The sequence below is a fragment of the Sphingobium sp. V4 genome (assembly GCF_029590555.1).
GTDB lineage: Bacteria > Pseudomonadota > Alphaproteobacteria > Sphingomonadales > Sphingomonadaceae > Sphingobium.
Window position 1 is genome coordinate 276,833 of the sequence record NZ_CP081001.1, and the last position, 54,712, is coordinate 331,544.

At 65.8% G+C, this 54,712-nt stretch carries 58 protein-coding genes, 2 tRNA genes and 1 other RNA gene (2 of these 61 cut by a window edge); 33 read left to right on the plus strand and 28 right to left on the minus strand.

The window, feature by feature from the left end:
- The 4 genes from K3M67_RS01425 to K3M67_RS01440 form a co-directional block, all read right to left on the minus strand.
- A protein-coding gene (locus tag K3M67_RS01425; protein ID WP_066860511.1) for an inorganic phosphate transporter crosses the window boundary here: on the minus strand, positions 1-850 show its 5' portion. It extends 149 nt beyond the left edge of the window; only the first 850 of its 999 coding nucleotides appear in the window; the start codon lies at positions 848-850; its stop codon lies beyond the left edge, outside the window.
- Between the two features lie 12 nt (positions 851-862).
- Positions 863-1,978 (minus strand): DUF47 family protein, encoded by a 1,116-nt coding sequence (locus K3M67_RS01430; RefSeq protein ID WP_066860508.1) that lies wholly within the window; start codon positions 1,976-1,978, stop codon positions 863-865.
- Between the two features lie 57 nt (positions 1,979-2,035).
- On the minus strand, positions 2,036-4,219 hold the full coding sequence (locus K3M67_RS01435; protein WP_285832071.1) for a TonB-dependent receptor domain-containing protein: 2,184 nt from the start codon (positions 4,217-4,219) through the stop codon (positions 2,036-2,038).
- A gap of 180 nt (positions 4,220-4,399) precedes the next feature.
- The gene (locus K3M67_RS01440; protein ID WP_066860502.1) at positions 4,400-5,341 is read right to left on the minus strand and encodes a LysR family transcriptional regulator; all 942 of its coding nucleotides are present in this window, start codon (positions 5,339-5,341) and stop codon (positions 4,400-4,402) included.
- A gap of 86 nt (positions 5,342-5,427) precedes the next feature.
- On the opposite strand from K3M67_RS01440, the gene K3M67_RS01445 reads away from it, so the two are divergent.
- Positions 5,428-5,501, plus strand: a tRNA-Gly gene (locus K3M67_RS01445).
- Between the two features lie 8 nt (positions 5,502-5,509).
- Here the strand turns inward: K3M67_RS01445 and K3M67_RS01450 are convergent.
- Positions 5,510-6,505 carry a LacI family DNA-binding transcriptional regulator gene (locus K3M67_RS01450; protein ID WP_285832072.1) on the minus strand — a complete coding sequence of 332 codons (996 nt, stop codon included), beginning with the start codon at positions 6,503-6,505 and terminating at the stop codon, positions 5,510-5,512.
- Positions 6,506-6,597: 92 nt separating this feature from the next.
- On the opposite strand from K3M67_RS01450, the gene K3M67_RS01455 reads away from it, so the two are divergent.
- The 6 genes from K3M67_RS01455 to K3M67_RS01480 all read left to right on the plus strand — a co-directional run bounded on the left by K3M67_RS01455 (position 6,598) and on the right by K3M67_RS01480 (position 12,346).
- Complete coding sequence (locus K3M67_RS01455; protein WP_066860494.1) at positions 6,598-6,804, plus strand: DUF4169 family protein; 207 nt, start codon at positions 6,598-6,600, stop codon at positions 6,802-6,804.
- A 160-nt stretch (positions 6,805-6,964) separates the two neighbouring features.
- The gene (locus K3M67_RS01460) at positions 6,965-7,948 is read left to right on the plus strand and encodes a hypothetical protein (protein ID WP_285832073.1); all 984 of its coding nucleotides are present in this window, start codon (positions 6,965-6,967) and stop codon (positions 7,946-7,948) included.
- A 140-nt stretch (positions 7,949-8,088) separates the two neighbouring features.
- Positions 8,089-9,306: an argininosuccinate synthase gene (locus K3M67_RS01465; RefSeq protein ID WP_066860491.1), complete on the plus strand. Its 1,218-nt coding sequence runs from the start codon at positions 8,089-8,091 to the stop codon at positions 9,304-9,306.
- Positions 9,307-9,442: 136 nt separating this feature from the next.
- Positions 9,443-10,117, plus strand: coding sequence for an EF-hand domain-containing protein (locus K3M67_RS01470; protein WP_285832074.1), 675 nt, complete (start codon positions 9,443-9,445; stop codon positions 10,115-10,117).
- A 145-nt stretch (positions 10,118-10,262) separates the two neighbouring features.
- On the plus strand, positions 10,263-10,982 hold the full coding sequence (locus tag K3M67_RS01475) for a response regulator (protein ID WP_066860485.1): 720 nt from the start codon (positions 10,263-10,265) through the stop codon (positions 10,980-10,982).
- On the plus strand, positions 10,979-12,346 hold the full coding sequence (locus K3M67_RS01480) for an ATP-binding protein (RefSeq protein WP_285832075.1): 1,368 nt from the start codon (positions 10,979-10,981) through the stop codon (positions 12,344-12,346). Before K3M67_RS01475 ends, K3M67_RS01480 begins: the two co-directional genes overlap by 4 nt.
- A 31-nt stretch (positions 12,347-12,377) precedes the next feature.
- Here the strand turns inward: K3M67_RS01480 and K3M67_RS01485 are convergent, their stop codons facing one another.
- On the minus strand, positions 12,378-12,902 hold the full coding sequence (locus K3M67_RS01485) for a regulatory protein RecX (protein WP_285832076.1): 525 nt from the start codon (positions 12,900-12,902) through the stop codon (positions 12,378-12,380).
- 186 nt (positions 12,903-13,088) lie between these two features.
- Here K3M67_RS01485 and K3M67_RS01490 point away from each other — a divergent pair, with 186 nt between their 5' ends.
- Together K3M67_RS01490 and K3M67_RS01495 are read left to right on the plus strand one after the other, a co-directional pair.
- The gene (locus tag K3M67_RS01490) at positions 13,089-14,810 is read left to right on the plus strand and encodes a fatty acyl-AMP ligase (RefSeq protein ID WP_066860613.1); all 1,722 of its coding nucleotides are present in this window, start codon (positions 13,089-13,091) and stop codon (positions 14,808-14,810) included.
- A gap of 116 nt (positions 14,811-14,926) precedes the next feature.
- On the plus strand, positions 14,927-17,221 hold the full coding sequence (locus tag K3M67_RS01495; protein WP_285832077.1) for a putative bifunctional diguanylate cyclase/phosphodiesterase: 2,295 nt from the start codon (positions 14,927-14,929) through the stop codon (positions 17,219-17,221).
- Between the two features lie 8 nt (positions 17,222-17,229).
- On the opposite strand, the gene K3M67_RS01500 is transcribed toward K3M67_RS01495, so the two are convergent.
- The 7 genes from K3M67_RS01500 to aroQ form a co-directional block, all read right to left on the minus strand.
- A complete protein-coding gene (locus K3M67_RS01500) occupies positions 17,230-17,979 on the minus strand; it encodes a ParA family protein (RefSeq protein ID WP_066860476.1) in 750 nt (249 codons plus the stop codon).
- Positions 17,980-18,057: 78 nt separating this feature from the next.
- On the minus strand, positions 18,058-18,519 hold the full coding sequence (locus tag K3M67_RS01505; RefSeq protein ID WP_285832078.1) for a DUF6644 family protein: 462 nt from the start codon (positions 18,517-18,519) through the stop codon (positions 18,058-18,060).
- Positions 18,520-18,864 (minus strand): DUF6152 family protein, encoded by a 345-nt coding sequence (locus K3M67_RS01510; protein WP_066860473.1) that lies wholly within the window; start codon positions 18,862-18,864, stop codon positions 18,520-18,522. It lies immediately after the preceding gene.
- A 76-nt stretch (positions 18,865-18,940) separates the two neighbouring features.
- Positions 18,941-19,285 carry an arsenate reductase (glutaredoxin) gene (gene arsC / locus K3M67_RS01515; RefSeq protein ID WP_285832079.1) on the minus strand — a complete coding sequence of 115 codons (345 nt, stop codon included), beginning with the start codon at positions 19,283-19,285 and terminating at the stop codon, positions 18,941-18,943.
- Positions 19,282-20,634 (minus strand): acetyl-CoA carboxylase biotin carboxylase subunit, encoded by a 1,353-nt coding sequence (gene accC, locus K3M67_RS01520; RefSeq protein ID WP_066860467.1) that lies wholly within the window; start codon positions 20,632-20,634, stop codon positions 19,282-19,284. Before accC ends, arsC begins: the two co-directional genes overlap by 4 nt.
- 14 nt (positions 20,635-20,648) lie before the next feature.
- On the minus strand, positions 20,649-21,137 hold the full coding sequence (gene accB / locus K3M67_RS01525) for an acetyl-CoA carboxylase biotin carboxyl carrier protein (protein WP_066860464.1): 489 nt from the start codon (positions 21,135-21,137) through the stop codon (positions 20,649-20,651).
- A gap of 83 nt (positions 21,138-21,220) precedes the next feature.
- Positions 21,221-21,661 (minus strand): type II 3-dehydroquinate dehydratase, encoded by a 441-nt coding sequence (gene aroQ / locus K3M67_RS01530; RefSeq protein ID WP_066860461.1) that lies wholly within the window; start codon positions 21,659-21,661, stop codon positions 21,221-21,223.
- Positions 21,662-21,776: 115 nt separating this feature from the next.
- On the opposite strand from aroQ, the gene thiS reads away from it, so the two are divergent.
- Positions 21,777-22,778: a sulfur carrier protein ThiS gene (gene thiS / locus K3M67_RS01535; RefSeq protein WP_084439118.1), complete on the plus strand. Its 1,002-nt coding sequence runs from the start codon at positions 21,777-21,779 to the stop codon at positions 22,776-22,778.
- Between the two features lie 525 nt (positions 22,779-23,303).
- Here the strand turns inward: thiS and K3M67_RS01540 are convergent.
- Both K3M67_RS01540 and K3M67_RS01545 read right to left on the minus strand, forming a co-directional pair.
- Positions 23,304-23,903, minus strand: a complete 600-nt coding sequence (locus K3M67_RS01540; protein ID WP_285832080.1) for a hypothetical protein — start codon at positions 23,901-23,903, stop codon at positions 23,304-23,306.
- A 188-nt stretch (positions 23,904-24,091) separates the two neighbouring features.
- Positions 24,092-24,979, minus strand: coding sequence for a LysR family transcriptional regulator (locus K3M67_RS01545; RefSeq protein WP_285832081.1), 888 nt, complete (start codon positions 24,977-24,979; stop codon positions 24,092-24,094).
- Between the two features lie 88 nt (positions 24,980-25,067).
- Between K3M67_RS01545 and K3M67_RS01550 the strand changes: the two genes are divergently transcribed.
- From K3M67_RS01550 to K3M67_RS01580, 7 genes are all read left to right on the plus strand, one after another.
- On the plus strand, positions 25,068-25,778 hold the full coding sequence (locus tag K3M67_RS01550) for a CoA transferase subunit A (RefSeq protein WP_066860601.1): 711 nt from the start codon (positions 25,068-25,070) through the stop codon (positions 25,776-25,778).
- The gene (locus tag K3M67_RS01555) at positions 25,778-26,653 is read left to right on the plus strand and encodes an HAD family acid phosphatase (RefSeq protein ID WP_285832082.1); all 876 of its coding nucleotides are present in this window, start codon (positions 25,778-25,780) and stop codon (positions 26,651-26,653) included. The genes K3M67_RS01550 and K3M67_RS01555 overlap by 1 nt, the downstream gene beginning before the upstream one ends.
- Positions 26,654-26,655: 2 nt before the next feature.
- Entirely contained in the window at positions 26,656-27,291 is a 636-nt protein-coding gene (locus tag K3M67_RS01560) for a CoA transferase subunit B (RefSeq protein WP_066860450.1), read from the plus strand.
- A 9-nt stretch (positions 27,292-27,300) separates the two neighbouring features.
- Entirely contained in the window at positions 27,301-27,741 is a 441-nt protein-coding gene (locus K3M67_RS01565; protein WP_285832083.1) for an HIT family protein, read from the plus strand.
- 42 nt (positions 27,742-27,783) lie between these two features.
- On the plus strand, positions 27,784-29,079 hold the full coding sequence (locus K3M67_RS01570) for a glycosyltransferase family 4 protein (protein WP_066860445.1): 1,296 nt from the start codon (positions 27,784-27,786) through the stop codon (positions 29,077-29,079).
- A 134-nt stretch (positions 29,080-29,213) separates the two neighbouring features.
- Positions 29,214-30,839, plus strand: a complete 1,626-nt coding sequence (locus tag K3M67_RS01575; protein ID WP_285832966.1) for a capsular polysaccharide export protein, LipB/KpsS family — start codon at positions 29,214-29,216, stop codon at positions 30,837-30,839.
- Positions 30,832-32,115 (plus strand): capsule polysaccharide biogenesis protein, encoded by a 1,284-nt coding sequence (locus K3M67_RS01580; protein WP_285832084.1) that lies wholly within the window; start codon positions 30,832-30,834, stop codon positions 32,113-32,115. Before K3M67_RS01575 ends, K3M67_RS01580 begins: the two co-directional genes overlap by 8 nt.
- Positions 32,116-32,197: 82 nt before the next feature.
- Here K3M67_RS01580 and K3M67_RS01585 read toward each other — a convergent pair.
- The 3 genes from K3M67_RS01585 to modB all read right to left on the minus strand — a co-directional run bounded on the left by K3M67_RS01585 (position 32,198) and on the right by modB (position 33,947).
- Positions 32,198-32,271: transfer RNA gene (locus K3M67_RS01585), tRNA-Gln, on the minus strand.
- A 319-nt stretch (positions 32,272-32,590) separates the two neighbouring features.
- A complete protein-coding gene (locus K3M67_RS01590; RefSeq protein WP_285832967.1) occupies positions 32,591-33,208 on the minus strand; it encodes an ATP-binding cassette domain-containing protein in 618 nt (205 codons plus the stop codon).
- A 34-nt stretch (positions 33,209-33,242) separates the two neighbouring features.
- The gene (modB, locus tag K3M67_RS01595) at positions 33,243-33,947 is read right to left on the minus strand and encodes a molybdate ABC transporter permease subunit (protein WP_066860439.1); all 705 of its coding nucleotides are present in this window, start codon (positions 33,945-33,947) and stop codon (positions 33,243-33,245) included.
- Positions 33,948-34,159: 212 nt separating this feature from the next.
- On the opposite strand from modB, the gene K3M67_RS01600 reads away from it, so the two are divergent.
- Entirely contained in the window at positions 34,160-34,906 is a 747-nt protein-coding gene (locus K3M67_RS01600) for an HAD-IIB family hydrolase (protein ID WP_285832085.1), read from the plus strand.
- 3 nt (positions 34,907-34,909) lie between these two features.
- Here the strand turns inward: K3M67_RS01600 and modA are convergent, their stop codons facing one another.
- Entirely contained in the window at positions 34,910-35,680 is a 771-nt protein-coding gene (modA, locus tag K3M67_RS01605) for a molybdate ABC transporter substrate-binding protein (protein WP_285832086.1), read from the minus strand.
- Positions 35,681-35,789: 109 nt separating this feature from the next.
- Here modA and K3M67_RS01610 point away from each other — a divergent pair, with 109 nt between their 5' ends.
- A complete protein-coding gene (locus K3M67_RS01610) occupies positions 35,790-37,430 on the plus strand; it encodes a molybdopterin oxidoreductase family protein (RefSeq protein ID WP_285832087.1) in 1,641 nt (546 codons plus the stop codon).
- Here the strand turns inward: K3M67_RS01610 and K3M67_RS01615 are convergent.
- Both K3M67_RS01615 and K3M67_RS01620 read right to left on the minus strand, forming a co-directional pair.
- On the minus strand, positions 37,406-38,578 hold the full coding sequence (locus tag K3M67_RS01615) for a glycosyltransferase (RefSeq protein ID WP_285832088.1): 1,173 nt from the start codon (positions 38,576-38,578) through the stop codon (positions 37,406-37,408). The two genes, K3M67_RS01610 and K3M67_RS01615, sit on opposite strands and share 25 nt — an antisense overlap.
- 129 nt (positions 38,579-38,707) lie before the next feature.
- Positions 38,708-39,271 (minus strand): helix-turn-helix domain-containing protein, encoded by a 564-nt coding sequence (locus tag K3M67_RS01620; RefSeq protein WP_066860426.1) that lies wholly within the window; start codon positions 39,269-39,271, stop codon positions 38,708-38,710.
- 95 nt (positions 39,272-39,366) lie between these two features.
- Between K3M67_RS01620 and K3M67_RS01625 the strand changes: the two genes are divergently transcribed.
- Positions 39,367-39,822, plus strand: coding sequence for a DUF6456 domain-containing protein (locus K3M67_RS01625; RefSeq protein ID WP_285832089.1), 456 nt, complete (start codon positions 39,367-39,369; stop codon positions 39,820-39,822).
- A 34-nt stretch (positions 39,823-39,856) separates the two neighbouring features.
- On the opposite strand, the gene K3M67_RS01630 is transcribed toward K3M67_RS01625, so the two are convergent.
- The 4 genes from K3M67_RS01630 to K3M67_RS01645 are packed head-to-tail and all read right to left on the minus strand — an operon-like array spanning position 39,857 to position 42,480.
- Positions 39,857-40,399, minus strand: coding sequence for an NUDIX hydrolase (locus K3M67_RS01630; RefSeq protein WP_066860424.1), 543 nt, complete (start codon positions 40,397-40,399; stop codon positions 39,857-39,859).
- Entirely contained in the window at positions 40,396-41,073 is a 678-nt protein-coding gene (locus K3M67_RS01635; RefSeq protein ID WP_066860422.1) for a TPM domain-containing protein, read from the minus strand. The genes K3M67_RS01630 and K3M67_RS01635 overlap by 4 nt, the downstream gene beginning before the upstream one ends.
- Positions 41,073-41,873: a TPM domain-containing protein gene (locus tag K3M67_RS01640; protein WP_285832090.1), complete on the minus strand. Its 801-nt coding sequence runs from the start codon at positions 41,871-41,873 to the stop codon at positions 41,073-41,075. Before K3M67_RS01640 ends, K3M67_RS01635 begins: the two co-directional genes overlap by 1 nt.
- A 4-nt stretch (positions 41,874-41,877) precedes the next feature.
- Positions 41,878-42,480 carry a LemA family protein gene (locus K3M67_RS01645; protein ID WP_066860417.1) on the minus strand — a complete coding sequence of 201 codons (603 nt, stop codon included), beginning with the start codon at positions 42,478-42,480 and terminating at the stop codon, positions 41,878-41,880.
- Positions 42,481-42,682: 202 nt separating this feature from the next.
- Between K3M67_RS01645 and mscL the strand changes: the two genes are divergently transcribed.
- From mscL to K3M67_RS01710, 13 genes are all read left to right on the plus strand, one after another.
- Positions 42,683-43,117, plus strand: a complete 435-nt coding sequence (gene mscL / locus K3M67_RS01650) for a large conductance mechanosensitive channel protein MscL (RefSeq protein WP_285832091.1) — start codon at positions 42,683-42,685, stop codon at positions 43,115-43,117.
- A gap of 145 nt (positions 43,118-43,262) precedes the next feature.
- On the plus strand, positions 43,263-43,532 hold the full coding sequence (locus K3M67_RS01655; RefSeq protein ID WP_066860412.1) for a hypothetical protein: 270 nt from the start codon (positions 43,263-43,265) through the stop codon (positions 43,530-43,532).
- Positions 43,533-43,671: 139 nt separating this feature from the next.
- Complete coding sequence (locus K3M67_RS01660) at positions 43,672-46,038, plus strand: chemotaxis protein CheA (protein ID WP_285832092.1); 2,367 nt, start codon at positions 43,672-43,674, stop codon at positions 46,036-46,038.
- Positions 46,039-46,042: 4 nt separating this feature from the next.
- Entirely contained in the window at positions 46,043-46,480 is a 438-nt protein-coding gene (locus K3M67_RS01665) for a chemotaxis protein CheW (RefSeq protein WP_066860405.1), read from the plus strand.
- 80 nt (positions 46,481-46,560) lie between these two features.
- A complete protein-coding gene (locus tag K3M67_RS01670) occupies positions 46,561-46,926 on the plus strand; it encodes a response regulator (protein WP_066860402.1) in 366 nt (121 codons plus the stop codon).
- A gap of 69 nt (positions 46,927-46,995) precedes the next feature.
- Positions 46,996-48,078, plus strand: coding sequence for a chemotaxis protein CheB (locus tag K3M67_RS01675; protein WP_285832093.1), 1,083 nt, complete (start codon positions 46,996-46,998; stop codon positions 48,076-48,078).
- Positions 48,078-48,962 carry a CheR family methyltransferase gene (locus K3M67_RS01680; RefSeq protein ID WP_066860396.1) on the plus strand — a complete coding sequence of 295 codons (885 nt, stop codon included), beginning with the start codon at positions 48,078-48,080 and terminating at the stop codon, positions 48,960-48,962. Before K3M67_RS01675 ends, K3M67_RS01680 begins: the two co-directional genes overlap by 1 nt.
- Before the next feature lie 129 nt (positions 48,963-49,091).
- Entirely contained in the window at positions 49,092-49,790 is a 699-nt protein-coding gene (locus tag K3M67_RS01685) for an N-acetylmuramoyl-L-alanine amidase (protein WP_285832094.1), read from the plus strand.
- A gap of 42 nt (positions 49,791-49,832) precedes the next feature.
- Positions 49,833-50,221: RNase P RNA component class A (rnpB, locus tag K3M67_RS01690), an RNA gene on the plus strand.
- 65 nt (positions 50,222-50,286) lie between these two features.
- On the plus strand, positions 50,287-50,835 hold the full coding sequence (locus K3M67_RS01695; protein ID WP_066860391.1) for a J domain-containing protein: 549 nt from the start codon (positions 50,287-50,289) through the stop codon (positions 50,833-50,835).
- On the plus strand, positions 50,774-51,142 hold the full coding sequence (locus K3M67_RS01700) for a (2Fe-2S) ferredoxin domain-containing protein (protein WP_502958889.1): 369 nt from the start codon (positions 50,774-50,776) through the stop codon (positions 51,140-51,142). The genes K3M67_RS01695 and K3M67_RS01700 overlap by 62 nt, the downstream gene beginning before the upstream one ends.
- A 35-nt stretch (positions 51,143-51,177) precedes the next feature.
- On the plus strand, positions 51,178-51,492 hold the full coding sequence (locus K3M67_RS01705) for a hypothetical protein (protein ID WP_285832095.1): 315 nt from the start codon (positions 51,178-51,180) through the stop codon (positions 51,490-51,492).
- Positions 51,489-53,021 (plus strand): methyl-accepting chemotaxis protein, encoded by a 1,533-nt coding sequence (locus K3M67_RS01710; protein ID WP_066860382.1) that lies wholly within the window; start codon positions 51,489-51,491, stop codon positions 53,019-53,021. The genes K3M67_RS01705 and K3M67_RS01710 overlap by 4 nt, the downstream gene beginning before the upstream one ends.
- 6 nt (positions 53,022-53,027) lie before the next feature.
- Here the strand turns inward: K3M67_RS01710 and K3M67_RS01715 are convergent, their stop codons facing one another.
- The 3 genes from K3M67_RS01715 to ispZ all read right to left on the minus strand — a co-directional run.
- Entirely contained in the window at positions 53,028-53,465 is a 438-nt protein-coding gene (locus tag K3M67_RS01715) for a hemerythrin domain-containing protein (RefSeq protein ID WP_285832096.1), read from the minus strand.
- 126 nt (positions 53,466-53,591) lie between these two features.
- Complete coding sequence (locus K3M67_RS01720) at positions 53,592-54,206, minus strand: superoxide dismutase (RefSeq protein WP_285832097.1); 615 nt, start codon at positions 54,204-54,206, stop codon at positions 53,592-53,594.
- Between the two features lie 168 nt (positions 54,207-54,374).
- Positions 54,375-54,712: the 3' portion of a septation protein IspZ gene (ispZ, locus tag K3M67_RS01725; RefSeq protein ID WP_066860378.1), read on the minus strand. Its footprint extends 325 nt past the window's final position; 338 of the gene's 663 nt are visible here — the last part of the coding sequence; its start codon lies off the right edge, out of view — the gene reads right to left on this strand; its stop codon occupies positions 54,375-54,377.

The following is a 54,712-nucleotide window of genomic DNA, read 5'->3' on the forward strand; positions in this document are numbered from 1 at the left end:
TGATGGTGTGAGTGGTGGACACCGGCACGCCCAGATGGGTGGCCAGGAACAGGGTGATCGCGCCGCCGGTTTCCGCGCAGAAACCCTGCGCCGGGGTCAGCCGGGTGATCTTCGACCCCATGGTGTGGACGATCTTCCACCCGCCCAGCAACGTGCCCAGGCCCATCGCCGCCTGGCAGCTGATGACTACCCAGAAGGGAACGTGGAACTCCCCGTTCAGCATCCCCTGAGAATAGAGGAGCACGGCGATGATCCCCATCGTCTTCTGTGCGTCATTGCCGCCATGGCCGAGCGAATAGAGCGAGGCGGAGACGAGCTGGAGCTTGCGGAACACATTGTCGGCGCCCTGCGGGGTGAAGCGGCGGAAAATCCAGCTGATGAGCAGGACCAGCAGCAGCGCCAGCAGCAGGCCGATCGTGGGCGAAAGGACGATTGCGGCGCTGGTCTTGAACACGCCGCTCCACACCACCGCGGTCAGGCCGGCCTTGGCGATCCCCGCGCCCAGCAGTCCGCCGATCAGCGCATGGCTGGACGAGGACGGGATACCGAGCCCCCAGGTAATGAGGTTCCAGGCGATCGCGCCCATCAGCGCGCCGAAGATCACCTGCGGGTCGATGATGCTGGCGTCGACGATGCCCTTGCCCACCGTCGTCGCGACATGCAGGCCAAAGAAGAGGAAGGCGATGAAGTTGAAGAAGGCGGCCCAGGCGACCGCATATTGCGGCTTCAGAACGCGGGTCGACACGATGGTGGCGATCGAGTTGGCTGCGTCGTGCAGGCCGTTCAGGAAGTCGAAGGCGAGCGCGACGCCGATCAGCGCGATCAGCAGCGGGAGGGCGATGGGGTCCATGGATATGAGCGGTCAGGCGTGGTCGATGACCAGCCCGGAAATCTCGTTGGCGACGTCCTCGAACCGGTCGGTCACCTTCTCCAGATGGCTGTAGATCTCGTTGCCGACAATGAAGTCCATCGGGTTCCCGGCGCGGGCCTGTTCATAGAGCGCCTTGAGGCCGGCTTCATGAAGAATGTCGGCATGGCCCTCCAGCTTGACCAGTCGCTCGGTCAGGTCGTGGAGGCGTGAGGAATTGAGGTTGAGCGAGCGCAGCAGCGGCATGGCTTCGGCCGTGATGCGCGCGCATTCGACGATCAGCGCGCTCATGTCCTGCATCTGCGAGGGAAATTCCTTCACGTCGAACAGCGCGATCGCCTTGGCGGTCTGGTTCATCTGGTCGATCGCGTCGTCCATAACGCCGATCAGGCCGGTGATGGCGCTGCGGTCGAACGGGGTGACGAAGATGCGGCGCACGTCCTGCAACACTTCGCGGATGATGTCGTCCGCCTCATGCTCCTGGTCGGAGATGGTCTTGATATGCTCGGCCATGTCCGGCCCGCCCTTCAGCAGCTTCGCGAGCGCATCGGCGCCGGCGACCAGCGTCGTCGCATGATCCTCGAACTGCTCGAAGAAACGCCCCTGCTTGGGCATCAGCGCATGAAACCAGCGCAGCATTCCAGTCCTTTCACTTTGCTTCTCGCGTATCGCCAGCAGCAACCGGATGAACCAGCCCGGATCGGCGGGCGGTTCGCGGAAGGCGGCGATGATCGATTTCAGGTCGGGTTCGTCGACGGCCCTTGCAGCTTCGGCGACGGGGAACCAGCGCAGTTCCCTTTGGCCCTGTTCGGGCCATTGCGTCAGGTGGCCCGTGACCGCAAGCGGAAAAACCTCAACCTCTGCCTCGCGCGACCCGCCCTTGCGGCGGCGCTTGTCATAGCGGTAGCGGCCGAGCGGGGCGGGGCAGGCAATGCCGTGGATGCCCGCTTCCTCATAGGCTTCCAGTTCGGCGGCGCGATGGCCGGCCAGCCCTTTGATCCGGTTGCCCTTTGGAATCACCCAGCGCCGCGTCTCACGCGAGGTGATCAGCAGGATCTGCATCGATCCGTCGGCAGCGGTGGTATAGGGCAGGGCGGCGATCTGGCGCATGGACCGCTTGTAACAATATTGTCATAATGCGCAATCACCTCCGCCCGCCCTCACGGCCTAGATGGAGAAGCGCGCCGTCACCCGGATGTCGCGGCCCGCGAGCGGAGCGAAATCCTTGAGCACGCTGGCGTGGCGGCGGGCCTCCACATCGAAGATATTGTTGGCCGACAGCATCAGCGTGGTGCGGTCATTGCCGGCGAAGGGCTTGAATGAGAGCGACGCGTTGACCAGGGTGAAGCCATCGGTGGGCGTCTCGGTCGCGGCAATGCGGTCCTGCTCGAATACATGCTCGACTTCCGCTCGCGCGCTGATCCGGTCGCCCTGCGCCTCGATCCCGCCCAGCAGGCGCAGGGGAGGGATGCGCGGAGCGGGGCCACTGCCCTTGATGGTGGCGCGGACATAGTCGGCAACGCCGTCCAGGTTGATGGCGTAGCCGCCCAGTTGCGCCAGCTTCACCGATCCTTCGGCCTCGAAGCCATAATAGCGGGCATCGGCCTGGGCATAGGCGTAGCAGGGGAACTCCATCTCCGCCCCGCCATTGGCCGCCTGGCACACGCTGTCGTCGACGACCGAGTCATAGATATAGCCGTCGAACCAGTTGTGATAGGCTGCAAAGCTGACGCTATAGCCTTCGCCTTTGCCGCGCAGCGTGGCTTCGGCGCCCCAGCTCTTTTCCTTGCCGAAGCGCGGGTCGCCCAGTTCGAACGCCTGGGTTCCTGCATGATTGCCGCGCGCGAACAACTCCTCGGCCGAGGGCGCGCGTTCGCTGCGCGAGAGGTTGAGGCCAGCCCGCCAGCCCGGCACGATCTCCTGGCTGATGCCGACGGAGCCGGACAGCGCGTTGAAGCTGCGCTGATAGCCACCCACGAACAGGTCGGCATCGGCGTTGGAGGAAAGATCGGTATGTTCGTAGCGCGCCCCCGCCTCGATCCGTGTGCGGCCAAGGTCCAGCGATTGAAGCGTGAAGACACCGATCTGGTTGGTCTCGTTCTTCGGCAGGAATTTCTCTTCGCCGACCGCTTCGAACCGGCGGGTGAAGAACTGCGCGCCGAACGCGCCATCCCAGCCCCCCTGGCGCGCCTGGATGAATTCCAGCCGGCTTTCCATCGACTGGTTGTAGAAGGTCGTACCGACCTCGCCGCTGGGTTCGATTTCCTGATGCTGGTAATCCGCGAAACCCGCGCGCAGGCGGATGCTGTCGAGGAAGCCGCCACCCGTCGCCACCTCGCCGCGCAGGTCGGCTCGGGTCTGCTTCATCGCCAACGTCACATCCTCATGGGTGTGGCCCGGTTCGTCGTCATGACCATGATCGTCAGTATCCTCCGCGACGTCGATCCGCGACGGCACGCCATAGCGATTTTCGCTGTGCGAAACCGACACGCCCAGATTGCCGCCGTCGCCGACATAGGCGAAGCCGCCCGCCACTTCCCATGTTTCGGCGGCGGTGTTGGGCAGCTTGCCCTTCCATTGGCCGTCCTCGCGGATTTCCGGGTCGTTCGACTGGGCGGCCAGCGCCCGCATCGGCTTGGACAATATATAGCCGCCAGTGCGCAGATCGTCGGTCTTGGTCCAGCTGCCGTCGACATGGACGACGAAATTCTCCGCCAGCGGCGCTTCTATTTCACCGCTCAGCGTGCGCTCGTTCGCGGCGCTGCCATAGGTGGCGATGCCCTCGACATGGATCGGTTCGTCCGGCACGCGGCGCGGGATACGGCTGTCGATCACATTGACCACGCCGCCGATCGCCGACGATCCGTAAAGCAGCGCCGCGGGGCCACGCAATATCTCGATCCGGTCGGCGGTCAGCGGATTGATGGCGACGGCATGGTCGACCGAGGTGTTGGATACGTCGAAACTGCCGATGCCGTCGGTCAGGATGCGGACGCGCTCCCCCTGGAAGCCGCGCAGGATCGGGCGCGAGGCATTGGGACCGAAGCTGGTGGCCGACACGCCGGGCTGGCGCGCCAGCGTCTCGCCGATGCTGGGGCGCAGGTCGCGGGTCAGCTTCTCGCCGGTCAGGACCGACGTGCCCGACAATATGTCGCCCTGTCGGCGCGGGATCAGCGCAGTGACGACGATATCGGCCTTCGCATCGTCATGATAGGCTTGGTCGGGGGCTGCGGTGTCGGCCGGCGCCTGTGCCAAGGCGGGGGAGGCGAGACAGGCGGCGGCCAGATACAGGCCGTAGGGATATAGGGCGGACGAGGCGCAACCGGCACGAAGCGAAGAAAAACGGGACATTGGGGACTGTCATCCTTGGGCAATCGCGAAAGAGGATGAGACCCTGTATCTAGCATGTTACAACATATCAATACCAGTTCGCCGCGTTTTTGTCGCGGGGCATCATGTTGGACGGATGAGCGAGGCCGATCCACCATGCGCGGCGCGAACCGCCGTTGCCCTGGCAAGCGGCGCCATGCTTCAGAGAAACAGAAATTCTGCCAGAGCCTCGACGGCCGGCGTCTCGCCCGCTTTAGGGCCGAGCGCCTGTCTGATCTCGATCGGGGGGAGGGGCATGTCGAGCGGCAGACGGCTGATTCCCGCCATTCGCCCCAGGTCGCGGGCGAGCGCGCCGAAGGCCGGGAACAAGCCCGCGCCCTTGCGCAGTGCCGACATCACTGCGAACATATCATCGCTTTCCAAGGCCATTGGTCCCAGCCGCGCGCGACCGCGCTCCAGCGCGTCAGCGATGATCGCGCGGGTGGCGTTGCGCCGGTCCATCGCGATCATCGGGCTGATTGCGAGATCATCCCGCGACACGATGTCCGCGCGCGCCAGCGGATGCGCCGCGCCGGCATAGAGGTTGAGCTGCTCCGACCAGCCATAGCGCGAGGGAAAGGCGTCCGGCGCGCTCAACGCATAGAAATAGGCGATGTCCGCGCCGCCATGCCGCAGCGCTGCCGCGGCATCTTCGGCCGACTGGACATGCAGGTCGAGCGTGATCGCGATATCCTCGTTCGCCGCCTCGAAGGCTGATAATTTCTCCTGCAACTGGCCGAAGACCGGCGCTGGGGCGGCGAGAAGGATCGTCCGGCGCGGCGGTTCGGTGGATGTGGGGCGGACCAGCGTCGCGGGCAGGACGACAGGGTCGGTTGGCGGCGGCGACGCAGGATCGTCAGGTGCGTCGGCCTCGTCCTGCGTCAACTGGGTCATGGCCTGCGCGGTCTTGCGCCCCGCCGGGGTCAACCGCGCCGCGCCCTCCAGATCGTCGAACAGCCGGTACCCCAGCCGCATCTCCAATGACGCCATGTCGCGCGCGATCGCTTCTGCCGGCACCCCCAGCATGATTGCGCAGCGAGCGAGGCTTCCGGCCGCAACCATCTGCGCGAAAAGGTCAAGTTGGCGCAGGGAGGGGCGATCCATGACCGCCTGATAGAGGAAATGCGGAAGATGGGTAAGGGTGATCTTGACGAGACCCCTGCGATGATGGCAGGGCGCTCTCCTGCCGGGCGGGTATAGCTCAATGGTAGAGCACTAGCCTTCCAAGCTTGTGATGCGGGTTCGATCCCCGCTACCCGCTCCAGCCCTTCCTTATTCTTCCTTCGCCGGCGGACCCGAGCTTCCGCGTTCGATCAGCGTGAACTGGAATTCCGGGGCGTCGAGCGGGCCGGCGGCCAGTGCGTCGATTACGCAGCGACCCATATCCTCCAGCGGCTGGCGCACGGTGGTCAGCGGCGGCCAGGAGGTGAGGCTGGCCGTCGTGTCGTCGAAGCCCGTCACCGAGAGATCCTCCGGCACGCGCAGGCCGATGCGATGCGCCAGCGTCAGCACGCCCAGCGCCATTTCGTCATTGGTGGCAAAGACCGCGGTCGGCGGCTGGGGCTGGGCGAGCAGCGCCTCGCCTGCCTCGATGCCGGAGGCGAAATCGAACCGGCCAGGTACGAACAGGGCTTCGTCCACGGCGATCCCGGCGGCGGCCAACCCCTCGCGAAACCCCTCGACACGGCGCAGCGCGGCGTGGTGGGTTGCGGGCGGGGTGATGACGCCGATGCGCCGATGGCCAAGGCCGATGAGATGATCGGCCATCATCCGGCCAGCCGCCTGCTCGGGCGTGCGGATGGTGAAGCTTGGCGCGTCCACCGAACCCGCGATCCGGGCACAGGGCAGCTTCATTTCCGCCAGCCGCTCCAGCAGCCCAACATCGTCCGACAGCGGGGGCACCAGCAGCACGCCGTCCGGGCGCAGTGCCGCGACCAGCCGTTCCAGCACCTCGAACCGTTCCTCCGCACGGGGTGAGATCGGCTCCACCACCAGATGATAGCCCAATTCCCGACAGCGCCAGGCTGCGCCGATCTGGATGCGGCTGACATAGCCGGGGGCAGGGTTGTTATAGAGAAAGGCGATCATGAAGGAGCGCCCGCCCGCGAGCCGTCGCGCCGACTGGTTGGGGCGATAGCCAAGCTGATCGATCGCCGCCTGGACGCGTTCGCGCAGTTCGTCGCTGACATTGGGCGCCTTGTTGACGACGCGTGACACCGTCTTGATCGAAACCTTGGCGCGGGCGGCGACGTCGTGGATGCTCGTCATGGGATACTTGGCTCGGGACGCTGGGAAAAGGTTGTCATGCCCGGATTTCGGGCCTCTTGGCAAGATGCGGTCCCCGGCCCTATGCTGCGCGCATGAGCAACGTCATCAACCTGCGCCAGGCGCGAAAGGCGAAAGCACGCGCCGACAAGGCGAGCCAGGCGGAGGTCAATCGCGTGAAGTTCGGCCGAAGCAAGGCGCAGCGGGTCGCCGACGCGGCGGATGAAAAGGCGCGGATTGCTCTGCTGGAAGGCGCGCGACGCGAAAAGACAAACGGTCAGGCGGACGCAGAAGAATCATAGTATCGAGCTCATCGAGTATCATGAGTTTCGTCAATGTTCGGTTCATCTTCAGATGAACGCTTATTAATATTGTTCGGCACGGCGCGGGCCTTGCTCGATTCATCCCGATTCTGATCGAATGGGTGAGATTAATCACCCGTTCGGCGGTTTCATTGCCGCTATGACTGGACATATTCGCACCATTCGCCCCGCCAGGGCCGCGATCGCCGCTGTTCTGGCCCTCAGTGCAACCCCGCTATTCGCGCAGACTGTCGCGCCGCCGCTGGTAGCCCCCACGACCGTGCCGGACGCGCCGACGCCCGCGGCGACGCCCATGCCGGTAGCTCCCGCAACCACGCCATCGCCGGTATTCAAGCCCAGCGCTCCGGTGGTGCAGGCCACCCCGCCCCTGGAAGAGCGCATCGCCGTCGCGACCGCCGCAGCAGAGGCGGAACAGGGCGCGCAACCGGCCGCCCGCCGCACGGCAGAGGCGAGGCCGCAGCCCCGGCCGGCGTCCCGCGCCGAACGCATGACGGAGCGGGCGCCGGCGCCCGCTCCACAGTCTGCCCCTGCATCTCCGCCCGTTGCGGCGGAACCTGTCCTGCCTGCTCCTGCTCCTGCGCCCGTCGAGGCCGCCACGGGCGATCCGGTTGTCACGCCCGCGACCACGCCCCAGTCGGGGCGGACGGACGATGCGCTCCTATGGGCACTGGGCGGCGGTGCGCTGCTGCTGCTGGGGCTGGGCGGGGCGGCGATGATGCGTCGTCGTCGACCGGAGGAAGATTATGCCGGCCCGGTGCGCGCGCTTGAACCCTCGCTGATCCCCGCCGTCGCAATGACGCCCGCGCCGGCACGCCCGATGGTCGCCCGTCCGGCCATGGCCCCTATGGCGGCGATGCCAGCCGATGCGACGCTTGAGGCGATGGTCGCCGCGCCGCCCAGCGCGGACAATCCCTTCACCACCCGGACTAAGCGCCTGCGCCGCGCCAAGTTCCTGCTGGCCGAGCGAGCGATGGAAGCGGCGCCCCATGTCCCGCCACAGACGGTCCATGCCGAACCGGTCCCTGCGTCGGCCCCCTTGTCGGCCTTGGACCGCAGCCAGACTGTCTATCGCTTCGGTGCGGATCGCCAGCGGCCGGGCTTCGGCAAGCCGCGCACAAGCTGACCGACCATCCGCGTGACATGAAGAAAGCCGGGCGTCGGAACGCCCGGCTTTCTTCATGTCCGGTTGCGCTTTGGCGGCTTGCCTGATACCGGGCGCGCGCATCAATTCCGCGTCCTTCTGCACGAAAAGAGTCGCCGCCCATGTCCGACAAGATCAACCGTATCGTCCTCGCCTTTTCCGGTGGTCTCGACACCAGCGTGATCCTGAAATGGCTCCAGCAGACCTACCAGTGCGAAGTGGTGACCTTCACCGCCGATCTGGGGCAGGGCGAGGAGCTGGAACCGGCCCGCGCCAAGGCCCGCCTGATGGGGGTCAAGGAAGAGCATATCTTCATCGACGACCTGCGCGAGGAATTCGTGAAGGATTATGTCTTCCCGATGATGCGCTCCAACGCGCTTTATGAAGGTCTCTACCTGCTCGGCACCTCGATCGCCCGTCCGCTGATCGCCAAGCGCCAGATCGAGATCGCGAAGATGGTGGGCGCCGACGCGGTGTCGCACGGCGCGACCGGCAAGGGTAACGATCAGGTCCGCTTCGAACTTGGCTATTATGGTCTCGCCCCCGACATCAAGGTGATCGCGCCCTGGCGCGAATGGGATCTGGCCAGCCGCACCAAGCTGATCGAATTCGCCGAGAAGCACCAGATTCCGATTCCGCGCGACAAGCGTGGCGAAAGCCCCTTCTCGACCGATGCGAACATGCTGCACACTTCGTCGGAAGGCAAAGTGTTGGAGGATCCGTGGGAGGAAACCCCGGATTATGTCTATTCGCGTACGGTGAACCCGGAAGACGCGCCCGACGCGCCCGAATATATCACGATCGATTTCGAGCGCGGCGATGGCGTCGCGATCAACGGCGTCGGCATGTCGCCCGCGACGCTGCTCGAAACGCTGAATGACTATGGCCGCAAGCATGGTATCGGTCGGCTCGACCTGGTGGAAAACCGCTTCGTCGGCATGAAGTCGCGCGGCATGTACGAGACGCCGGGCGGCACCATCTATCACCTCGCCCATCGCGGTATCGAGCAGTTGACGCTCGACCGTGGCGCCGCGCACCTGAAGGACGAACTGGCGCCGCGCTATGCCGAACTTATCTATAACGGCTTCTGGTTCAGCCCCGAGCGGGAGATGCTCCAGGCTGCGATCGACCATAGCCAGGAAAAGGTGACGGGCACCGTCCGCCTCAAGCTCTACAAGGGCGGCGTCTATGTCGTCGGCCGGAAGTCGCCCTATTCGCTCTACAGCGAGAAGGTCGTGACCTTCGAGGATGACGCGGGCGCCTATGACCAGCGCGATGCGGCTGGCTTCATCAAGCTCAATGCGCTGCGGCTTCGTTTGCTGGGACGGCGCGATCGTTGAGATCGCGATGCCGCCCGTTACAATTCGCGACAAACAAGCGGGCGGCATGACATATCTGCGGGACAAGTTGCTTCCATAAGCGTTGTCAAGGATGGCTCCACGGGCCGTCCGGGATGACCTTCAAAGGAAGACCGACATGCTCCGCACATTCTTCACCACCGTCGCCGCCGGCTCGCTGTTCGTCGGCGGTTTGGCTGCAACCCACCTCGCCTTTGCTCAGCCCGGCGCCGACAATGGCCCCCATGCCGGTCATGGCCCGCGAGGTGGCATGATGACGATGGCCGACACCAACAAGGACGGCAAGATCAGCAAGACGGAACTGACCACCGGGCTGGAGGCTCGCTTCGCGAAGATGGACGTCGACAAGGATGGCCAGCTGACCCAGAAGGACCGCGACGCGATGCGCCAGCAGCGTTTGGATACCCGCTTTGCCGCGCTCGACGCGGACAAGAACGGTCAGATCAGCAAGAGCGAATTCGCCGCCATGCATGAAGCGCGCGCCGAAAAGCGTGCGGAACGGCGTGCCGATGCGGGCGAGCCCGACGGCCGGGGCTGGGGCGGGGGCCATCATCGCGGTCCAGGCCGGGGCATGATGCACCGGGGGCCGGGCGGTCCGGGCGGCATGGGCGACGCGAACAAGGATGGCACGATCACCAAGGCCGAGTTCATGGCCGGCGCCGTGACAATGTTCGACAAGGCTGACGGCAACAAGGACGGCTTTGTGACCGCCGATGAGATGAAGGCTGCGCGCCAGGCGATGCGTGGCCAGTGGCAGGACCGCATGGCGCCGACCCCGCCCGCGCAGAAATAGGATGTCGTAATGGCGGCTCCCCGGCGCGGGGTGTTCCTCTCCACCTGGCCCCGACCGACAGCCGCCCGACGGGAAGGGCGAAGGCTTACCCCCCCCCCATGCCTTCGCCCTTCCAACCATTTGAAAGCCATGACAGACAGCCAAGATGAGCGACCGTCCCCATCTCCTGCTCGTCGATGACGAGCGTTCGATCCGCGAACCGCTGGCGCAATATCTGTCGCGCAACGGCTTTCGCGTCACCGCCGTCGAAAATGCGGCTGAAGCCCGGCTGCGGCTGAGCGCGAACGCGATCGACCTCGTCATTCTCGACATCATGATGCCCGGCGAGGATGGCCTGTCACTCTGCCGTCATATCCGGGAGACGAGCGAAATACCGGTGATCCTGCTGACCGCCCGGTCTGAAGAGACCGACCGCATCGTCGGGCTGGAAATGGGCGCCGACGACTATGTGCTCAAGCCCTTTTCGCCGCGTGAACTGGTCGCTCGCATCAAGGTGATTTTCCGCCGCGTCGCCACCGGCGGCCAGCGCGTCACAGCGCCAGACGGAGCCAGCTACGCCTTTGCCGGCTGGTTGCTCAAGGCGCAGGAACGGACCCTGGTCGACAGCGAGGGCGTGTCGCTGCCGCTTTCGACCGCCGAATATAATCTGATGCTCGCTTTCGCCACTCGGCCCAACCAGGTGCTGAGCCGTGACCAGTTGCTCGACATCACCCAGGGGCGCGAGGCTAATGCCTTTGACCGGGCGATCGACAACCAGATCAGCCGACTGCGCAAGAAGATCGAGCCGGACCCCAAGAATCCGACCCTGATCAAGACCGTCTGGGGTGGTGGCTACACTCTGTCCGCCGAAGTGCGCAAACTGTGAGCCGTCTTCGCTTCTGGCCGCAGAGCCTGGTCGGCCAGATCATCGCTCTGGTCGCGATCGCTCTGTTCGTGGCGCAGGCGATCAATTTCGGCTTGCTGCTGCGCGAACGGCAGCGGTTGGAACTCACCGGCCAGACCGCGCCGGCGGTCTACCGCGTCGTCGATGCGCTCGACAGTCGGCCGGAACGGCGCGTGGAACGGGAAGGCGCCCGGCAACGCGGCCGTATGCGCGCACGCTTCGTCACCGGTGCGCCGCGACTGACCGGCGATCCGCGCCCCGATGTGGAGCGGCGCGCGACCGTGATGTTCGAGGATATCGGCCTGCGTATCCTTGCCGTTCGTGCGGTCCAGAATAGCGAAATCATACCGGTCCGGCGCTGGGAACGCATCCGGATGCGCGCCAATGGAGATGGCCCGCATGATCATAACGTTGGCCTGCTGACTCTGGCGGCCGAATATGAACCGGGCAAATGGGTCGTGGCGCAGGCGCGCAGCGGCGCTGATCGGCCGGCGCGCTTTGGCGGCTGGCTGGTTGGCCAGACGCTGATCCTCTATGTCATCGTGCTGCTGCCTTTGCTGTGGATCGGTAGCCGCCTGGCGCGGCCGCTCAAGCAACTCACGCGCTCCGCCCAGCAATTCGCCCGCACCGGCGCGGCCGATCCGGTGGACGAGCGCGGCCCCGGTGACGTGCGCGACCTCACCCTGGCATTCAACGCGATGCGCGCGCGCATCATCGCGATGTTCGACGAGAAGGACCGGATGCTGGGTGCGATCGGCCATGACCTGCGCACACCGCTTGCTTCTCTGCGCGTCCGCGCTGAATCGGTCGAGGATGACGGCGAACGGGCGCGGATGTCCGAAACGATCGACGAGATGAACCGGATGCTGGAGGACATTCTCTCGCTCGCCCGCGCCGGGCGCAGCACGGAGGCGGCGCAGAAGGTGGACCTGGCCGCGCTGGCTGATGCGGTGGTGGAGGACTTCATCGAGCTGGGCTCGCCGGTCGACCTGGTCGAGGGCGAACGCGCGGTCGCTTTCGTCCGGCCGCAGCAGATCCGCCGCGCGCTGCGCAACCTGATCGAGAATGCCGTCGTCTATGGCGACCGCGCCCATGTGTCGGTGCTACACGAAGGGGGCATGATCCGCATCGCCGTGGCCGACGAGGGGCCGGGCATCGCCCAGGATCGCATGGCCGAGATGCTGGAGCCTTTCACCCGCCTGGAAGGATCACGCAACCGCGAGACCGGCGGCGCTGGCCTCGGCCTTGCCCTGGTCCGCGCGATCATGGCCGAACATCAGGGCGAACTGCGCCTTGCGAACCGGCCGCGGGGCGGACTGGAAGCCAGCCTGGTTTTACCGGCTTGAGCCCGAGAGGCAACGGGACGGTGGCGTCGGCCTAGCCGTCCTCGGCCAGATCCTCTCCCGGCGCGGCGTCCACCCAACGGCGCGCCAGCGCATAGGCATGGCCCGCCCGCAGGAAGGCGGCGATCGCCTTTTCCCTTTGCCTGGGATCGAGCGGCTGCGGGGCGTAGGGGCCGAGGCGCTTGCGGCGAGCGAAATGGTCGGCGGCGGACCAGGCATCCGATGCCATCTGCGTATGCGCCCGCTGTCGGTCGTCCTCCGCTATGCCCGCAGCCCGCAGCGCCTCATCGACGCGTCGAGCGCCATAGCCGCGTCGGGCGAGCGCCGCGCTCTTCATCAGCGCATATCCGGCGTCATCGATATAACCCAGCTCGACGAAACGGTCGGCGAGCGCGTCCGGGTCGGCAGGGCGCTCTCCGTCCCAGCCGCGTTCGCGCAGCTTCCGGTTGAGATAGGCAAGCAGCTTGCCCCGGCTCGTCGCGAAGCGCGCGACATGGCGCAACGCCATGTCGCGCAGGGCGGACTCATCAAGCGGCGGAGGGAGGCGTTTGCCGGTCATGCCGTGCCTCAATGCCCGATACGCCATGTTTATGCCACAGTCGGGCCGGAATTTTACCGCGCCTTGTCGGCTAATAAGCGACGCTGGAATGGAATAGGCGGTGCAACTGGCGGTCAAAGCTGCTAGCGGCCGCGCTTTCACGATTTTTAAGACATTGGGTCAACCAATATGACGGGTTCGCAAGAGATGATGGCACCGACGCCGACCACCGATGATCTGCCGCGCCGCTTCTCCGATTTCGAGACGCTGGGCGAGGCGCTGGACTATGCGGCGCAGGGGCGGCGTGGCCTCAATTTCCACGACGCGCGTGGTAACCTGGCGCGCCCCTACCCGTTCAGCGAGCTGCGCGCCGACGCCATCGCCTGCGCTCACCGCCTGATCGCCCACGGCGTCAAGCCGCAGGACCGGGTCGCTCTGGTCGCGGAAACCGGCGCCGACTTCGCGCAGCTCTTCTTCGGCATCGTCTATGCGGGCGCTTGGCCGGTGCCGCTGCCCCTGCCCACTAGCTTCGGTGGCAAGGAAAGCTATATCGACCAGCTCAACGTCCAATTGTCGAGCTGCGACCCGATGCTGTTCCTGTTCCCCAAGGAATTGGAGGATATGGCGGGTGAATCCGGCCGCCAGAAGAATGTCGAAAGCATCGCGTTCGAGGATTTTATCGCGCGAGAAGCCGTGCCCTGCGCCTTGCCGCAAGCCAGGGGCGAGGAAATCGCCTATCTGCAATATTCGAGCGGCTCGACCCGCTTCCCCCATGGCGTCGCGGTGACGCATCATGCGCTGCTCAGCAACCTGTCGGCGCACAGCCATGGCATGGAAGTGCAGGACAGCGACCGCTGCATCAGCTGGTTGCCCTGGTATCATGACATGGGGCTGGTCGGCTGCTTCCTGTCGGTCGTCGCCAACCAGGTATCGACCGACTACATGAAGACCGAGGATTTTGCGCGCCGTCCGCTCGCCTGGCTGGACCTCATCAGCCGCAATGAAGGCACCTCGATCAGCTACTCGCCAACCTTTGGTTATGACATCTGCGCCCGCCGCATGTCCAGCCAGACCAAGGCGCAGGACCGTTTCGACCTGTCGCGCTGGCGGCTGGCCGGCAATGGCGCCGACATGATCCGCCCTGACGTGATGCAGAGCTTCGTCGATGCCTTTGCCGATGCGGGTTTCAGTCCCAAGGCATTCCTGCCGAGCTATGGCCTGGCCGAAGCGACGCTGGCCGTCACCATCATGCCGCCGGGCGAGGGCATCATCGTCGAACTGGTTGAGGAAACCGACCTGTCGGGTGGTGATGCACCCGAAGGCCGGCCGCAGCGTTTCCGATCCATCGTCAACTGCGGCAAGCCCGCAAAGGACATGGTCGTGGAAATCCGCGACGAGGACGGCGCGCCATTGAACGAACGGCAGATCGGCAAAGTGTGGACCACCGGCCCGTCGCTGATGGTCGGCTATTTCCGTGACGAGGCCGCGACCAAGGCTTGTATGGCCGACGGTTGGCTCGACACAGGAGATATGGGTTATCTCAGCGATGGCTATCTCTACATAGTCGGCCGCGCCAAGGACATGATCATCATCAACGGCAAAAATCACTGGCCGCAGGATATCGAATGGGCGGTGGAGCAATTGCCCGGTTTCAAGCAGGGCGACATCGCCGCCTTCGCCATCACCACGCCGGGTGGCGAGGAAGCGCCGGCCGTGCTCGTCCATTGCCGCACGTCGGACAATGAGGAACGCTCACGCCTGCGGGACCAGATCCGCGAGCGAGTGCGCGCCATTACCGGCATGAACTGCGTAGTGGAACTGGTGCCGCCGCGCACCCTGCCGCGCACCAGCTCGGGCAAGCTCAGCCGGTCGAAGGCGCGCAACCTCTATCTGACCGGTGAAATCCGCCCCTACGACATCGCGGCCTGACGGGCGATCATTCCCGCTCGCAAGGTTACTGATTGCTAACCCCTGCCTGCTATCGCCGGGTTGTGGGCATTCAGCAGCGAAACAATGTCGAACCGGAGCGTCAGGAGCGTGCGTCGATGCGCGCCCTGATGGGCCTGCGTGCGCTTGACGGTGAGGCTGCGGGGCGGATATTGGAGGCGCAGCTGCACGCTGCCGATCGCATGGCGATCCTGCGCCATGGCATGAATCTGTGCGGCATGTTGTTCGTCTGGCAGGTTTTCTCCCATTGTTGCTCGGCCCTGCGGCTGGGACTGTGGAGCGGGGGGCTGATCGCCGCCACGGTGATCATGATGCTGCTGGATGATCGGCGCCGCCGGGCTAGCGTGGATGCAGCGGGTCTGCGGTGGCATGGACTTGGCGCTTGGCTGCACGGGCTCTCTTGGACGGCCACCATGCCCGCCTTGTCTCATATGGGCGCGACCGAGGAACTGGTGGCGCTTTGGACCCTGGTCAGCTGCGTCATGGTGTGTGGCGCGATCAGCTATGCGGCGACGCCGTTGGCAGCCAGCGCTTTCCTGCTCACCTGCATCCTCGGCTTGTTCGCCATGTTCGACGATAACGGTCAACTCCCGCTGCGCGCGCTTTCGACCAGCTATGCGCTGCTGTTGCTGGCGGGCTGCTGCATCTATGCTCGCACCTTCGCGCGCCAGCACAGCACGACGGCGCAGCTGGAGGAAAAGAGCGAGGTCGTGAGCCTGCTGCTGCGCGAATATGAGGGAGGCGGTTCGGACTGGTTGTGGCAGACCGATCCGCTGCGCCGGATCAGCGGAGTTTCCAGGCGTTTCGCCGACATGCTGGGCCGGACGCCCGAGCAGTTGGAGGGTATGCCGCTCGTCCAGGCGCTCGCTGGCAGCAGCTGGGAGAGCGGGCGATTCGCCGCTGGCCTGCACAGTCTGGCCGACCATCTCAAGCATCGCGAAAGTTTCAGCAACCTGGTGCTGCCGGTCGAGGTTCAGGGCGCCGTTCGCTGGTGGGAATTGTCGGCGTCACCGCGTCATGACGAAGCCGGCGCCTTTCTGGGGTTCCGGGGTGTCGGATCGGATGTCACGATCCAGCGCGAATCGGCCGACAAAATCGCGCAGCTTGCGCGTTTCGATCCGCTGACCGGCTTGCCCAACCGGGCGCATCTGCGGGAGGCGCTCGATCAGGCGATGGCCGGGGAGCAGGGCCGTGCGCCGGGTTGCGCCTTCCTGATGATCGACCTCGATCGGTTCAAGGCGATCAACGATACGCTGGGCCACCAGACGGGTGACCGGTTGCTGAGCCAGGTGGCGCAGCGTCTGCATCAGGTCTGTTCCGGGCGGGGGTTCTGCGGGCGGATCGGCGGCGACGAGTTCGCCGTGGTCATCCCGCACGCCGACAGCCATGGCATCGCCAGATTGTCCAGCGCGATCATCGGAGCGCTGTCGGCACCCTATCAGGTCGATCGGCATGTGCTGCATGTCGGGGCCTCGGTCGGGTCGGCCCAGGCGCCCACCGACGGTACCGAATCCGATGCACTGATCCGCAGCGCCGACCTGGCCCTCTATCGCGCCAAGGGAGAGGGCGGCGGCATCCATTGCGCCTATGAGCCGCAGCTTCACGCCGAGGCTGAGGAACGGCGCCAGCTCGAACTGGCGTTGCGCGATGCATTGGAAAAGGATCAGTTGCACGTCCTCTATCAGCCGGTGGTGGATGCAGCCGAGGGCCGGGTGGTGGGCTTCGAGGCGCTGGTGCGCTGGACCCACCCGGAACTGGGGCCGGTGTCCCCTGTCAAGTTCGTTCCCGTCGCGGAGGAGGCCCGGCTGATCGGTCCGATCGGCGAATGGGTGTTGCGCACCGCTTGCCACCAGGCCACGACTTGGCCCGAGGATGTACGCATCGCCGTCAACGTCTCCGCCGAGCAGCTGACGCATCCCAGCTTCGTCGCGGCGGTGATGTCGGCCCTGGCGCAGAGCGGGCTCGACGCGCGGCGGCTGGAACTCGAAGTCACCGAGAGCGTCTTCATGAACGATGATGCCGGCGCACTGCGCGTACTCGACCAGTTGCTGGGCCTTGGCATCCAGCTGTCGCTCGATGATTTCGGCACCGGCTATTCCTCGCTCGGTTACCTCAGCCGCACCCGGTTCGATACCATCAAGATTGATCGCAGCTTCGTTGTCGGCGCGTCGAAGAATGTCGCCGAGAGCCTGGCGATCATCCGCGCCGTCGTGACGCTGGCGGATAGTCTGGGCATGGCGACCACGGCCGAGGGTGTGGAAACGGAGGCCGAACTGGAAATGGTCCGCGCCCTCGGGTGCAGGAAGGTTCAGGGCTATTATTTCGGACGCCCGATGCCGGCCGCCGATGCCGCGCGGTTGTTTCCCAAGCCCTTGCAGCAAGCGATCGCCTGAACGACGGGCTATCTGGCCTGAAGCTGACGCTCCACGAGCGTCCACAACGACGCGAAGGCCTGCGCTGGCGGTGAGGTGGGAGCGAAGGCACCCAGCGGCTTGCGGCGCACTGTCATCTGCTCGATCGTGCTTGCCATCGGAATGGCGTGCCAGCCGGACTGGCTTTCCAGAGCCGCGCGGTGCAGGCCGCGGCGACGATCGACCATCGAATAGACCGGCAGGATCGGAGCATGGCTGCCGCCGCGCTGGACCAGATAGCGGGCGACCTCGCCCATTGCCCGCTGCGATAGCGGGGAGGGGATGACAGGGATGACGATCAGGTCGGCGGCGCGCAGCACCTGTTCGCTGGTTTCGGTCAGCCCCGGCGGGCAATCGAGGATGATGCGGTCATAATCCTTGCCCAGGCTCTCGATCAGCTTCGCCAGCCGCTTCTTCTTGTCCATCTCGCGAAAGAGGTGATCTAGGCCGCGGAGCGATGTGTCGGCGGCGATCAGGTCCAGCCCCGGCACGGTCGAAGGCTGGATCAGCTTCCTGACCTCCACATCCTTGCTGAAGATCGCCTGCGCGGCGTCGCGGCTGGTCATGTCGGTGGAGATGAGCCAACTCGCCGCCGCCTGGGGGTCCAGATCCCATAGCAGCGTGCGCCGCTTCGAGATGCTGGCCGATGCCCAGGCCAGGTTGATCGCGAAGGTGGTTTTGCCCACGCCGCCTTTGAGGCTGTAGACGGCGATGGTCGCCAATGCCGGTTCCTTTGCCATGAACGGGGAGGCTAGTTCGTCCTCGCGCCAAAGCAAGCGCTCAAATCATTGCTTTGTTACGCGGTGGTGACGGTTGGTTCAGGCATAGGCGATCAGTCGTCCGAGCGCCGCCACTGTCAACCACAGTAGAAGCGAAAGGAGCGCCACGACGCGAAGCAGGAGATGGGGTGTCGTCTCGCCGCGCCACAGCAGTCGGAAGACAAGGACATTGGCCAGCGCGATGGCGATCAGCAGCAGCTTTGCCTGAAATCGTGGCGATCGGACCAGCGCTCCGGCATCGGCGACGAACAGCAGCGTACCGCTCCCGGCGAGCAGCAGCAGACCCAGGATCGCAAACGGAGTGAGCGCGCGGCAGAGCGGGACGAGCGGCAGGGTGCGAAAGCAGCCGGCGAGCCGCAGGTCGAGAAGACCGATGCCACCCACCAGCAGGATCAGGCCCAGCAGGTGGACGATATTGGCAAGCGGATAGACCCAGGCCGATTCGCGCGCCATCATTCCCAGCGGGCTGGTCTCCAATGCTGCGGCAAGCTCCGCGATCAATCAGCGCAACTCGACGGTCTTGCCATGCGCGGTGATGCGTTCGATGCGCATTTCCGCCGCGCCGTCGCGACGGGGATAGCCTTCCAGCGTTACCGGCTTGCCGTCGGATAGCATGTCCTTGCTCAGTCCGCGCTGCTCCATCCGGGCAACCGGGGCGAGCACGACGTCCCAAGTCCGTTTCTGCCAGGTCAGCTTCGCGCTCCCGTGCGGATTGCCCCAGCGGACATCGGTGAGCGGCGCGGTGATCTTCATCGTCTTCGATGCGTCGTAGCTGCTCCAGCCATGATGGGCGATGGCGGTGGCTGGAACGGACAGGAGGAAGGCGGCGACCCATAAGCGGTTCATGGCAGGACTCCCGGTTGACCTGTCAACAGGACTCCTGGATGCCGCCACGGTTCCTCCGACCGCATCGCGACGCGGATTAAAGGACGTCGCGCGCCTTTTCCGGCGGGCGGGCGATGACGGCGCCCTTGTCGGTGATGACGATCGGGCGTTCGATCAGGATCGGGTGCCGCGCCATCGCGTCCAGCACGGCAGCGTCGTCGCTGGTGTCGAGGCCGATGTCCTTCACCACGGCCTCGCCCTTGCGGACGGCTTCGGACGGGCGGACGCCGGCCCTGGCCAGCACGGCCTCGATCTCCGTGCGGGTGGGCGGCGTCTTCAGATAGTCGAAGACCTCCACCTCCACGCCCGGCATCTCCGTCAGGATCGCCAGCGCCTGACGCGACTTGGAACAGCGGGAGTTATGCCAGATGCTGGCCTTCACGCCTTGTCCTCACGCGCCAGCCAATCCTCCAGCCACTTGATCGTATAGTCGCCGTTGAGGAAATCGGGATCGGTCAGCAGCGCCTGATGCAGCGGGATGGTGGTCTTCATCCCCTCGATCACATATTCGTCCAGCGCGCGCTTGAGCCGCATGATCGCGCCCTCGCGGGTGCGGCCATAGACGATCAGCTTGCCGATCATGGAGTCATAATAGGGCGGTACCCGATAGCCTTGATAGAGACCGCTATCGACGCGGACGTGCATCCCGCCCGGAACATGATAGCTGGTGACGACGCCCGGCGAGGGAGCAAAGGTCTTTGGGTCCTCGGCGTTGATGCGGCATTCGATGGCATGGCCGGTGAAGCGGATATCCTCCTGCGCCACCGACAGGGGCTTGCCTTCGGCGACGCGGATCTGTTCGCGTACCAGATCGAGGCCGGTGATCATCTCCGTCACCGGATGTTCCACCTGAAGCCGGGTGTTCATCTCGATGAAGTAGAATTCGCCATTTTCCCACAGGAACTCGATCGTGCCCGCGCCGCGATAGCCCATGTCGGCCATCGCCTTGGCGCAGATGCCGCCAATGCGTTCCCGTTCGGCCTGCGACAGGACGGGGGAGGGGGCTTCCTCCAGCACCTTCTGGTGACGGCGCTGGAGCGAGCAGTCGCGTTCGCCGAGGTGAATGGCGTTGCCTTTGCCGTCGCCGAAGATCTGGATTTCGATATGGCGCGGATTTCCGAGATATTTCTCGATATAGACGGTGGCGTCGCCAAAGGCGGCCTTCGCTTCGGACCCCGCCTGCTGCATCAGCGTTTCAAGGCTGTCGGGCGAGGTGCAGACCTTCATGCCGCGACCGCCGCCGCCCGATGCCGCCTTGATGATGACGGGATAACCAGCCGCCTCGGCAATCGCCTTGGCCTCTTCAAGGTCGCTGACCGCGCCGTCCGAACCGGGGACGAGCGGCAGGCCGAGCGCGCCGGCAGTGCGCTTCGCCTCGATCTTGTCACCCATGGTGCGGATATGTTCGGGCTTGGGACCGACGAAGGCGATCCCGTGCGCCTCCACGATTTCGGCGAACTTGGCGTTTTCGCTGAGGAAGCCATAGCCGGGGTGGATCGCGTCCGCGCCACTGATCTCCGCCGCCGAAATGATCGCGGCGATGTTCAGATAGCTGTCCTTGGCCGCGGGCGGGCCAATGCAGATCGCTTCGTCGGCGAGGCGCACATGCATGGCGTCCGCGTCGGCGGTGGAGTGGACCGCGACGGTCTTGATGCCCATTTCATGGCAGGCGCGGTGGATGCGGAGCGCGATCTCGCCGCGGTTGGCGATCAGCAGCTTTTCGATGGCCATGAGCGATGCGGGCCTTATTCGATCACGATCAGCGGCTGGTCATATTCGACCGGCTGGCCGTTATCGACCAGCACCGCCTTGACCGTGCCGGCCGAGGGAGCGGTGATCGCGTTCATGACCTTCATGGCCTCCACGATCAGGACGGTTTCGCCGGCGGCGACCTGCGATCCGATGCGGGCGAAGGGCGCGGCGCCCGGTTCGGCCGAGAGATAGGCGGTGCCGACGATCGGCGACTTGACCACGGTGCCGGCGGGGAGGCCGGATTCGGCCGCCGTAGCGGGAGCGGCGGGCGCAGCGGCCGGGGCAGCAGCGACGGGGGCGGCGGCCGGCGCGGCGGCATAGACGGGCGCGGCGGCGGACGCGGCCTTGCGCGCGACGCGGATCTTCCGATCGCCATCTTCCACCTCGATTTCCGTCAGGTTGGTGTCGTCCAGCAGCGCGGCGAGATCGCGCACCAGCTGCACGTCAACCTGCATTGCGCCCTTTTCCTGTTTTTCGGTCATGTGAAGTCCCTGGCCGGTGAATGTCGTTTCTGGTGCCCGCGCCTATGCGTATTTACGGCAAAGCGCAACTTTCGTGCGTCGAGTTACAATTCGAGCGCGGCCTCCAGCGCGAGCATGTAGGAGAGCGGGCCAAAGCCCGCGATCGTCCCCCTGGCCGCCATCCCGACATAGCTTTTGTGGCGAAAAGGCTCGCGCGCGTGCGGATTGGACAGGTGGATTTCGATCACCGGCACGGTGACCGCCTTGATCGCGTCATGCAGAGCGATCGACGTGTGGGTCAGGCCGCCGGGGTTCATGATGATGGCGTGCGCGCCCTCCTGATGCGCTTCCTGCACCCAGTCGATCAGATGGCCTTCATGGTTGGACTGGCGGAAATCGATCTCCACATGGGCGCGATTGGCCGCGTCCTCCATCCGCTCGGCGATATCGTCCAGCGTGTCATAGCCGTAAATGTCCGGCTCACGGGTGCCGAGCATGTTGAGATTGGGTCCGTTCAGCACATAGATTTTGCGCGTGTCGGCCAAGGCGATCCCCCTTCTTCTGTTGCGAGCCGGGGACAAGCGCCCCTATATGCGGCCACGATCCTTAGCCCTTCCTGTCTCGCCTAGTCGAGACACTTCGCATGTTCGGGAAAGCATAGTGAGCATAGACGGCACCATTTCCATCCGCATCAATGGCGAGCATCGCCGCATCCGCGAGGGACAGACCCTGGCCGAACTGGCCAGCGAACTGGGCTTCGTGCCGGAAAAGGTGGCGGTGGAGCGCAATCTGGAGGTTGTGCCGCGTTCCACCCTGGCGCAGGTCCGGGTCGAGGATGGCGACGAACTGGAGATCGTGCATTTCGTGGGTGGCGGCGACGTGACCGCCCTGGATGATGACAGCTGGACCGTTGCGGGCAAGACATTCCGATCGCGCCTGATCGTGGGGACGGGCAAATATAAGAGCTTCGAGCAGAATGCGGCGGCGCTGGCGGCGTCGGGGGCGGAGATCGTCACGGTCGCGGTGCGGCGCGTGAATGTCAGCGATCCCAAGGCGCCGATGCTGACCGACTATATCGACCCGAAGAAGATCACTTATCTGCCCAACACCGCGGGCTGCTTCACTGGAGAGGAGGCGATCCGCACCCTGCGGCTGGCGCGCGAGGCGGGCGGATGGGATCTGGTCAAGCTGGAGGTGCTGGGCGAGGCGCGGACGCTCTATCCCGACATGGTCGAGACTCTTCGTGCTACGGAAGTTCTCGCCAAGGAAGGCTTCAAGCCGATGGTCTATTGCGTCGACGATCCGATCGCGGCCAAGCGGCTGGAGGATGTCGGCGCGGTCGCGATCATGCCGCTCGGCGCGCCGATCGGGTCGGGGCTGGGCATCCAGAACCGGGTGACGATCCGCCTGATCGTGGAAGGCACCAAGCTGCCCGTTCTGGTCGATGCGGGCGTTGGCACCGCATCGGAAGCGGCGCAGGCGATGGAACTGGGTTGCACCGGCGTCCTGATGAACACCGCGATCGCCGAAGCGAAAGACCCGGTGCTGATGGCCGCCGCGATGAAGGCGGGCGTGGAAGCGGGCCGCATGGCCTATCGCGCCGGGCGCATGGGCAAGCGCATGTATGCCGATCCCTCGAGCCCGCTGGCCGGGCTGATCTAGGGGCGGGCGTTCGGAGCGACGCGCCGGTTGGGTTCTCCTCCGAAGTTCACACTGTCGTCGGGCTTTTCGGGCCGATTGCGCTCGCGACGCTTCCGCGATGCGCCTGCGACACGTCCCCGACGCGCCGGTCGGGTCCCATCCACGCGCGCCTGACGCGACGGGCACGCGTCGGCCCCGTCACGGGCGCGCCCCTGTTGTGGGATGGTCGCTGTGGGGTAGTGGACAGGGGGGATTGGGGCGCGCGGATCCATCGCCGAGGGTGGATCAGAGCCGCGCCGGATAGGAAAGTCGTTTGTGGCGCGCGCGGGCGGCGGGCGACATCGGGTGGGGAAATCGGCTGCTGGAGGGGTAGCGGGCGGGCGTCGGCAGCAGGACACCCTTCCGTCAGGGCTGCGCCCTGTTCAACAGAGGCAGGTGACTCTGGTGAACTCCCTTCCAGGGGAGGATGGCCAGTAACAGTCCCTGGCGCTCACGTCCCTTTTTGGGAGAGGTTAGGGGGGGGCGCTTGCGACCAGTTTTTGCCGTTCAATGGCGCGAGAGCCATGCCCGAAAGCGGTCCATAAACGTCGGCTTTTGCAGCAAGCGAACAGCATCAGGCTCGGGGATGCCAAGCAGATAGGCAATCTCAGCAAATGAGATGTCGGGCTTTTCTCGACGTAAGTCTTCGGCCGTCCAGACCAGTCCCGGCGAACGACGGTCGAGAAATGTCCACGGTGTGCTCATGGTTCGGCCGATCCTTAAAACCTGCTCGTAGGTCATGAACTCGTCGGGCCACCGCCCATTTTCCACAGCGGCTTGCCGAACGGACGGTGTGATGCGGCGCAGATAGTGATTGTCGTAAATGCGCTCGTCGGATGCGATCATCCAATCTTGCGAACACCGGTGACAGTTTGAGACATAGAGCCACCATTGATCGCCTCCATGCTCGGCGAGCCGCTCAAAGGACGCAAATACGCGTTCATCCAAACCATCGGAACCCATCGGGACCACAGCAAGATCAGGCAGCGATCCACAATAGCAGTCCGTGTCAGTTGAGGCCTCATCGTTCATGATGGCGACATACTGCCGTTGCGGAACGGCAGCTATAGCGTCTTCAACTTTCAGAGCCTTCAGTCGCTTAACCACCGCCTGCCGTCATGCCGGGCTTGACCCGGCATCCATTTGCTCGACGCCTGCACATTCTTGAGAGGTTGAGGCTCATGGATCCCAGATCAAGTCCGGGATGACGGCGTGGGGCAATGTCCGCACTCCACCCCATTTCGTCATTCCTGTGCAGGCGGGGTGCGTCGTGCGCCGGGGGGCATGATGTCGATTTACCTCGTGTTCCCGCGTAGTTCCAGCCGACTGGCCCGGTCGAAGATGGCGAGGACGAGGGGGTCGGTTTCGGCGGCGCGGACGGCGACGTGGAAGTCGACGGGGGGCATGGCGGGGGCGCCCGGTACCGCGACCAGCCGGCCGCTGGCCAGCTGCTGGCGTGCCATGGGCTGGGGGAAGATGCCGATGCCGCCGCCTTCCAGCACGATGTCGATCATGGTGCGGACATTGTTGCACAGGTTGACCGGGCAGTCGGCCAGGGCCGAGGCAGCGATCGCTTCCTTCATGATGCGGTAGAGCGGCGAGAGGTTGGAGAGCGACCAGATCGGCGTCCTGGCCGCATCCATGGCCGCCAGCGTCGCCGGGCTGGCCAGCCAGAGCAGATCGACTCCGCCGATCGGCGCGGTGCGCAGCATCGGATGGGCGATCCGGCCGGCGGCGAAGGCGATGTCGGCATGGCCGGCCGCCAGTTGCTGGATCAGGTCGGCGGTTAGGGCGATGTCGACCTCAAGGCTGACATGGGGCAGATCGCGGCCAAGCTGGGCGACGAAGCCGGGCAGGCAGCTGGCCGCCGCGATCTCGCCCGCGCCGATGCGGATGATGCCGGTCGCGCCCGCTATGTCGCTGCATCCCATCAGCACGCCCTGGAAGCGCGCCCAGAGCGGTTCGCTTTCGCGCACCAGTTCGCGCCCGGCGGGGGTGAGCGCCATCGTCCGCCCCTCGCGCCGGAAGAGCGCGGTGCCGAGATGGCTTTCCAGTTCGCGCACCCGGGCGGAAATGGCGGGCTGGGTCGTGTTCAGGCGCGCCGCCGCGGCCGCGAAGGTGCCGAGCCGGGCGATCCACAGCAACGTTTCCAGATGGTAGAAGGCGATGCGATTGATAGACATTGTTTTGTCTTAACCGAAAAAACAAATCATTGGTATTGATCGGTCGGCCTGCCTAGAAGATAGCCAACTTTGAGAAGGATGGATGCCGATGGTCAAGAAGCTCTACCCCGACGCCGCTTCTGCGCTGGACGGATTGCTGTTCGACGGGATGCATCTGTGCGCGGGCGGCTTCGGCCTGTGCGGCATTCCCGAACGGCTGATCGACGCGATCCGCGATTCGGGCGTCAAGGACCTGACCATCGCCAGCAACAATGCCGGGATCGACGGCGAGGGGCTGGGCAAGCTGTTGCGCACGAAGCAGGTGAAGAAGATGATCTCCTCCTATGTCGGGGAGAATAAGGAATTCGAGCGGCAATATCTGGCCGGCGAGCTGGAGGTGGAATTCTGCCCGCAGGGGACGCTGGCCGAGCGGTGCCGCGCGGGCGGGGCGGGCATTCCCGGCTTCTACACCAAGACCGGCGTCGGCACGGCCGTGGCCGAGGGCAAGGAAGTCAAGACTTTCGACGGGCAGGACTATATCCTCGAGCGTGGCATCTTCGCCGATGTCGCGATCATCAAGGGCTGGAAGGCGGACGAGAGCGGCAACCTGATCTTCCGCAAGACCGCGCGCAACTTCAACCAGCCGATGGCGACCGCCGCGAAAATCTGCGTCGCCGAGGTCGAGGAAGTGGTGCCGACCGGCAGCCTCGATCCCGACGCGATCCACCTGCCGGGCATCTATGTGAAGCGCATGATCGTGGGCGCGCCCTATGACAAGAAGATCGAGTTCCGGACGGTGCGGGCACGGGAAGCGGCGTGATGGCGCAGGCGATGCGCCGCGCGGGCGTGATGCTGCTCGTGGCGCTCGGCGGATGTTCGGCCCAGCGGCCGGCCGCGATTCGGGCAGTGCCGGCCAGCCCGCCTGCGGGGATGCAATATCTCTACGGGTCGGGCGAGGCGGCGGCGCTTTCGGCGCAGGCCTGGCAAGGGCTGCTCGGCTATGTGGCGGCCAGGGTGAAGGCGCGCCCGGCCGATAGCGTGGTGCTGGCGGAGGGCGCGCGCCTGGACGCGCCGACATTTCTGCCATGCGGGGGCAAGCCGCTCGCCGTAGTGTTCGACGTCGACGAGACGGTAATGCTGAACATCGGCTATGAATATCATGATGCCAGCACCGGCCGGGGATGGAACGAGGCGGACTGGGACGCCTGGGAAAAGACCGGCCAGGGCGCGGTCGGGCCGGTGCCAGGCGCGGCGGAAGGACTTCGAGCGCTGCGGGCGATGGGCGTGACCGTGATCTTCAACACCAACCGGTCGGCGGCCAATGCCGATGCGACCGTCCGGGCGATCAAGGCGGCCGGCCTTGGCGAGGCGGTGCATGGTCAGACGCTGTTTCTGAGCGGCGACGACGCCATGGGATCGCGCAAGGATGGCCGCCGCTGGACGATTTCCGCCCGCTATTGCGTCATCGCCATGGGTGGCGACCAACTGGGCGATTTTTCCGATCTGTTCAATGCGGACAAGCCTTCGCCCGCTGCCCGCCGCGCCGCGACCATGCGGTCGCCGATCGCGGGCCTGTGGGGCAATGGCTGGTTCGTGATGCCCAATCCCGTCTATGGCAGCGGCCTCAAGGGCGGGTTCGACGATGTGTTTCCGATGGACAAGAGGTGGGCGCCGCCCGCCGAAGGGGAGAAGTGACGATGCCCTGGACTCGTGACGAGATGGCCGCGCGCGCGGCGAAGGAATTGCAGGACGGCTTCTATGTGAACCTGGGCATCGGTATTCCGACGCTGGTGGCGAACCATATACCCGAAGGCGTGGAGGTGACGCTCCAGTCGGAGAACGGGATGCTGGGCATCGGCCCCTTTCCCTATGAGGGCGAGGAGGATGCTGACCTCATCAATGCGGGCAAGCAGACGATCAGCGAACTGCCGCAATCGGCCTATTTCTCCAGCGCCGACAGTTTCGCCATGATCCGCGGCGGGCATATCGACCTGACCGTCCTGGGGGCGATGGAAGTGGCCGAGAATGGCGACATTGCCAACTGGATGATCCCCGGCAAGATGATCAAGGGCATGGGCGGCGCCATGGACCTGGTGGCAGGCGTCAAAAAGATCATCGTGGTGATGGAGCATACGTCCAAGGACGGCACGCCCAAGTTCATTCCGGCCTGCACCCTGCCGCTGACCGGCAAGAATGTGGTCGACATGATCGTCACCGACCTCTGCGTCTTCCAGCGTCCCGACCATGACAGCCCGTTCCGGCTGGTCGAGCTGGCGCCGGGCGTGACGGCGGAGGAAGTCGCTGCTAAGACGAGCGCCCATTATCTGAGTTAAGGGCGTTTCATGAGCCTCGACGGCACCTATGACGAGAGCAATGTCTTTGCGTTGATCCTGGCGGGCAAGATCCCGGCGACGGCGCTTTACCAGGACGAGACGACCTTCGCCTTTCTCGACATCATGCCGCAGACCCGAGGCCATGCGCTGGTCATTTCCAAATGGTCGAAGGCGCGCAACCTGCTGGAGATCGAGGAGGAGGCGCTGGCGCAGGTGATGGCGACCACCAAGAAGGTCGCCACCGCCATCCGCCGGGCGCTGAATCCCGACGGCATCCAGATTGCCCAGTTCAACGGCGCGCCGGCGGGGCAGACCATCTTTCACCTGCATGTCCATATCCTGCCGCGCTGGGAGGGCGACCCCAGGGGCTTTGCCGCCCATGGCCATGGCAAGCAGGCCGATATGACGGCGTTGCAGGCGCTGGCCGACGAGATTCGCGCGCAGTTCTGATGCCTCTTTTCTTTAATGCCGGCCTGTGGAACAGGCGCTGACATGGCTTTGCGTCCCTTTAATGCGCCCGGCGCGCGGCTGGCCCTGCGGACGAAGCGGGCCAGCGAGCGCTTCCAGGGGCGGCGCGGCGAGAGCGAGGTCGTTCTGGACCTGTCGCGGCTGCTCTCGCGCGCCTTCCATCCTTCGCCCACCGGGATCGACCGGGTCGAATATGTCTATGCGCGCGAATTGCTGGAGCGGATTCCGAACCGGCTGGCCTTTGCCGCGGTCCATCCGGCGGGCGGCTATTATGGCCGGTTGAGCAGCGCGGCCGTCCGGCAGTTCCTGGCCTTCACGGCGGCGAAATGGCGCAACGACGGTTCGGCCGACGCCGGGGAGGGCAAGGCGGCCGTCATTCGCCACATGTTCGCCACCCGGCCCCGGCCCGTCCCGCGCGCCAGCGGTCCGCGCCTCTACCTCCAGGTGTCGCCCCATCATCTGGACAATCATGACCAGGTTGGTGCGATCCTGCGCGCTGAGGGCGCGAAACTGGTGACGCTGGTGCATGACGTCATCCCGCTCAGCCATCCCGAATATGCCCGGCCGCAGGGCGCCGACGAACATCGCCGGCGGGTGCGCACGATCGACAGCCATGCCACCGGCATCATCGGCAACAGCCAGGCGACGATCGACGCGCTCGCGCCGCACATGCAGCGGGGGCTGGAGGGGCGCGTGGTGCGCGTCGCTCATTTCGGCGCGGACCCGCCCGACATTTTCGGCACGCTGGACACGGACCTGCCGACGCGTCCCTATTTCGTCTATATCTCGACCATTGAGCCGCGGAAAAACCATCTGCTGCTGCTCAACATCTGGCGGCGGCTGGTGGAGGAGCAGGGCGACAGGGCGCCGATGCTGGTGCTGATCGGCCGGCGCGGCTGGGAGAATGAGAATGTCATCGATATTCTCGAACGGGCCGAGGCGCTGCGCGGCCATGTGATCGAGGCGGGGGAAGTGTCGGACAGCCGGATGCAGGCGCTGGTCGCCCATGCGCGGGCGATGCTGATGCCCTCCTTCGCCGAAGGATTCGGGATGCCGGTGGTCGAGGCGCTGGCGGCGGGCGTGCCGGTGATCTGCAGCGACATCGTCGCCCATCGCGAGGTGGGCGGGGCCGCGCCCGACTATCTCGATCCGCTGGACGGGCTGGGATGGATGCGCGCCGTCTGCGCCTATGCGCGGGCGGATTCCCCGGAGCGCGCGGCGCAACTGGCGCGCATCGTCGACTGGCGGGCGCCCACCTGGCGTGACTATTTTGACATCATCATCGACCTGATCGAAGAAGTAACGGCTTCTGTTTCTTGACCTTCGCCACCTTGCTGCCCAAGGATGGGCAAAAGGGGCTTGAAGATGCGGTGCGCGGTGCGCTCACGGAATAGATGGCGCGGGGTCGCGGTGGTTCGGGCGCGTGCGGCGGCGGCACCCGCCGATTGACGCTGATGGCTCCTTTTCTCCGATCCCCGCCCTTCCCGCATGTCGCGCCGTCCGCGGCGGCGATCAGCGCGCCCCTTGATGGCGTCGAGGACGGACATGGCATCTGGGACGATGTGCTCGACGCCTTGGTCGCGGCGCGCGTGGGCGGCAGTTTCTGGGGACGGCAACCGGCCCCGGCACGGGTGCTGGTGCGGATCGGAACGCCGATCGACCCCGGTGCGCTGGCCGGGCTGATGGAGGACCAGATCGGCTTGCTGCCGGGGAAGGGCCAGGCGCCCATGCCGGGCCGGATGCTGCCGGCGGACTGCGACCCTTGGTGGATGATCGCGGGCGCGCAGACGCTCCATGCGAGCGAGCAGGATGAATGGGCGCTGGTGGCCGGGCTGCTCGATGTGCCGGTGATCGGCCCGGAGGGACGACGGATCGATCCGGCGCGGTTGCGCGCGGAAACGGGGCGGCGGATCGCGGGCGCGCGCTATCGCGACCCCTTCACCGGCCGGCAGACGGACGCGGCGACGGCGATCAGGCTTCTGGCCGACTGGCGCCGTCATCTGGACGGCAATCGTGGCATCGTCGCGGCGAGCGGCATGGCCTTCTGGAAGCGGGAGGCGATCCGGGAATTTCTGTGGGACGGGGCGCATTCGCCGCCCTTCCAGTCGGTATCGCGCGGGTTGCGTTGCGCGCGGCTTGCGCGGGGCGCGCTGGCGATCTGGCCGTCGCGCGTGCCGCCGGACACGGTCCAGGAGGCTGCGGCGCAGCAGGTGCCGCTGGCGCGGGTGGAGGATGGTTTCATCCGGTCCCGCGGCCTGGGCGCGGCGCTCCATCCACCCGGTTCGGTGGTCGTCGACCGCACCGGCATTTATTATAACGCGCGCGCGGCGAACGATCTGGAGACCCTGCTCGCAACCCATGCGTTCCCAGCGCCCCTGATCGAGCGCGCGGCGAGGCTGCGCGCGCGCATCTGCTTGGCGGGCGTGACCAAATATGGGCCGGAGGCAGGACGGATGCTGGCATTGCCGGCGGGGCGGCGCACCGTACTGGCGATCGGACAGGTCGATGACGACCTGTCGGTTCGGCTGGGCGGGGCTGGCGTCGACGGGAATCTGGATTTTCTCGCACGGGTCCGACGCGCCGAGCCGGACGCCTGGATCGTCTACCGTCCTCATCCCGACGTGCAGGCGGGGCATCGCAAGGGGCATCTGTCCGAAGCCGCGGTGTTGGCCCATGCCGATGCGATCGACAGCGGCGCGCCGCTGATGGAACTGGTGCAGGCGGTGGACGAAGTGCATGTCCTGTCGTCGCTGACCGGGTTCGAGGCGCTGATGCGCGGCCGTCCCGTGACAGTGCATGGTATGCCCTTCTATGCCGGCTGGGGATTGACCCGCGACCTGGCCCAGCCAAGCGCCCGGCGGGGGCGGCGGCTGACCCTGGATCAGCTTGTCGCTGCTGCCCTCATTCTCTATCCTCGCTATCTGGATTTGCAGACGCGATTGCCATGTGGACCCGAAGTGATGGTGGAGCGTATGACGGACGGGTCGAAACCACCGGCAACGTCATTGATGAGATTGCGGGCATTACAGGGAAAGATAAGAAGATTTATGACATTGTCCGCGGAGTATCTTCATGGCTGACGTGCCGGTGAAGACTTTCCTGTTTCTTCAGGGGCCGCACGGACCCTATTTCGCGATGCTGGCCGACGCGCTCAAGGCGCGAGGGCATCGCGCCCTGCGAATCAACATCAATGGCGGCGACAAGGTCGACTGGCCGGGCGAGGCGACCGACTATCGCGGCACCTTCCGGAACTGGCCGCTTTTCTTCGACGATTTTATCGTCAATCATGGCGTCACCGACCTGATTCTCTATGGCGACTGCCGCCCCTATCACACGTCGGCACATGCGATGGCACGGCTGCGGGGGCTGCGGGTCCATTGCATGGAGGAAGGCTATATCCGTCCCGATTTCCTGACGTTGCAGGATGACGGCGTGAACGGCAATTCGACCCTGCCGCTCGATCCGCAATGGTATCTCGACCAGGCGAAGGGGCTGCCCGAATATGAGGGCGTGTTGCCGCCCGTCCCCTCGACCTTCCGGGCGCGGGCGCGCAACACCATGCGCAACGGGTTGGCCGCGGCGCTGATGCGGCCGCTCTTTCCCTTCTACCGCACGCATCGGCCGCACAGTTTCCTGCTGGAATCGATCGCCTGGTGCGGCAAGTTGCTCGTGCGCAAGAGTGAGACGCGACAATCGTTGAAAATGTGGGAAGCGGTCAAGGATCGGCCCTATTTCACATTGCCGTTGCAACTCAATTCCGATTACCAGATCAGGGTCCATTCCCCCTTCGGCAACATGCGCGCCGCGCTGCGCTTCGTCATCAAGAGCTTCGCCCGCCACGCGCCCGAGGGTGTGTCATTGCTGGTCAAGCGCCATCCGCTCGATCCGGGGCTGGTTGCGTGGAGTCGGCTGACTCGCAAGCTGGCGGCGCATTATGGCGTCGCCGATCGCGTTTTCTACCTGCCCGACTGGGACGTCGCTGAAGTCGTGCGCAAGTCGCTTGGCGTGGTGACCGTCAACAGTACCGTCGGTACGCTGGCGCTCAACAGCGGCAAACCGGTCGTCGTGTTGGGCCACGCCGTCTATAAAGTACCGGGCGTCGTCCATCGCACCGGGTTGGACGATTTCTGGGCTACGCCATCCCCGCCCGACATGGCGCTCTATTCCGCCTTCCGGCGCGTGTTGGTGGATCGTTGCCTGATTCGGGGCGGATTGCTGAGCGCGGAAGGGTTGCAGATGCTTGTCGCCAATGCGGTCGAGCGGCTGGAAAAAGAGCCTTCCGAAGTGTTGCCTCTGCCGCGGCAGGCCGCAAGCAGGCGGCCGCCGATGGGTATGGTGCGTGGTGATGCGGCCTGACCAGCGACGTCAGGCCCGGTAGAAGACGACAACGTCAATCTGTTCGCGATTTAGCTGGGAGTTGCTCGCAGAAGGCGAGTATTGGATGCCCGACGAGGATTCGAACCTCGATTGACGGAGTCAGAGTCCGTAGTCTTACCTTTAGACGATCGGGCATCGTCGGCGGGGCCAGCCCCGCTTGGGAAGCCGCAGATAGGTGGGGTTTGAAAGTCGGTCAAGCCTTTTTGTGCACCTCTTCTATCGACTTTCGCAAGCCGGAGGTCATGGGAAGAAAAGCGTTCGGCCTTCCACATGCGGCGGCCCGCGGCCGGCACGGCATCGAAGCGGGCAGGGCGACCAGCGCCGCCGGGCCGACGAGCGAACGTTGCCGCACCTAATGGTAGCGGAACGAGGCCTGTGTGTCGGAATGCCCCGCTTGAAATCGCGCGAAACAACATGATGTAGCGCGCTGCGAACCTTCGCCTGGCGTGGCGGCTCAGTCGCCGGGCATCTCGACGATGATGTCCGCCAGTCTTTCGGCTTCGCGCATTTCGTGGGTGACATAGAGGATAGGCAGGCCGATCTCGTCGCGCAGCCGCTCGATCAGCGGCACGATTTCCGCCCGTCGCGCCTGGTCCAGGCCGGTGAGCGGTTCGTCCATGAGCAGGAAGCGCGGGGCCGAGAGCAGGGCGCGGCCGATCGCGACCCTCTGCGCTTCGCCGCCCGAGAGGCTGGCGGGCATACGGTGAAGCAGATGGCCGATGCCGAGGAAGGCGAGGATTTCCGCCTGCGACAGCGCGCCGCCGGGGCGTCGGCCGTAGCGCAGATTGGCCTCCACCCGCATATGGGGGAAAAGGCGCAGATCCTGGAACAGATAGCCGGCATGACGCTGCGCGACCGGCAGGTCTATGCCGGCTGCGCGGTCGAACAGGCGCTCGCCGCCGATGGCGATATGGCCTTCATCGGGCGGCAGCAGGCCGGCGATCATGTTGAGGACGCTGGTCTTGCCGACGCCCGAGGGGCCAGTGAGAGCGATCAGCCGGGCGTCCGAGCGGCAGGTGAAGGCGATGGTGCGATCACCCAGGCGGCGGCGGACGCCGATGTCGAAGCGCATGGGGTCGAAGGGCATGGCGTCAAAGGGCATAGCGTCAAAGGACATGGGGCGCACGTCCATGGGTCATGCGGCGCGCGAGCAGTTCGGACAGGAGCAGCGCGCCGAGTGACAGCAACACCGAAATGATGGCGAAGCGGCTGACCGTCGCTTCGGCGCCTGGCATCTGGAGCGCGGCATAGATGGCGATCGGCAATGTGCGGGTTTCGCCGGGAATGTCGGAGACGAAGGTGATGGTCGCGCCGAATTCCCCGATCGAGCGGGCGAACCCCAGCATCGCGCCCGCCAGCACGCCGGGCAGGGACAGCGGCAGCGAAATAGACAGGAAGGTGCGAATGCGGGATGCGCCCAGCGTCTGCGCCGCCTGTTCCAGCCGCCGATCGACGGCTTCGATCGAAAGGCGCATCGCCCGCACCATCAGCGGCATGGCCATGATCGCGGCGGCGAGCGCCGCGCCGGTCCAGCGGAACAGCAGGGTGACGCCGAACCACTGGTCGAGCCAGCGGCCGATGGGGCCGTTGATGCCGAAGAGAATCAGCAGCAGCCATCCGGTCACGACCGGCGGCACGACGAGGGGCAGGTGGACCAGCGCGTCAAGCAGCAGCTTGCCGGGGAAGCGCCGGCGCGCCAGTATCCACGCCAGGCCGAAGGCGACCGGCAGCATGGCCGTCACCGCGACCAGGCTGACCTTCAGCGACAGGCTGATGACGGTCCAATCGTCGGGCGTCAGGGAAAAATCCATGCCCGCTGCGTGGGGGATATGCGCCGTTCCGTCAAGAAAGCCAGGCTGTGCCGAATATGAATGTCTTGCCCACCATGTTTTTAATTTGTCGCATTTTTTCCTATTGCGACGCGATTGGCTTTGGCTGGAAAAGGGCGTCACGTTGGCGTAGCGCCCGGTCATCCGAGGGTCGCAACCGCTCTATTTTTCACTTCATCCGACAGGACAGGTGCATGAAAGAATTGATCGCGTTCGATCTCGACGGAACGCTGGCCGAAAGCAAGCAGCCTTTGGGCGAAGCGATGGGGGAAGCGATGGCCGACCTGCTGGAGGTCGCGCATGTCGCGGTGATTTCCGGCGGCGACTGGCCGCAGTTCGACAAGCAGGTGGCGAGCCGGCTGCCAGCGCGGGCGGACGTGACGCGGCTGTGGCTGATGCCGACGACCGGCACCAAGCTGTTCACCTGGCGTGATGGCGGCTGGCATCCGGTCTATGCCGAATTGTTCGATGCGGGGCAGAAGGGCGCGATCCTGGAGGCGTTCGACGCGTCGCTGGAGGCGACCGGCTTCGTGCCCGAACAGACCTGGGGCGAGCGGATCGAGGATCGTGGCAGTCAGATCACCTTCTCCGCGCTCGGCCAGCAGGCGCCGATCCATGCCAAGGAAGGGTGGGACCCCGATTTCGCCAAGCGCAAGGTGATCCAGGCGGACCTGCGCCAGCGTTTGCCGGGCCTCTCGATCAACATGGGAGGCGCGACCTCGATCGACGTCACGCGCGAGGGCGTTGACAAGGCCTATGGTCTCAAGAAGCTGCGCGACGCGAGCGGGATCGCGCTCGACGCGATGATGTTCATCGGCGACGCCATCTTCCCCGGCGGCAACGACTATCCGGCCAAGGAACTGGGGCTGGATACGGTGCGGGTGCGCGATCCGGAGGAAACGCTGGCGGTCATCGCCGCGATCGTCGCCTGCCAGAAATGAGGATCAGGGCGCGCTGAAGCCGTAGCGCGCCAGGATCGACCGGCCGATCGAGGACAGCAGGAAGCGGCGGAAGGCTTCGGCGTCCTTGTGCCGGCTGGAGGTCAGCCGGGCGACAGGATAGCGGATCGGCGCGTGGCTGCCGGGGGGGAAGGTGCCGACCAGGGCGACGTTCCTGCTGGCGCGCGCATCAGTTCCATAGACGATGCCGAGCGGGGTGGCACCGCGTTCGACCAGGGCGAGCGCGGCGCGGACATTGTCGGCGCGCGCGACCTTGTGTTCGACAGATGCCCACACGCCCAACGCGGTGAGCGCCGCCTTGCCATATTTCCCGGCCGGCACGCTATCGGGATCGGCCATGGCGAGGCGTCCGTCGCCCAGCGCACGCGCGATCGGCATTCCGCGCGCGATGCGCAAATGGACCGGCTTTGCCGCAGGCCGCACCAGCACGAGCCGATTGCCCGCCATATTGGCCCGCGTGCCGCGTGCCACCAGTCCCGCGCCTTCCACATCGTCCATCCATTCCTCGTCGGCGGACAGGAACAGGTCGGCGGGGGCGCCGGCCCTGATCTGTCGCGCGAGGGCGGAGGAACCGGCAAAGGACAGGACCGGGCGTGGATGGCCGCGCGCCGCCCATGCGTCCGCCGCAGCGTTCATGGCTTCCTGCATACTGGCGGCGGCCAGCAGCAGCGGGCCGCGATCGCCGGGTGCGGCATGGGCCAGGGAGGCGCTGAGCAGAGCGATCAGCGCGAGGGCGCGGAACAGGAGCGTCATCATGCCCGCCTGTGTGCGCCGGGGAGGATGCCGAGGCAAGTGCCGCTTTTGTCCTCCGCTTCAATGCGCTAGGGGCGGAACATGAGCGATCGTATCGGGACATCGCATTGAGATGGCGATCGTGAGAAGCCAGTGCGGCCAGTGCGCCTTAGGGTGCGGCATCCGCGTGCTGACCGGTGAGGACCGCGATCTGCGGATCGAGGGCGACCCCACCCACCCTGCGAATGGCGGGCTGCTTTGCGCGCGGGGGCGTGCGCTCGAGCTAGGCGAAGGGCTTGACGGCCGGTTGCTTCATCCTCTGGTGCAGGGGCGACGGCAAGGATGGGAGCGCGTGATCGCGCAGCTTGCGCGGCGGTTGTCCGCCATCCGGGCGCGCCATGGCCCCGGCAGCATCGCGCTCCATGTGGGCGGCGGCCTGCTGACCGAGGATTATTATGTCGCCAACAAGCTGATGAAGGGCTTTTTCGGGTCGGCCCATATCCATGCGCCCTGGCTGGGCGATGTCGGGCGGTTGCAGCGCGCTGCCTATGGCGAGGATGTCATGCCGGGTACATTGGAGGATGTCGGCCGGGCGGGCACCATCCTGCTGCTGGGTGGGCAGATCAGCCGCGACCATCCGGTGCTGATCGACCGGGTGCAGGCTGCGCGGGCGGATGGCGCGCGGCTGATCCATGTGGCGACGGCAGGCGAGCAACTTGGGCCGGAGGCGGACCTCCATCTCTCTATCGCTGCGGGGAGCATGGCGCGGCTGATCGGCGGCTTGCTGCTCCATTGCCGCGATGCCGGGGTAGCCAAAGCTGCTGGCCTTGTCGTGCCGGACGGCTATTGGGATGATCTGCGCCGAGGTCATGACATCTGGTCGGTTGCCCGTGCCTGCGCCGTGCCGCCGGCGACGATCCGCGGCTTTTATGAGACGTGGGTGGCGGAGGGTCGTGCGGTGACGCTGGCGGCCGGGACGGACCGGGCGACGGCGGCGGCGATCCTGAACCTGCATCTCGCCGCGGCGCGCATCGGCCGTCCGGGCACCGCGCCCTTCCTGATCGGCGGCGGGGCCAACGGCATGGGCGCGCGCGAGGTGGGGTGCATGGCCGATGGCCTTGCCGCGCATATGGGTTTCGATGCCGGGGCACTGGACCGGGCCGCCCGCTTCTGGGGCGCGCGCGACCTGGTGCGCGGGGCGGGGCTGGAGGGCGAGGCGCTGCTGCGCGCCATGCGCGACGGGGAGGTGAAAGCGCTGTGGAGCATCGGGCCGGATGAGGCGGCTTCAGACTGGCTGAGGGAAGCCCGCGCGCTGGTGCCGCTGTCGATCCGCGCGACGGACCGGGGTGAGCCGGATGCGGGCGGCTGGACTTTCCAACTGCCCTCGGCGGCCTGGATCGAGAAGGACGGGACGCTGACCGGCATGGACCGGCTGATCAGCCGCCAGCGTCGCCTGCTCGATCTGCCAGGAGAGGCTCGGCCGGACTGGTGGATGCTGACCAAGGTGGCCCAGGCGATGGGATGGGGCGACGCTTTCCATTATGAATGGGCGGCCGATATCTATCGCGAGCATGTGCGGCTGACCGCCTATCGCAATGACGGCGCGCGGCTGCTCAACCTTAAGCGCCATGCGCCGATCTCCAACCCGGCCTACGCCGAACTGACGCCATGGCGCTGGGGGGAGGTGCCGTTCGACGAGGGGCGGTTCGCGACGCCGGACGGGCGGCCGCGATTGCTGGCGCCGGGCGATCAGACGGACGCCGCTATCCCCTGAAGATGCGCGAGCAACGCGTCGCCATTGGCCTGCCAGGTGAAGCGCAGCGCGGTTTCGCGCACCGCTGCCTGCGCGGGCGGATCATCCAGGATCGCGCGGATGGCGGCGGCGATGGCTTCGGGATCGCGCGCCACGATCTGCCCCGCCTCCGGCCGGTCGAGCAGTTCGCGCGCGCCCCCCACGTCGCTGATGACGATGGGGGTGCCGCACGCCAGCGATTCGACCCAGGCATTGGCGAGACCTTCCGATTCGGACGGCAGCGCCATGACATCGGCGGCGGCGAAGATGCGGGGCAGCTTGTGATGCGGGACCGAGCCGAGAAAGCCGATCCGCCGTTCCACGCCCAGTTCCTGTGCGAGATTTTCCAGCGTGCGCCGATATTGCCCCTGACCCGCCAGCAGCAGCGTGACGTCGGGCAGATGCGGCAGCGCGCGCACCAGCAGATCCTGGCCCTTGCGTGGAATGAGCGCGCCGACGCTGAGCACCACGGGGCCGTTGAAGTCGAGCGCCGCCTTGGCCGCGGCGCGGTCGGTGATTTCGAATGTGTCGAGATCAACGCCAGTATAGTGGACGCGGATCTTGTCTCCGTCGATTCCCATCCGCATCATCGATCGCCGCATCGCGTCGGACACGGCGAGGAGCCCGGCGGCGCCGTCGGCTGCCTTGCGCACCATGTGGCGCGTGCCGCCCTGCGTCCCCCAATAGTGGATGTCGGCGCCGCGGGCCTTCACCGAATAGGGGACGCCCAGCGCCTTCGACAATCTTTGCGCCACCGGGCCATCGGGGAAGAAGAAGCTGGCGTCGATCACGTCGAAGGACTTTTCGGCGTGCAGCCGCCTCACCAGCGGCAGGATCGCACGGGTCATGGCGCCGACATTGGTGCGCCCGCCGAATTTGGGGATGATGGAAAAAGTCGGGCGATAAACGGTCAACTCGCGCCATCGCTCCTTGCGCGGCAGGGCGCGGAGCGCGGCGTAGCGGCTGGCGAGCGACAGCGGCCAGGGCGGCAGTCCGACCGGCGCGACCACGGTCACGTCGGCTTCCGGGCGGCTGGCCAGTTCGCGCGCCTGCCTTTCCACGAACACGCCGAAATTGGGCCGGCTGATGTCGGGAAAGAGGGTCGACAGCATGAGGACGTTGAATGTCATGGTCCCTCTTTTGGATGCACAGCTTTGACTTATGGTTAAGCGCAGAGCGACAAATTGGCTAGGGGAGCGAATGTGGCATGTGCATCCCCTTTGGGTGGAGGAGTGGCATCACAGGGTGCAACCGCCCTGCTACAGGCGTCGCACCAGCTGTTCGGCGACGGCGGCCCAGGGCGGGTCGGTCAACACCAGCTGCCTGGTGCCCGAACCGAGCGGCAGAAGTTGCAGGCGGTCGCCTTCCCGCCCGATCAGCCGCCCGAACAGGAAGCGTCCGGCGGGCCGGGGCAGCAATATGTCGCGATTGAGCGCGCTGGCATAATCGTCTGGCGCGATGCGGCGGCACCAGATGGCGTCTCCCGCGCGATAGTCGCCGATGCTGGCGCCCACATGCACGCCCACCATGCCGTCCGACCCGATCGGGGGCGGGAAGGACAGTGGACGGGTCGGCGCGCGTGCGCCGTCGGGGCCGAGCAGGGCGGCGACCGCCACTTCGCTCTGTCCCGGCAGCGCCACCAGTTCGGCGCTGGTCACGCCAAGCGCCTGCGCGATGCGGTTCAGCCATTTGACAGACACGGTGCGGGTTCCGGTTTCCAGTCGCCCGATCGTCTGTGCAGTGGTAGGCGGATCGCACAGGGCGCCGACCTGTTCCAGGGTCAGTCCCTTCGCCTTGCGGACCTCGCGGATGCGGGTAATCATTGCGGACCTCACGATAACCTATTTGGTTTTCCGTTTCCTACAGATTATCCGATATGGCAAGCCTTATCCTCATGATTCTTAGGATGGAGGCGCGGATGACGAACCATGTCGAGCAGCAGGTCGAAGGGCCGGACGGCCAACGGCGGACGGTAATGGTCCATCTTGGCGAGTCGCCTCTGTCCTGGCTGCACGCGCGCGGCCATCTGAGCGAGCGCCATTTTGTCGCGGGCGACATGCTGCGTGCCGACTGGGAAAGGGCCGGGCTGGGCGCGCGCGTGACGATGCGCTGGGATGCGGCCCCGCGCGAGGGCGGACGGCGCGGACCGGGCCGCCGGAGTGATCCGACCTTGGCGCAACTGTCCGCCCGCGAGCGGTTCGACGGGGCGATCGGGGCCGCCGGGCCGGGGCTGGCGGACATATTGTGGCGGGTCGCCTGTGCCGGCGAAGGGCTGGTTGCGGCGGAAAAGGCGCTGGGCTGGCCGAGCCGGGCGGGCAAGCTGGTGCTGACCCTGGCGCTGGACCGGGTCGCATCCTGGTATCGGGTGCCGTAAAGACGGGCTTCGACAAACCCGGCGCCAACGGAGGTCAGCCGAGCATCCCCGCGCCCAGCAGGAGCAGCAGCTTCACGTCAATCGCATAGCCTTCCTGCCGCCAGGCGTTGACCTGATCGGGCAGGCTGGCGAGCGGGACGCGGTGGACATGGATGTCCTCGCCATCGACGCCGCCGCCTTCGCCCGTCCTTTCCAGCCCATGGGCGCGGAACAGGGTAAAGCTTTCCGACACCATGCCGGGGGAGCTGTAGAATTGGCCGAGCGATTCGAGCCGGGCGGGGCGGTAGCCGGTTTCTTCCTCCAGTTCGCGCGCGGCGGCCAGGCTGGCGTCCTCGCCCGCGTCATGATCGCCGACGAGCCCGGCGGGCAGTTCGATGCAGCGGCGGCCAAGCGGGACGCGATATTGATCGACGAGCAGGACGTGCCGGCCGTCGGCCGCTTCGTCGATGGCCAGGATGACGGCGGCGTGGATGCCGCGCGCGCGGCCGACATATTCCCATTTTCCGCGTTTCTTGGCGGTGATGAAGCGGCCGGCCCACATCACTTCTTCCGGCACGGTCCGGTCGGGGTCGGTCATAATTCGATCAGCCTGTCGGGTAGTTCATTGATGTCGTCATGCGCGCGCGGGAAGTGGGTGGCGAGGACGGCGCCCACTTGGCGCACGGCCCCGGCCAAGCCTTCGCCGGCGCGGCCAGCGCGGATCGCGTCGATCAGTGCGGCCATCGCCTCGCCCCAGGCTTCCGGTGCGACCTTTTCGTTGATCGCCCGGTCGGCCACGATCTCGGCGCGATGTTCGTCGAGCGAGAGATAGATGAGGACTCCGGTGCGTCCATGGGTGCGCGCTTCGGCCGCGGTACGGAAGAGGAGGATAGCGCGGCGTCGCACCCGGCGCGCCTTGGTCGCGCGCGGGGTCATCAGCATCCGCAGCGGCATGATCGCCAGCAGATAGCGCACGACCAGGAATTTGAGGATGAGCAGGCCGAGCAGGCCGGTCAGCAGCTTCCAGTCGGCCAGCTCATGCTCCCAGTCGAGCAGCAAGGTCGAGAGGAAGGCGCGCAGATGCGCCGGATAGGCGGCCATCAGCGCCAGGGCGATGAACACCGCCGCCGCCGCCCAGCTGAGGCCGACATCATGATAGCTGTCGGACCGTCGCGCGACGATGGTGACGATCTCGCCAGAGGTCTGTTCTTCGGCCTCCGCCACGGCGGCGGACACCAGATGATGGTCGGCCTGCGTCAGATGAAGCTGCATCACCAATCCCCCGATGCCCCGCCGCCGCCGAAGCTGCCGCCGCCCGAAAAGCCACCGCCGCTATCACCGCCGCCCCAGCTCGATCCGCCCCAGCCGCCGCCGCCGCCAGATCCCCAGCCGGAACCACCGGTACCCGGCCCCCAGATGATGATCGGCGCGCCGCCGCTGCCCCGATAGCGCTTGCCGCCGCGCACCCGCGACAGGAGCGGCAGGGCGATGAAGAAGACGATGAACAGGATGATCCAGAAGCCGAGGATGGCGCCGTCGCCATTCCCGCTCAGCGCCTGTTCTTCAGCCTGCGCCGCGCGCTGTCTGGCCTGGTCGGGCGGCAGGGCGAGCAATGTCGTGATCTCGTCCACGCCGGCGTTGATGCCGCCTGCCATGTCGCCCGCCTTGAAGCGCGGGGTGATGGCGTTGCGGACGATGCTGGAGGAGAGGGCGTCGGTCAGGATGCCTTCGAGGCCGTAGCCGACCTCGATCTGCACCTTGCGCTCGGCAGGCGCGACGATCAGCAACGCGCCCTGATTTTCCTTGTCGCCGATCGCCCAGGCCCGGCCAAGGCGATAGCCATAATCGGCAATATCATAGCCCTGGAGGTCGGGGATGGTCGCCACCACCAGCGCCCGGCCGCTCGCCTTCTTTTCTGCGATCAGCTTGGCGCTGAGCGCCTGTTCCTGCGCCGGGTCGAGCAGGTTCGCCGCATCGACAACGCCCTTGTCGTCGAATTTGGGGAAGCTCTGCGCCCACGCCGCCGGCGCGAGCGCCAGCAACGTGAGGATCAGGAGCAGGCGGCGAAGCATCGGATCAGTTGCCGAAGTCGACCTTCGGCGCTTCTTCCGCGCCGGGCGTGGTCGCCTGGAACGGAGTCATGGGCTTGGCGCCATGGATCAGCTTGGCGCCGATCGCGTCGGGGAAGGTGCGGATGCGGGTATTATAGGCCTGCACTGCCGCATTATAGTCGCGGATCGCGACGGCGATGCGGTTTTCCGTGCCTTCCAACTGCGACTGGAGTTGCAGGAAATTCTCGTTCGTCTTGAGGTCGGGATAGGCCTCGACCGATGCCAGCAGACGACCCAGTCCCTGACTGAGTTGCGCCTGGGCGGCCTGGAACTGCGCGACCTTGGCGGGATCGGACAGATCCTCGGCATTGACCTGGATCGAGGTCGCCCTGGCGCGGGCTTCGGTGACGGCGGTCAGGGTCGCCTGTTCCTGCTTGCCCGCCGCCTTGACCGTGGCGACGAGATTGCCGGTCAGGTTGGCGCGGCGCTGATATTGGGCCTGGACATCGGCCCATTTGGCCTTGGCTTCCTCTTCGGCGGTCGGCACGCTGTTGATGCCGCAGGCCGACAGGGCGAGGGCGCCGAAGATCGGCAGCAGGAAAGTGGAGAAGCGGCGCAGGAGCGTCATGGAACATCCTCGGCTTTGTTTCGCTTGGGGAAATAGGACGTTGCCGCGCGTGGCGCAACGGGCCATCCTGATTATATCATAGCGGGATCATCCGTTCCGATGGTATCGGTCCGGAGGCTTCAGTCATTTGATTTGAGGCGTTTTCCGAGCCGGCGGATATTTTCCCGTGCCTCGGAAACGCCCTGGCACAAGGGGATTGCACATGGGGCTGATTTCGGAATTCAAGACGTTCATCAACCGCGGCAACGTGATGGACCTGGCCGTGGGCGTGATCATCGGCGGCGCCTTCGCCACGATCACCAAGTCGCTGACCGACGACCTGATCATGCCGGTGGTTGGCTATGTCTTCGGCGGGGCGGACTTTTCCGGCTATTTCATCCGCCTCGGCGACCTGCCCGCTGGCTTCAAGGGCAATCCCGAAAGCTATGCCGACCTGAAGGCGGCCGGGGTCGCCATGTTCGGCTGGGGCGAGTTCCTGACGGTGCTGGTCAATTTCCTGATCCTGGCCTTCATCATCTTCCTGCTGGTCAAGGCGGTGAACAAGCTGACCGCCAAGCCCGAACCGGAAGCTGCCCCCGCGCCGACGCCGGAAGACATCATGCTGCTGCGGGAAATCCGCGATTCGCTCAGAAAATAATCGTTTATGCGACGAAACGAGCCTGCGACGGGAACCATCCCCGGCGCGGCCAGTTGATCGGCGTCAGGGTTCGGCATGGCGTTGCGCCAATCGGACCCTATGCCGAATGACGTCAGCCCCAGGGGGCGCAACAGGAGAAAACGCCGTGAAAACCTTCGTCAAAGTCCTTGGCCTTGCCAGCCTTGTGGCGCTCGCCGCGTGCGATTCCGCCCAGGAAAACAAGGTCGAGAATGCTTACGAAAACCAGGCGGACGCACTCGACAACCAGGCCGACAACATGGAAGCGATGGCCGACAATCTGACCGGCAGCGCGGAAAATGCGGCCGAGAACGCGGCCGATGCGCTGGAGAACAAGGCCGACGCCACCCGCGAGGCGGGCGAGAAGGCAGAGGAAGCCGTCGAGAACAAGGAATAAGCGAACCACTGGTTCGTCTGACCTGCAAGGGGCGTCGCGATGGGATCGCGGCGCCCCTTGCATGTCGTCGCGCCTTTAACGGCCCTTTAACCACGCCCCGCCATGGTGCGGCTGCGCGCTTCCGTGGGGCCAAGAGGCAATGGACGAACTACTTCAGGAATTCATATCCGAAACCCAGGAGACACTGGAGGCGCTCGCCGGGGAGGTGATTGCGTGGGAGGCCGATCCGTCGGATCGCGAACGGCTGGATGCCATTTTCCGCTTCTTCCACACCGTGAAGGGCAGTTGCGGCTTCCTCAACCTGCCCCGTTTCGAGCGGTTGAGCCATGCGGCCGAGGATGTGCTGTCGGAGATTCGCGCCGGCAACCGGCAGGCGGACGCCACGACGGTGAGCGCGGTCCTGGGCCTGATGGACCGGATCGGCGAATTGGCGGAAGCGGTCGCCATGGGCGCCGCGCTGCCCAACGAGAATGACGATTATCTGATCGCGGCGCTGAGTGCGCCGGTCGAGAGGTCCGTGCCGTCCGCCGCGCCGGTCGCCGAAGCCGCCGTGGCGCAGGTCGCCGCACGGCAGGCGGGGCCACGGACCATCCGCCTGCCGCTGAGCCTGATCGACCAGCTCATGAACGGCGTTTCGGACATGGTCCTGGCGCGCAACGAGTTGTCGCGCAAGCTGCGCGAGCGGTCCGCAGACCCCGAACTCGATACGGTATTCGAACGGCTGTCGGCCTGCGTAGCGGACATGCGCGACGTGATTTCCAAGACCCGGATGCAGCGCGTCGACCGGCTGTTCGCCGCGATCCCGCGCATGGTGCGCGATCTGGGTCGCGAACTGGGCAAGCGCATCGACCTGACGCTGGAAGGCGGCGATGTGGAAATGGACCGCGAGATGGTGGAGATGGTCGTCGACCCGCTCACCCATATCGTGCGCAACAGCATCGACCATGGCATCGAGACGCCGGACAAGCGCCGCGCCAGGGGCAAGCCGGAGGTCGGCAAGCTGCGGGTCGAGGCCCGGCAGTCGGGCAACCAGATCGTCATCGCGATTGCCGACGACGGTGCGGGCATCGACACGGCGCGTCTCGTCGAAAAGGCGATCGCTGCCGGGCGGCTGACGCCCGAAGCGGCGGCGCGGATGAGCGAGCAGGATCGGCTGGAGCTGATCTTCCAGCCGGGGCTGTCCACCGCCCGGCAGGTAACCGCCATTTCCGGCCGGGGCGTGGGCATGGACGTGGTGCGCGCCAATGTGGAGCGGATCGGCGGCGTCATCGCACTCGACAATCAGCCGGGCCAGGGGCTGTGCATCACGCTGCGCGTGCCGCTGACCCTGACCATCATTCCCGGCCTCATCATTCGCGCAGGCGGTCAGCATTTCGCCATACCGCGCTCGGCGGTCGTGGAAATCCTGCACGACAACAACGACATGCTCCAGATCAGCGAGGTGGCCGGCGCGCAGATCGCCACCATTCGCGGCGTTCGCCATTCGATGATCGCGCTGGAGGACGTGCTGGGCATGGAGAAGCTGGCGCAGGCGGGACCGCGCGCGATCATGGTCGTGCGATCCGCCACTGGCGTTCCCTTCGCCATGGGCGTGGCGGCTGTCGACAATCATGAGGAACTGGTGATCCGTCCCGCCTCGCCGCTGGTCATGGCGACCGGCGTCTATGCCGGCATGACCCTGCCCGACAATGGCAAGCCGATGCTGCTGCTGGATGCGGCGGGCCTGGCGAATGCGGCGCGCCTGCCCAACATCATCGACGATCGGGCGGCGCAATGGCAGGAAGAGCAGGACGATGCCAAGGCCGGGGTCGAAATGGTCGCGGCGTTGCGCTTCGAGGAACTGACCGGCGAGCGACGTCTGCTCAAATTGTCGCTGATCGAACGCGTCGAGGATATCGATGCGCGCCTGTTCGGACGATCCGGCGGTCGCGCCTTCGTGCGGCTCGACGGGCGCCTGATGCCGGTAGCCAATGGCCATGACCGGTTCGACCGGGACAAGGTTTCGGCCTTGCGCCTGCGGGGCGACCAGCGGGAGGCCTGCTATCCGGTGGCGGCGGTTTTGGACATCGTCGACATGCCGCTGGTGCCCGACATGGTAGCGATGCACGGACTGCTGAGCGGCATATCGGTGATCGATGGCGAGCATCTGGAAGTGCTCAACCCCTTCGCCCTGTTCGCCGCGCTGCCCGAAGAGACGCTGGACGAGCGGCCGCGCGGGCGCTGCCTGCTGGCCGACAGCGACGATGGCTGGACGCGCGAGATACTGGCGCCGCTGCTGCGTCAGGCGGGGCATGACGTGATGCTGGGCCTGCCGGCCGACGCGGCTGTCGATCCGCGAGACGTGGTGCTGTGCAGCGGCTCCGATGCGGTGCAGGCGGCGGAAATCATGGGATGCCGCGTCGTCCAGTTGCGCACGTCGCCGCGCGCGGCCGGTCCGCAGGACGGCAGCATCTATCGTTACGATCAGGATGCGCTGATGGCGGCGATCGCCAGCGGACAGGGGTGAGGCCATGGACAGACTCTATCTTTTCGCCATGCTGGCGGGCACCCGCGTGGCGGTCGAGACCGAGGAGGTCGAGGCCGTCGTCAAGCTGGCCGACATATCGCCCGTGCCGGGCATGGGCGCGCATGTCGCCGGGCTTTCCGCGCTGCGCAGTCGGGTCCTCACGATCATCGATGTCGCCGCGATCGTGCATGGCCGGGCAACGCCGGCGGAGCGGCGCGGCCTGGCCGTCATCGCCGACATCAGCGGCCATAGCTACGGCCTGATGGTCGATAGCGTGATCGACATTTGTCATGTGCCGGAAGGCGAGGTGCCGATGCGGGGGCAACTGGACGCCGCCTGGGCGCCCTATGCGCGCGCGATCGTCGAGCATGACGGGCATCCCTGGCTGCTCGTGTCGCTCGCCGGATTTATCGAGGGCGGAACGGCAGCGCAGGCTGCATGAATTCTCCAGATGTTTACCAAATACTTGGTTTTGCCGGTTAACTCTCGTCGCACGGGGCGAATAATCCAAAGGGACGTTTCATGAAGAATTGCCTGGTCGTCGACGATTCGAAGGTTATCCGCAAGGTAGCCCGCCATATTCTCGAATCGCTCGACCTGACGGTTAGCGAGGCCGTGGACGGGCAGGACGCGCTGACCCAGTGCGAAGCGTCCCCGCCCGATGTCGTCCTGCTCGACTGGAACATGCCCGTGATGAGCGGCATGGAATTCCTCCAGGCGCTGTCGAGCGCACGGATGCAGGCGCGACCCAAGATCATCTTCTGCACGACGGAAAATGGCATCAGCCACATCAAGGCGGCGGTCGAGGCCGGGGCGGACGAATATGTGATGAAGCCGTTCGACCGCGAAACGCTGGAAAGCAAGCTGGCGATCGTGGGGGTCATCTAACGGCAACAGCCGCGTCCCGACCCGAGGAGTGCCGTCTTTCCTTCCATATTTCGTGCAGAAAGCGCCGTGATGACCGCCATCGTGCCGATCATGACCAGTCACAGCAGTGAGCGGAAGCCGTTTCGCACGCTGGTTGTCGACGATTCGGTCGTCGTGCGTACCGTCATCGAACGCATCCTGAACGCCGACCCGCGCTATGCTGTGGTTCACAAGACCAACAGCGCCGAACATGCGCTCGACTATCTGGCGGACAATGCGGTCGACCTGGTGTTGCTCGACATCGAATTGCCGGGGCAGAGCGGCCTTGCGGCGCTGCCGGCGATCCTGCGCGCGGACGCGGGCATCAAGGTCGCGATCCTGTCGGGCAAGTGCGAGGAGGGCAGCGCGGCCGCTGTCGAGGCGCTCGCATTGGGCGCAAGCGACATCGTGTCGAAGCCGGGCAGCGGCAGTTTTGGCGAGCAGTTCCCCCAGGCGCTGATCGAGCGGCTGAACCGGTTGTTCGACGGTCGATCGGACAGCCCGGTCGGGTCGCGTTCTGCGGGGCCGCCCGTCACCGAGCCGGCGGTTCAGCCGCTCGGCTGCCTGGGCATCGGCGCTTCGACGGGGGGGATTCACGCACTGGGGCAACTGTTCCAGGGGCTGGTCGCGCCGATTGGCGTGCCGATCCTGCTGACCCAGCATTTGCCGCTGAGCTTCACCATCTATTTCGCGCAGCAACTGGCGCGGATGACGAGCCTGCGGGTGAAGGTTGCGGAAACCGGTGATCCGCTGGCCGCTGACACGGTTTATGTCGCACCAGGTGACGCCAATCTTCAACTGCGCAAGGGGCTGCATGGGCGGGTTGCGATCCATCTCAACCCCGAACGGACGGCGGCGGGCAACCTGCCGGGAGTCGACCCGATGTTCACCAGTATGGCGGAAGTCTATGGCGCCGGAGCGGCGGGGATCGTGCTGACCGGCATGGGGCGTGACGGTACCATGGGTGCGCGGGACATCGTGGCTGCGGGCGGCTGGATCGTCGCGCAGACCGAAGCGAGCAGCGTCGTATGGGGTATGCCCGGTTCGGTAGCGGGTGCGGGCCTGACCTGCGCGCTGCTGGAGCCGGCGGCAATGATGGCGTTCGTGGCGCGACGCGGAAAGGTGAGCGCCTGATGACGCTTCCGCCCTCCGGATCGACCGCTCGCCTCAACCAGGGCGCGGCCCGGCTTCTGTCGGGCCTGCTTGAGGCGCGGACCGGCCAGATCCTGTCCGAAGGCCGGGCCTGGCGCATGGAGACGGCGCTGCGCCCTGTGCTGCGCGACCATGGCCTGGCTGACATCGATGCGCTCGCCGCGCGGCTGCTGCGCCAGAGCGACCTGCCGCTCGAAAAGGCGGTGATCGACGCGCTGCTCAACAATGAAAGCAGCTTCTTCCGCGATCTTCAGCTGTTCGACATGGTCAGTCGACAGATATTGCCGCATATCCATGCCGATCGAACGGATCGCACGCTCCGTATCTGGAGCGCGGGCTGTTCGACCGGGCAGGAGGCCTATTCGCTGGCGATCCAGTTGCGCAACGACTGGTCGCGCTGGAACGGCTGGCGGATCGAGATATTAGCGACGGACATATCGAGCGCTGCGATCGACCAGGCGCGGTCTGGCATCTTTTCCCAGATGGACGTGCAGCGGGGGCTGGGGATCGGGGACCTGATCAAATGGTTCGAGCCTCATGGGGACGATTGGCGGGCCAGTCCGGAATTGCGGCGCATGATCGATTTCCGGGAAGATAATCTGTTCGATGCGGCGGCGCCTTCGGGGGAATATGACCTGCTGCTCTGTCGCAACGTCCTGCTCTACTTCACGCCGGAGCGGCGGCAGACCGTGCTCGGCCTGCTTGCCCGGCACAGCCATGCGCGTTCGATCCTGCTGCTGGGTGCCGGGGAAACGGTGATCGGCCAAGGCGATGATTTCATTGCCCATCCCGAATTCCGTGGCAGCTATGCGCGGCAGGCGGCGCTGCCCGCCAATGCGATCGGCCGGGTGCGCCGCGTCGGCTGAGGCGGTCGCCCGCCTTAACCATGCTTGATTGCCGTGGCGGTCTCGGCCATGGTCTTGCAAGGCTGCCGCGTGAACAGGCGGCCGGAAGGGCGCGATGATCGAACAGCTGGAAGTGACTGGCCTTTCCCGATGACCGACATTCCCATGATAGAGACGCTGTCGCCCAATTTCGACGATCGGAAATTGCCCGTCTCGATGCTGGTGCTGCACTATACGGGGATGCCCGACGCGGCGAGTGCGATCGATTGGCTGGCCAGTCCCGAATCGAAGGTGTCGGCCCATTATGTCGTGACCGAGGAAGGGCAGATCGTCCGGATGGTGGACGAGGCCAAGCGGGCGTGGCACGCGGGCCGTGCACACTGGCGCGGCACCGACGACGTCAATTCGGCCAGCATCGGCATAGAGATCGTCAATCCGGGGCATGAATGGGGCTATCGCCCTTTCCCCGAGGCGCAGATGGGCGCGCTGATCCCGCTGATCCACGACATCGTCCAGCGCTATCGCATTACACGCGGCAATATCGTCGGCCACAGCGACGTGGCCCCCGCGCGCAAGCAGGATCCAGGCGAACTCTTCCCCTGGGGAACACTTGCGCGGCTGCGTCTGGCGCTACCGCGGCCGACCAAGAATCTGATGGACCCGCTGTGGACCGACAGCGCCTTCATGCTCGCGCTGGAGCGGTTCGGCTATGACATAGCCGAGCCGGACGCGGCGGTCGTTGCGTTCCAGCGACGGTTTCGCCCGGAACTGATCGACGGCGTGATCGACGGCGAATGTCGCGCCATCCTGCTCGCCCTGCTGCTGCCCAAGCCACAGGGCGACGACTAAACAGGGTGACTAAGCGCCAGAATCGGTCTAGGGGCAGCATCGCCAGAGGGTCGGGCGGCCGCGGCGTGGCGGGTAACTTCCACGGCGAGGAAAGTCCGGGCTTCACGAAATGACGGTGCCGGCTAACGGCCGGCTGGAGCGATCCAAGGGACAGTGCAACAGAAAGCAGGTCGCGAAGGTTTCGACCCCGCGAAATTGAAAGGGTGCGGTAAGAGCGCACCGCGTCTCCGGCAACGGAAGGCGGCACGGTAAACCCCACCGGAAGCAAGACCGAATAGGGGCGGCGCGCAGTCGAAAGGCTGCTAGGCATGTTTCGGCCGAGATCGCCCGGGTTGGTTGCTGGAGGAACGGAGCAATCCGTTCCCTAGAGGAATGGTCGCCTATCCCCTTAACGGGGTGGACAGAACCCGGCTTACAGACCCTCTGGCACTGGTGTTCACGCAAAAAGGAAAGGGGCGGGCTGGCGTTCGGCCTGGCAAATCCCTACTCTGCATAAATGGCAAGACAGAGCCGATCCAATGACTGGGGCTTTCCCCGGTGGCGCAGTTATGGCGCCACGCGCGAGGCGCAGCAGGTGCGCCTGTGCGACCGTTATGGCTGTGACCGGCCCGGCCAATGCCCTGCGCCCAAATCCCCGAACAGCCGTGATCGCTGGTATTTCTGTAGCGACCATGCCGCCGAATATAACAGGAACTGGGACTATTTTCAGGGGCTGGATCAGGAAGAGCGGGCGCGGCGTGAGCAGGAGGAGCGGCGCGATGCGGGCGCGTTCCAGTCGAGCGCCTATCATGGCTGGGGCGGACCTGGCGATGGCAGCCGATCGCGGGACGAGCTCCATGCGCTGAAAGCGCTGGACCTAGAGGATGACGCGAGTTTCGACGCGATCAAGAAGAGCTGGCGCCGGCTCGCCAAGGAACATCATCCCGACGTGAAGCCAGGCGACGCCGAAGCAGCGGTGCGGTTCCAGGCCATCCAGGCGGCTTATGAAGTGCTGCGTGCAGCGGAGGAACGTCGCAGCTGGAAGCCGAAGGGCGCGACCGATTAAGGATCATGTCCGCTCCAACTGGCGGAATACCGTGCTGGTCTGCCGCAAATGTTCAAGGAAGTTGGACGGCGGCTTCGGTCCGGGCGGCGACGAGCGTCTGGCCAAGGCGCTGCGGCGGCACTTGTCGATCAGGAAGGGGCGCAAGGGTGCGGCCGGCATCGTCGAGGTGAATTGCCTGGGTGTCTGTCCGAAGGGCGCCGTGACGGTCGTGAACGGCGCGGACAGCCGGGAATGGCTGCTGGTGCGGCCGGACGCGGACCTGGACGAGCTGGCGGCGACGCTGGGGCTGCTTCCCGATCATCGTTAATGCATTTCTTACCATTCCGACCCTAACCGGTCGAAATGAAATCATTATCTTCCGTCCGGTCGCGATTGCCGCTGGTCGCCCAGTGCGGGCTGATCCTGGTCGGCCTGGTCGCGCTCTATGCAGCGCCGCCGGCCAGCGGCACGATGCTGCTGGTGCCGCTCACACGGGCAGCCCGGGCCGAACTGGTGCCCATGGCGGTGGCGAACGGCGCGCGCCTGGTGGCGGCAGGGCCGTGGGCCGGCTCCTTCCTGGTCGATGGGCAGCGCGACCGGCTGGCCCGGCCGCTGCTGGGCAAGGGCGTGATCGCGCTGTCGGCGCGCGCGGGCGGGTGCGGAGCGGCCGCTGGATGAGCGCGATCGACAGTCTGGGCCGGCTGCGATTGCAGGGGTTGCGAATCCTGCTGCTGGCCAGCTGGATCTGGAGCGCCGCGCTGGGGCTGATGGCGATTGCCCTGGGCCTGCCGCAGGGGGGCACGATATTGTTCTTTTCCGCGCTCGCCAATGCGCTGCCGACCGTCATGGTCCTGCGCCAGCGGCGCGACATGGACGTGCGGCTCGCGGTCGGCACGCTGGCTGCGGTGCAACCGGCGCTGGGCGTGTTCCTGATGGCGGGCCACCGCTGGCAGATGGACGGCCATATGTTCTTCTTCGTCGCGCTTGCCGGCCTCGCCCTGCTGTACGACTGGCGGCCGATCCTGCTGGCGGCGGGCCTGGTGGCCCTGCATCACCTCCTGCTGAGCTTTCTCTCGCCCATCTGGGTTTTCCCCGGCGGGGGCGACGTGCAGCGTGTCGCGATTCATGCGCTGGCGGTGCTGCTTGAGGCCGCGATACTCTGCTATCTGACCACGCGCCTGCGGGCGATGTTGCTGGCCCTCGATGGACATGTCAGTGGTGCGGCGCGGCTGGCGCAGGAGGCCGAGGCCGGTCGCGCCGCGGCCGAATCGGCCATGGCGGCCAGCCGGGCGGCGAGCGAGCGCGAGGCGGCGTTGCGGTCCGAACGCGAACAGGACAGGGCGAGGATCGCCACGGAAAGACGCGCGGAAACGCTGGCGCTGGTGCAGGCGTTCCGCCAGTCGATCGCGGACGTCGTCCATGCGGTCAGCACCGCCACCGGCGAACTGGAGGAGTCGGCCCGTTCGCTGAACGATGTAGCGCGCCGTGCTAGCGCCGGCACGGACGAGACGGTTGCGGCTGCCGAACAATCGTCGAGCCGGGCGGCGCAACTGGCGAGACGGATCGACCAGCTTTCCGAATCCATCACCGCGATTGCGACCGCCGCGACCCAGCAGGCGACGCTGGGTGGGGAAGCGCAGCGCGTGTCCAGCGCCGGGCATGAAGCGATGCGCGACATGGAGAATCGCACCGCCTCCATCACTGGTTTCGCCGATTCCATCACCCAGATTGCCGCGCGCACCAACCTGCTGGCGCTCAACGCCACCATTGAGGCGGCGCGCGCGGGCGAGGTGGGGCGGGGCTTTGCCGTCGTCGCGCAGGAGGTCAAGCAACTGGCGGGGCAGGCCGCGAGCGCGACCGGCGAGATCCAGACCCTGGCGCAATCGGCGCAGCAAGGGGCCGGGGTTGCGCAGGAGGCGCTGGCGGATGTCGCTGGGGCGGTGGAACAATTGGCCGGAGCGGCCGACGCGATCCAGCGCGCGGTCGGCGACCAGCGCGATGCGACCGAGGCGATCGGCCAGTCGGCGCGGGATACGGCGCGCGACGCGATCGTAATGGCGGGGCGGATGGAGCAGGTGGCCGACATGGCGCGCAGCACCGAAAGCCTGTCCGATCGTGTGTCCAGCGCTGCGTCGGGCCTGTCGCGCACCGCGCAGGCCTTGCAGCGGGCGACCGACCGGTTCGTCGGGCAGCTGGAAGCCGCCTGACAGGGGTCAGGCCCGTCGGGCCAAGCGGGATGCGTCGGCCGCCGCCGTGTCGGCCAGTGGATAGAGAGCGCGGTTTTCGCGATCGATCCGGTCGCTCAGGGCGGTCAGGATCAGGCGGGTTTCGGCGCAGAAATCGGACCATTGGGAACTGATCCGGTCGTCGCTCCAGGCCGCCATATAGACCGAAAATCTGTCGGCCAGGGCGCCGGTTTCCTTTTGCAGGAGCGTTGCGCGCTCGCGGGTGAGGGGATCGGCGGCGCGTTGCAGCGCCGGATAGAGGATGCGGTCTTCCAGCGCGAGATGCGCGATCAGTTGCCGCGCCAGTTGCCAGCGGAGCCGGGCCACGCCCTGCGGCTGCCGGTCATCGGTGATGGCCTGCGCGAGCTGGCGGGCGCTCAGGCTGATTTCTTCATGCTGCCGGCGCAGCTCATGCAAATTCATCATCAGGGCGCTCCCCGTGCCACGGAGAGCCGATCATGACCGCAGGAGCTTTAACAAAATATTGTTCCGGCACCATAATGGTGCGGGAATGACTGTCTCCACGCCGGGGCGCGGAGACAGTCCGTCCGATCAGGCGGGCTGGTCGGCGCGGCTGGCGCCCTCGCCGTCCAGGTTCAGGGCGGCGAAATCCCAGTTGATCGCTTCCTTGAGGATGCGGTCGGCATAGCTGGGGCGCAGGTTGCGATAGTCGATATAATAGGCATGTTCCCACACATCGACGATCAGCAGCGGCGCATGGCCTTCATGCGCGACGGGGGTGTCGGCGTCATGATAGCTGGTCACTTCCAGCTTGCCGTCCTTCAGGATCAGCGCGGCCCAGCCGCTGGCGAAATGGCCGACGGCTTCGGTCTTCAGCTTTTCGATCAGCGCATCGACCGACCCGAAGGCTTCCTCGATCTTGGCCAGCAGTTCGCCGGTGGGCGCGGTCTTGGTCGGCGACAGCGACTGCCAGTAGAATGTGTGGTTCCAGATCTGGCCGACCTGGTTGAAAAGGCCGCCCTTGGACGACTTGATCAGTTCCACGAGCGACTTGCCCTGCAGGGCGGGGTCCGCAGCGACCAGTTCATTGGCCTTCACGACATAGGCGTTGTGATGCTTGCCATGGTGGAAATCGAAGGTTTCGATCGAAAGGATGTCGCCAAAGGCATCCTTGGCATAGGGCAGGTCGGGCAGAACAAAGGCCATGGCGGAACTCCTCGGGTTCGTTATGGGACGGCCGCACAACGGCTGGCGCGGTCGGTTGGTTCAATGATCCGGGCTGGGCTGCAAGCCCGCCGCGCCTCCCATATGCTCACCCTGACGGGGATTGAAAGGGGGATATGCCTATTGCGAAACGATCGCAGAAAAAGGCGCCTATCCCTGCGGTGGGGTGGTTTCGCCGACTTCGTCGCTGTCCAGGCTATCGCCCAGGGTCAGGCCATGGCGCATGAGCATCGGGATGTTGGCGGCGGCGAAGACGATCGACACGATGGTAACGCCCCAAACCTTGACCGCCAGCCATGTATCGAAACTCATCGACCGGCGCATCACCTCGTTCGCGACCGCCATGGCGACGAAGAACAGCGCCCAGTTGCGCGACAGTTTCAGCCAGCCTTCATGGGTCAGCCCGTCATAGGCTGCTTGCAGCAGATATTTGAGCAGCGGCTTGCCGCGCAGCAGACCGGCGAACAGCATCAGCGCGAAGAAGCTGT

Excerpts from the sequence above, each read along its gene's own strand:
- K3M67_RS01430 (WP_066860508.1), bottom strand. The coding sequence starts at position 1,978 with ATGCGCCAGATCGCCGCCCTGCCCTATACCACCGCTGCCGACGGATCG.
- K3M67_RS01435 (WP_285832071.1), bottom strand. The coding sequence starts at position 4,219 with ATGTCCCGTTTTTCTTCGCTTCGTGCCGGTTGCGCCTCGTCCGCCCTA.
- K3M67_RS01440 (WP_066860502.1), bottom strand. The coding sequence starts at position 5,341 with ATGGATCGCCCCTCCCTGCGCCAACTTGACCTTTTCGCGCAGATGGTT.
- K3M67_RS01450 (WP_285832072.1), bottom strand. The coding sequence starts at position 6,505 with ATGACGAGCATCCACGACGTCGCCGCCCGCGCCAAGGTTTCGATCAAG.
- K3M67_RS01455 (WP_066860494.1), top strand. The coding sequence starts at position 6,598 with ATGAGCAACGTCATCAACCTGCGCCAGGCGCGAAAGGCGAAAGCACGC.
- K3M67_RS01460 (WP_285832073.1), top strand. The coding sequence starts at position 6,965 with ATGACTGGACATATTCGCACCATTCGCCCCGCCAGGGCCGCGATCGCC.
- K3M67_RS01465 (WP_066860491.1), top strand. The coding sequence starts at position 8,089 with ATGTCCGACAAGATCAACCGTATCGTCCTCGCCTTTTCCGGTGGTCTC.
- K3M67_RS01470 (WP_285832074.1), top strand. The coding sequence starts at position 9,443 with ATGCTCCGCACATTCTTCACCACCGTCGCCGCCGGCTCGCTGTTCGTC.
- K3M67_RS01475 (WP_066860485.1), top strand. The coding sequence starts at position 10,263 with ATGAGCGACCGTCCCCATCTCCTGCTCGTCGATGACGAGCGTTCGATC.
- K3M67_RS01485 (WP_285832076.1), bottom strand. The coding sequence starts at position 12,902 with ATGACCGGCAAACGCCTCCCTCCGCCGCTTGATGAGTCCGCCCTGCGC.
- K3M67_RS01490 (WP_066860613.1), top strand. The coding sequence starts at position 13,089 with ATGATGGCACCGACGCCGACCACCGATGATCTGCCGCGCCGCTTCTCC.
- K3M67_RS01495 (WP_285832077.1), top strand. The coding sequence starts at position 14,927 with ATGCGCGCCCTGATGGGCCTGCGTGCGCTTGACGGTGAGGCTGCGGGG.
- K3M67_RS01500 (WP_066860476.1), bottom strand. The coding sequence starts at position 17,979 with ATGGCAAAGGAACCGGCATTGGCGACCATCGCCGTCTACAGCCTCAAA.
- K3M67_RS01510 (WP_066860473.1), bottom strand. The coding sequence starts at position 18,864 with ATGAACCGCTTATGGGTCGCCGCCTTCCTCCTGTCCGTTCCAGCCACC.
- accC (WP_066860467.1), bottom strand. The coding sequence starts at position 20,634 with ATGGCCATCGAAAAGCTGCTGATCGCCAACCGCGGCGAGATCGCGCTC.
- accB (WP_066860464.1), bottom strand. The coding sequence starts at position 21,137 with ATGACCGAAAAACAGGAAAAGGGCGCAATGCAGGTTGACGTGCAGCTG.
- K3M67_RS01545 (WP_285832081.1), bottom strand. The coding sequence starts at position 24,979 with ATGTCTATCAATCGCATCGCCTTCTACCATCTGGAAACGTTGCTGTGG.
- K3M67_RS01550 (WP_066860601.1), top strand. The coding sequence starts at position 25,068 with ATGGTCAAGAAGCTCTACCCCGACGCCGCTTCTGCGCTGGACGGATTG.
- K3M67_RS01555 (WP_285832082.1), top strand. The coding sequence starts at position 25,778 with ATGGCGCAGGCGATGCGCCGCGCGGGCGTGATGCTGCTCGTGGCGCTC.
- K3M67_RS01560 (WP_066860450.1), top strand. The coding sequence starts at position 26,656 with ATGCCCTGGACTCGTGACGAGATGGCCGCGCGCGCGGCGAAGGAATTG.
- K3M67_RS01565 (WP_285832083.1), top strand. The coding sequence starts at position 27,301 with ATGAGCCTCGACGGCACCTATGACGAGAGCAATGTCTTTGCGTTGATC.
- K3M67_RS01570 (WP_066860445.1), top strand. The coding sequence starts at position 27,784 with ATGGCTTTGCGTCCCTTTAATGCGCCCGGCGCGCGGCTGGCCCTGCGG.
- K3M67_RS01575 (WP_285832966.1), top strand. The coding sequence starts at position 29,214 with ATGGCTCCTTTTCTCCGATCCCCGCCCTTCCCGCATGTCGCGCCGTCC.
- K3M67_RS01580 (WP_285832084.1), top strand. The coding sequence starts at position 30,832 with ATGGCTGACGTGCCGGTGAAGACTTTCCTGTTTCTTCAGGGGCCGCAC.
- K3M67_RS01590 (WP_285832967.1), bottom strand. The coding sequence starts at position 33,208 with ATGCGCTTCGACATCGGCGTCCGCCGCCGCCTGGGTGATCGCACCATC.
- modB (WP_066860439.1), bottom strand. The coding sequence starts at position 33,947 with ATGGATTTTTCCCTGACGCCCGACGATTGGACCGTCATCAGCCTGTCG.
- K3M67_RS01600 (WP_285832085.1), top strand. The coding sequence starts at position 34,160 with ATGAAAGAATTGATCGCGTTCGATCTCGACGGAACGCTGGCCGAAAGC.
- modA (WP_285832086.1), bottom strand. The coding sequence starts at position 35,680 with ATGATGACGCTCCTGTTCCGCGCCCTCGCGCTGATCGCTCTGCTCAGC.
- K3M67_RS01610 (WP_285832087.1), top strand. The coding sequence starts at position 35,790 with ATGGCGATCGTGAGAAGCCAGTGCGGCCAGTGCGCCTTAGGGTGCGGC.
- K3M67_RS01615 (WP_285832088.1), bottom strand. The coding sequence starts at position 38,578 with ATGACATTCAACGTCCTCATGCTGTCGACCCTCTTTCCCGACATCAGC.
- K3M67_RS01620 (WP_066860426.1), bottom strand. The coding sequence starts at position 39,271 with ATGATTACCCGCATCCGCGAGGTCCGCAAGGCGAAGGGACTGACCCTG.
- K3M67_RS01625 (WP_285832089.1), top strand. The coding sequence starts at position 39,367 with ATGACGAACCATGTCGAGCAGCAGGTCGAAGGGCCGGACGGCCAACGG.
- K3M67_RS01630 (WP_066860424.1), bottom strand. The coding sequence starts at position 40,399 with ATGACCGACCCCGACCGGACCGTGCCGGAAGAAGTGATGTGGGCCGGC.
- K3M67_RS01635 (WP_066860422.1), bottom strand. The coding sequence starts at position 41,073 with ATGCAGCTTCATCTGACGCAGGCCGACCATCATCTGGTGTCCGCCGCC.
- K3M67_RS01640 (WP_285832090.1), bottom strand. The coding sequence starts at position 41,873 with ATGCTTCGCCGCCTGCTCCTGATCCTCACGTTGCTGGCGCTCGCGCCG.
- K3M67_RS01645 (WP_066860417.1), bottom strand. The coding sequence starts at position 42,480 with ATGACGCTCCTGCGCCGCTTCTCCACTTTCCTGCTGCCGATCTTCGGC.
- mscL (WP_285832091.1), top strand. The coding sequence starts at position 42,683 with ATGGGGCTGATTTCGGAATTCAAGACGTTCATCAACCGCGGCAACGTG.
- K3M67_RS01660 (WP_285832092.1), top strand. The coding sequence starts at position 43,672 with ATGGACGAACTACTTCAGGAATTCATATCCGAAACCCAGGAGACACTG.
- K3M67_RS01665 (WP_066860405.1), top strand. The coding sequence starts at position 46,043 with ATGGACAGACTCTATCTTTTCGCCATGCTGGCGGGCACCCGCGTGGCG.
- K3M67_RS01670 (WP_066860402.1), top strand. The coding sequence starts at position 46,561 with ATGAAGAATTGCCTGGTCGTCGACGATTCGAAGGTTATCCGCAAGGTA.
- K3M67_RS01675 (WP_285832093.1), top strand. The coding sequence starts at position 46,996 with ATGACCGCCATCGTGCCGATCATGACCAGTCACAGCAGTGAGCGGAAG.
- K3M67_RS01680 (WP_066860396.1), top strand. The coding sequence starts at position 48,078 with ATGACGCTTCCGCCCTCCGGATCGACCGCTCGCCTCAACCAGGGCGCG.
- K3M67_RS01685 (WP_285832094.1), top strand. The coding sequence starts at position 49,092 with ATGACCGACATTCCCATGATAGAGACGCTGTCGCCCAATTTCGACGAT.
- K3M67_RS01695 (WP_066860391.1), top strand. The coding sequence starts at position 50,287 with ATGGCAAGACAGAGCCGATCCAATGACTGGGGCTTTCCCCGGTGGCGC.
- K3M67_RS01700 (WP_502958889.1), top strand. The coding sequence starts at position 50,774 with ATGAAGTGCTGCGTGCAGCGGAGGAACGTCGCAGCTGGAAGCCGAAGG.
- K3M67_RS01705 (WP_285832095.1), top strand. The coding sequence starts at position 51,178 with ATGAAATCATTATCTTCCGTCCGGTCGCGATTGCCGCTGGTCGCCCAG.
- K3M67_RS01710 (WP_066860382.1), top strand. The coding sequence starts at position 51,489 with ATGAGCGCGATCGACAGTCTGGGCCGGCTGCGATTGCAGGGGTTGCGA.
- K3M67_RS01715 (WP_285832096.1), bottom strand. The coding sequence starts at position 53,465 with ATGATGAATTTGCATGAGCTGCGCCGGCAGCATGAAGAAATCAGCCTG.
- K3M67_RS01720 (WP_285832097.1), bottom strand. The coding sequence starts at position 54,206 with ATGGCCTTTGTTCTGCCCGACCTGCCCTATGCCAAGGATGCCTTTGGC.